Raw genomic sequence first — 55235 nt, 5'->3', positions numbered from 1 at the left:
ATGAAGACCGGCTTCGGCTTTCTCCAGGCCAAGCCCGCCAGCAGTTTCGCGCCCGTTGCGGTCACCCCGGACGAACTCGGCGAGGCCTGGCGCGACGGCCGGGTGCACTTGCCGCTGCACGTGCACTGGAACGGCGAGTGGTTCGGCCATCCCCATGGCGGCGCCATGCACTTCGGTTTCCACCAGTTGATTGCCCATGCGGCGCTGACGCGACGCTTGAGTGCGGGCACGCTACTCGGCTCCGGCACCGTGTCCAACGCCGAGCGCAGCGTGGGCTCGGCGTGCATCGCCGAGCGCCGCGCCATCGAAACCATCGCCTGCGGTGCGCCGCGCACGGCCTTCATGCGCTTTGGCGACCGGGTGCGCATGGAGGCTCGCGGGCCCGAGGGCGAGGTGCTGTTCGGGGCCATTGACCAGCGCGTGGTGCGGGGAGGCTGGCCATGCGAGTGATGGTCACCGGGGCCAATGGCTTCGTCGGGCGCCAGTTGGTGCAGCGCCTGCTGGACCTGGGCGAGCTGCGCGGGCGGCGAATCGAGGCATTGCTGGTGCTGGATCAGGCACTGGATGGCCTGCCCGAAGACGCGCGCCTGCGTCGTCATCACGGTAGCGTCACCGACGCGGCCTTGCTGCGTCGGGTGCTGGCTGACGGTGTCGACGTGGTCTTCCATCTCGTCAGCGTGCCTGGCGGCGCTGCCGAGGCGCAGTACGAACGGGGTTACCAGGTAAACCTGCAAGCAAGCCTGGAGCTACTCGACCAACTGCGTAATCCCCTCTGTCCACCGGTGCTGGTGTACGCCAGCAGCGTCGCGGTGTACGGCGGCAAGTTGCCGAAGCGCATGGACGAAGGCCAACCAGCGTCGCCGCAGCTGTCCTATGCGGCGCACAAACGCATGGTGGAGATCGCGTTGCAGGACCTTGCCCGCCGTGGCGAGGTTGACGGCCGCGCCTTGCGTTTGCCCGGTATCGTTGCTCGCCCGCGCGAGCCGAATGGTCTGCGCTCGGCGTTCATGAGCGACCTGTTGCACGCCTATGTGGCCGGGGAGGCCTACACCTGCCCGGTGTCACCCGAAGCGAGCGCCTGGTGGATGTCGGCCCGTTGTTGCGTGGACAACCTGTTGCACGCCGCCGAGCTGGAAGCGCCGGGCAGCCAGCGGGTTTGGCAACTGCCTGTGTTGCATTTGACCATCGCCCAGGTGCTGACCGGGCTGGCGGCTGTTGCTGGCGAGGCCAACCGTGAGCGCATCGCCTTCGCCCCCGATCCCCAGCTCGAAAGCCTGTTTGGCCGCTACCCACCGTTGCGTACCTCGTTCGCCCGCGAACTGGGCTTCTGCCACGACGGTTCAGTGGCCGGTCTGCTGCGTAATGCCCTCGACTTGCCGCCGCGCCACACCCGTCGCGCGGCCATCCGCAAAGGAATCCTCGTATGAGCTTGAACACACGTCGCTTGCTGGACCTGTCTGTCACCCTGGACAACAACCCTTACACTGATCCGCCACCTTTGCTGCCGAAGATCGATTATATGGATCATCAGCAGGGTTGGCCGGAAATGGCCGCGATGTTTCCCGGGTTGCGCAAGGAGGACCTGCCGGGCGACGAGTCCTGGGCGGCGGAGCGCCTGCAGATCACCACTCACAGCGGTACTCACATGGACGCGCCCTGGCACTACGCATCCACCACCGACGGTGGTAAGCCGGCCTTCGGCATCGACGAACTGCCGCTGGAGTGGTGCCTGCAGCCGGGGGTGAAGCTGGATTTTCGTCATTTGCCGGATGGCCACGTGGTCACTGCGGCGCAGGTCGAGGCTGAGCTTGCGCGTATTGGGCATGAGTTGCAGCCGCTGGACATCGTGCTTGTGAACACCCGCGCGGGCAGCTTGTTCGGCCAGCCTGGTTATCTCGAAGCAGGAGTGGGGATGGGCCGCGAGGCGACGTTGTACCTGCTGGAGCGCGGGGTGAGGGTGGTCGGTACCGATGCCTGGAGTTGGGATGCGCCATTCACGTTCACCCGCGAACGCTTCAGTGAAACGGGCGACGCCTCGATCATTTGGGAGGGCCATAAGGCCGGGCGTGATATCGGCTATGGGCAGATGGAGAAGCTGGCCAATCTGGAGCAGCTACCGGCGGATGGGTTTCTGGTAAGTTGCTTCCCTTACAAGATCCGGCATGCCTCAGCCGGCTTCGTCCGGGCGGTAGCGATCTTCGATTAGGGACAAAGCCGTGGGCCGAAAGGAGCGGGCGTGCGCAGCTGCCGTCAGCCGTTGGCCGTCGGGCAGCTGCGGGCGATGGTCAAACGTCCAGCACCAACCGGGCGCTGTGGCAGCCCGATACGCAGGGCGTTATCCATTCTCCGCTGTTGCGCTGGGCATCGCTGAGGTACTCATCGCGGTGATCAGGCGCCCCCTCGATGACCCGGCTGACACAGGCGCCGCAGATACCCATTCCACATGACACGGGTAGCTCCACGCCCGCCCGCGATGCCGCCTGTACCAAACTTTCGCCCGGTTGCACCTCGACCTGGAGACGACTGCGCTGTAGCACCAGCGTGCAGTGACGCTCGACGTGCAAGGTGGGCGCTGCAGCCTGGAAATGTTCGCGGTGAAGCGCCGTGGTTGGCCAGCCGCTTGCAAGCGCGACGCGTTCGACACACGCCATGAAACCGGCAGGACCACAGCAATAGAGGCTTGCGCTGCCGTCCCAGGCCGGCAGGTGTTCCTCCAGGTACCCGGCGATCATCGGGGCGCGCAAGCCTGCATGAACCTCGGTATTAGCATCGAGGTACTGGATAAAAGGCACCTGTTTGGCATCGCGGGTGAAAAACAGCAAGCGCACCGACCGACCTTGCGCTTGGCATTGCCGGTACATGGCGAGCAGTGGCGTGATTCCTATGCCTGCGGCCACCAAGACGACCTGTCCTGTGCCAGGTTGCAGGCTAAAGAGATTACGCGGCAGGCCCACCTCCACCCGGGCACCCAGCCGCAGGTGCTCGTGCAGCCATTGCGAGCCGCCGCGGGAGGCTTTTTCGCGCTTGATGCCCAGGTATACATGACCGTCCTCGGGCAGGCTGACCACTGAGTATTGGCGTACCACGCCATTGCCCAGGCGCAGGTCCACATGAGCACCGGGTGCCCAGTCGAAGGGCAGGGAAGCTGGACCCGGCGGGGCCAGTTCGACACCCAGCACGTCTTCGGCTTCGAGGCGCAGGGCCCGCACCTGCAGAGGTGTCCAGCTCATGCGCGTACCCCCGCGGCCTGTTGCAGATGAAGTACAGCCTGGCGTGCCTGGCTGCCCAATTCGGCGAGGTCCAGGCCAGGAATCGCATCGTTTTCCACGCTCAGGCGGCCGCCTACCAGCAATGCCCGCAGCGTCGGACGGCCACCGCCTACCACTGGCGCGATACCCAGATCGTGCAGACCGAAGTAGCGGGGTTGATCGAGGCGGTAGATCGCCAGGTCCGCCGCCATGCCGACCTGCAGCGTGCCGATGGCGTCCAGGCCCAGCACCTGGGCGCCACCTGCTGTGCCCCAGCGCACAACGTCCTCCACGCTGGTGACATGGGCACCACCCTCCAGATCGCCGCCAGCATGGCGGGCCATGGCGCGTTCGCCAGCCTTGGCCCTTTGCATCAGCCAGGCGGCGTGGGTTTCGCTGATCATGTCGCAGGCTTCGTTGGAGGCAGCGCCATCCACGCCGATCGAGACCGACATGCCTGCGGCCTCCATGGCAACGATATCTGCGATACCACTGCCAAGCCGGCCATTGCTTTGTGGGCAGTGGGCGATGCCGGTGCCGGTGGCGCCCAGCAGCTGGATTTCTTCGGCGCTCAGCTTGACCAGGTGCGCGAACCACACGTCCGGCCCGAGCCATTCCTGCTCCGCGCAGAACACCACGGGCGAGAGGCGGTGGCGATCATGGACTTCGTTCTGGTACTCCACGGTTTCGCTCAAATGGCTGTGCAGGCGGATGCCCAGGCGGCGTGCGGCGCGGGCGGTCTCGCGCAGGTGCTCGGGCGGCATGGAGTAGGGCGGGCTGGTCGGTGCCATTACCACACGGCGCCAGGCATCGTCGGCGGGATCATGGTAGACCTGTACCAAGCGCTGAACATCGTCCAGGTACTGCGTGAGGGTCTCAGGTCCGGCTGTCGCGGGGCCTTCAGCCTGACGTACCTGGGTTGCGCCGCCCCGGCAAAGGACGAAGCGCAGCCCCAGGCGCTCGGCTTCTTCGAAGAGGATCTGTGCGCTGTCGAAGGCCATGCCTGGCAAGTACAGGTAATGATGGTCGGCCACCGTGCTGCAGCCGGAACGGGCCAGTTCCACCAGCCCGACCCGGGCGGCCAAGCGAAAACTGTGCTCATCGAACAGCCCGCGATAGCGATAGGGCACGGCCCCCAACCAGGCACCGAGGCTCTGGTCGATGCCAGCGGGAATGCCCTTGAGCAAGGACTGGAACAGATGATGATGGGTGTTCACCCAGCCTGGATACACCACGCAATCGGTGGCATCGAGCACTTGCTCACCTGGTAACGGTTGCAGCGAGCCCAGGGCAGCGATACGCCCTTGGGTGATGCGGATGTCCGGCCCCACATGGCGCGCGGCGCCGCCACGCAGGCCAGTGAGGATGGCGCTGGCGTTACGGATCAGCCAGCTGTTGGTGTGATTCATGTTCGTCTCCATAGGCAGGATGGCGTTTTGCATGGAACTCAGCCCAGTTCGCTTTCGTGCCAGTGGCGCAGGCTCAACCGAGCCAGCAAAGCCATCAGGCTGAACAGCGCCACGCCGGTCAGGGCGATCAACACCAGGGCGGCGAATAGGCGGGGAATGTTGAGCTGGAATCCCGCTTGCAGGATCTGATACGCCAGGCCCGCGCCCGTGCCACCCGTACCGGCGACGAACTCGGCCACCACCGCGCCGATCAAGGCCAAGCCGCTGGCGATGCGCAGGCCAGCGAAAAAGCACGGTAAGGCGCTGGGAATGCGCAGGCGCAACAGCACTTGCCAGCGGCTGGCGCGGTTCAGGTGGAACAGGTTGAGCAGGCCAGGGTTGACGCTGCGCAGGCCCAGGACGGTGTTGGCGATGATCGGGAAGATCGCCACCAGCGTGGCGCAGATCACCAACGCCAAGGTCGTGTCGCTGCACCAGATGATGATCAACGGCGCGATGGCCACCACCGGCGTTACCTGCAGCAGGATCGCGTAGGGAAACAGACTGGCCTCCACGACGCGGCTCTGCACGAACACGAACGCCGCCAGCGTGCCGATGACCACGGCGAGGGCGAATGACAGGAAAGTGATCTTCAGGGTCATCCACAGTGCCCCCAGCAGCATCGGGCCATCGGCGACCAGGGTGCGGCCGATATCGGCTGGTGACGGTACCAGGTACACCGGGACTTTCCAGGCGATGCATGCCAGTTGCCAGACGCCGAGCAGCAAGGCGCCAACCAGTAATGGTGAAACGATGCGTAGTACAGAAGGGTGGCGTAGCCAGGGAGTAGAGGGTCGGCTCATGATGATGCTCTCAGGAAGGGTCGCCATTGGCCTGGGCCAGGAGTCGGGACAGGTGCGCGCATTGCTCGATGAACGCCGGTGAAGTGCGGTATGCCTCGTCGCGCTCCAGTGGGCCGTCGATGATTACATCGGCGATCACCCGACCGGGACGCGCGCCCATCACGATCACCCGCGAAGACAGGTACACCGCCTCGAAGATGCTGTGGGTCACGAATACCACCGTCAGGTCGCGCTGGAGCCAGAGCTGGCGCAGGTCGCTATCGAGCTTGTTGCGGGTGAACTCGTCCAGAGCGCCGAAGGGTTCGTCCATCAGCAGCAGATTGGGTTCGGTGGCTAATGCCCGGGCAATGGAGGCGCGCATCTGCATACCGCCGGAGAGCTCCCGCGGGTAAACGTCGCCGAACTTGCCCAGCCCCACCAGTTCCAGGGCGGCTTGCACCTTGGGCTGGCTCTGGGCCTTGGGGGCGCCAGCCAAGTCCAGGGGCAAGCGCACGTTGTCGTGCACTTTGGCCCATGGCATCAGGGTGGCTTCCTGGAACACCATGGCCAGGCTGCGCCCCGGTGTGCCTGCGTGGTGGTCCGTACCCGGGGCATCCTTGCCCCACCAGCGCACATGGCCGGCGGAGGGCTGTTCGAGCCCGGCGAACATTTTCAGCAGGGTGCTTTTGCCACACCCCGACGGGCCCAAGAGCGAGACGAACTCGCCGCGTTCGATCGCCAGTTTCACGCGGCTCAAGGCATGGGTGCCATTGCTGTAGGTTTTTTCCACCTGATTGGCGAACAAAGGGGTGTCCACACCGATGGTGTTCGGCAGGGCCTGCGGCTGGACGTCGGCCTTGGATAGGGTCTGCATCAACATAGCGCTCTCCCCGTGGGTCATGAGCGGTGGTGTATGCCCCGGCGCACCGGGGCGTTGGGCAAGTGTCAGTGGCTGAGGAACACTTCGCTCTCGCCATGGGCTTCAAGCAGACCCAGTAGTTGCCGACGGATAACCAACCCGGGCTTGTCCGATGGCATGTGCAGTTCCACCCTGCGGCGGGTGTCGACACAGGCGTCAGGATCGGTGGCCTCCAGGATGTCGCGGTCTTCGGCTGTGATCGCCGCGTCCCAGTCGATCAGTTCCTGGGTCGAGCATTGCTCTTCGCTGTCGTTGCGATACAACCACTGCACGAGCATCAGTCGGTTGTCGTCGATGGGCGTGGCGCAGTTGTAGATGATGTGATGGATGCCGCTGTCCGGATACATGCAGCCAAAGCGCCGGGAGAAGGGCAGGTAATAGCGGTTGAGCAAGTGCCGCTGGGTGATTGGCTCGGTGGTACCGGTGATACGGAAGCTTGCCTCGGGGTTGCGGATCGGCACGCGGGTCTCGGCTTCGAAGCCATAATCGGTTTCGCGAAACTCGTAACTGGCAGGTTGCGGCTGGTCGAACAAGCCGAAATTGGCCTTGTGCACGAAGGAAAAGTGCGAGTTGTCGAAGGAGTTCTCCATGACCCGCAGCGGGCTGGTCTTCCACTCTTCGTAAAACTGGAAGATGCGTCGGTAACCGGGGGCGCCGTCTTCCGGGAACTCAGGGATCGGTTGTAGCGGGTCGTCCAGGCTGACCCAGGCATAGCCGTACTTTTCCTGGCAGTGATAAGCCTTCACCGCGGCACCCGGAGGTATAGCGCCGGTGGGATTCTGCGGGATCTTCACGCACGTGCCGGTGCAGTCGTATTCCCAGCCGTGATACCCGCAGGCGATATTGCCCTCAGCACTGACGAAGCCTTTGGACAGTTTGGCGGTGCGGTGGCAGCAGCGGTCCCGCATTGCCACCGGGGTACCATCGGGACGCTTCCACAACACCAGCGCTTCACCCAGCAGGGTGAATGGTTTGGGGCCGTCTTCGAGGGCTGTCATGGGGAGCAGGGCATACCAGAAACGGCGCAATACAGGTTGTTTGGTAACCAACATAATCAGGATTCCTCACAGCGTTGAGCTTGTTATGGTGTTCAGCGGCTGCCGACCTGCTCGGCCTCAGGGAGTACCTTCAGGTCTTGCACAAAGCGCGTGGTATACGCGTTGCGCCAAGGTGCGTCGGGACCGAGCAGACCCGCCTCGACCATGAAGTCGCGGGTCGCTTGCCAGCGGCTGTCAGTCATGGTGCCGATCCCCTGGGTTGCGGCCTCTCCACCGGTGATCAGGCGGTACTGCTTGAGGGTCGAGACGCCCCAGGCCAGCAGTTCATCGGTCATGTTGGGGTTGTCGCGCTTGATCAGTGCATTGCCGGCGCTGGGGTCATCCAGATAGCGCTTCCAACCCTCCATGGATGCGCGCACGAAACCTGCTACCCGCTCCGGGTGCTGAGCGATGATGTCTTGACGGGTGACCACGGTGGAACCGTAGGGTGGATAACCGGCATCTGCGAAGAGGAAAAAGTTAGGGGTCACGCCTGCCTTTATCGCCTGGAACAGTTCCGAGCTGGCATACGCCTGTTGTGTGGTTTGCGGGTCGGCTAGAAAGGGTTGCAGGTTGAAGGTGTAGGGCCGCGCCTGGTTGTCAGCCAATTGGTATTTACCCTTCAGCCAAGGCCACCAGGTTTGCTGGCCCGACGTGGAGACCAGCACAGGCTTGCCGCCAAGCCCATCAAGTCCGCTGACGTCTGCGTGGGTCATCAACCCTTGCGGGTCTCCCTGGAAGGGCGCAGCCACTGCGACCACTGGTAGGCCTTGCTCGACACTTTTTAGAATCTGCAGGTCATAGTTGACGATGAAATCAGCTTGCTTGCTGACCAGCAGTTGCATGCCATTGACCTGTGGTCCACCCATGCGGATGGACACATCCAGGCCTTCCTTTTCGTACAACCCATCGGCCAGTGCCTGGTAGAAGCCGCCCTGTTCGGCCTGAGCATACCAGGAGGTCAGCAACACGACTTTGTCACCAGCGATCGCCAGCGGAGCGATCGTCAGCGTGGTGGGGAGCAACGCTGCTGCCAACAGCGAGCGTAGCGGGCGAGCCAAGGCAAAACGCGTTTTCATCATGTGTTCTTCACCCCGATTCAAAAACCGCCGTGCGCCTGATAGCGCGACAGCGAAGGAGCCGGGCGGAGAGAACGTGGGAAGAGAATGGCGTCGCGAAGCAAAAGGGCGTGAACTGGCGACTGACATTGCTCTCTTGCCCGGGGCTGCCATAGCCTCGTTCAAACATCCGCTCGGATGTACGCCCCGAAGGACGCAAGAGCAATGCCCCATGCCATGCCTGGCACTGACCGCTTCTACTCGCTGATACAAGAAGCCAGAAGCATGCCAATTTCATGAAACCGCTGACTTTGCGGTGTAGCGACCCGCACCCGAGGGGGCCGGCACTGACGCGTGAATTGAGAAGGTGCAGAACGTACCGATTGAGCACTAATAAAGTGCGCAATGTTCTGATGCGATGGTGTTCACTGATGCTTGGGATTGCTCACAATAAGCAATTTACGTGTATCCGATTAGTTGGCACGCGCCCTGCTTTGCGCTAACTCGAGTAGAAGCGGTCAGTGCCCAAAGATGGCATGGGACATTGCTCTGGCGGCCTTGCGCCGCTCCCCCGGCAAGGGTGGCGCCTCGGCATGAGCCGGGGCCAGAGGAGAGGTCGTCCGCTGCTGCATCCCCTTGCTGGCGAAAACCAACAATCACGACCCAAGGGATGCAAATGAAACCGAACGCTCTTTCCTGGCTGCTTCACAGCGTCGTCCCACTCTGCGCGTTGGCCACTGGCAGTGCCCAGGCGAATCCGCTGATGTGGAGCAACAACAGCCTCAGCTACCTCTACGGTCACGGTTATAAAGTCGATGGCACCGGCAACGATATCCAGCAAACCATCACCTTCGAGCACGCCAGTGGCTGGACGTGGGGCGACATGTTCTTGTTCGTCGATAACAAGTGGTCCAACGGCTTGTCGGGCAACGATGGCTACACCTATTACGGCGAGTTTTCACCGCGACTGTCGCTCGGCAAGATCAGTGGTCACCGTCTCAGCTATGGCATCGTCAAGGATGTGTTGATCGCTGCCACCTATGAGCGCGGAGAAGGGCGCAATCGAAAGTACCTGCTTGGGCCCGCTGTTGACCTGAACCTGCCTGGATTTGATCGTTTTTCACTCAACACTTACTACCGCAAGCCCGATGGGGTAACCGGTAAAGCGTCTGGACAGTGGCAGATCAACCCGACCTGGGCCATGACGATACCGCTCGGCCGCTCAGACATTTTGTTCGACGGTTATCTGGAGTGGTACGTCAATGATGTGGGGACGAAGGGTACCTCGAACTACGTAGCCAAGAGTTTCCACTTCAACCCCCAGATCAAGTACGACGTCGGTAAGGCGATGGGGCAAGCGCCGGCGCGTTTCTATGCCGGGATCGAATGGGACTATTGGTCCGACAAATATGGCATCGAAGACAGCCACGGCTTTCCGACCGATCAGAACGCGTTGAGTGCATTGATCAAGGTGCATTTCTAATGTGATGTTTCAGACCCACCACTGAGTATCTGGTACAGGCTCCGTTGATCATCACTCATCAAGCGTTGTGTATCGACGAGAGCCGACCAGCAACGGTTATTACCGTTGTAACGCGTCTGGTTCGAAAGCTTTCGGCCGTCCAGGCCCGCTTTCGATCCAGCGCGTCGTTTCAGATACCACCGTGGATACGGTTCAAAGCACCCTGAAACCATGAGTGCCATCGCGCTCAAGCTGCGCAATCAGGCCAAATTCCCAGTCCAGGTAGCCCTGCATCGCCTCGTGTGGGTTGTCTGTGCCTTCATAGGGACGCCGGTAGCGATCGCTGCGCGGTACGGCAAGGCGGGCCTCACCGCCTTCCAATCGAAGACCGGCGGCGATCCAGCGTGCGGTGCCTCCTGCGAGCACGTAAACCGGCGTGCGGGTCAGCGTCTGCAGGTCGCGCGCGGCGAAACGCGCCAGCAGGCTGCTGCCACAGGTCAACACATAACGGCGGGCCTCGGGCGGCCGTTCCAGGGCGTCGGCCAGCTGGGCACGGATCGCCCAGTACGCGCCCGGGATATGGCGCTTGACGTAATTGGCACTGGCGGTGAAGTCCAGTACTACGGTGCCGTCTTCCTGCAGCCAGCTGGCCAGTTGCTCGACGGTTATTTCGCTGGCCTCCGGCAATTCGGGCAGCGGCGGTTGCCATTCGCCCCGGTCGCTGAAGTCCGCTGCAGTCAGCCCGTCGACCACAGCGACTTGCCAGCCCATCTGTGCCAGCCACGAGGCGCTCATGTTGGCGCGCACGCCATCGTCGTCCACCAGCGCGATGCGCGCCCCGCGCACACTGGCGACGTGGTCGGTCTCTTGAACCAGTTGCCCGCCGGGCACCGGGCGGCTGCCCGGCAGATGACCGGCGCTGTATTCCTCGGTCGTACGCACATCGAACAGGTAGAGGGTGCGCTGCGTGTCGGCCTGCCACTGGCCCAGCCCGGCGCGGTCCAGGCGCAGCACGCCGGCGCGGTCTGCTACCGCCCGGGCCTGGCCGGCGGCGTTGGCGCGGGTAACCGCAGTGACCTCGGCAAAGCGGCGGTCCTGACCATGAGCCAGTTGCTGCCCCGCCAGGGTCCAGCCGATGGTGCCATTGCGCAGGGCCGCCACCGGATTGGGAATGCCGGCATTGATCAGCGACTGGGTGCCGATGATGCTACGGGTGCGCCCGGCACAGTTGACGATCACCTGGGTCGCCGGGTCAGGCGCCAGTTCTGCCACGCGCAGCACCAGTTCGGCGCCAGGCACGCTGATGCCGCCGGGGATGCTCATGGTCTGGTATTCGTCGAAACGGCGGGCATCGAGGACCACCACATTGGCCTGTCCATCAAGCAGCGCCTTGACCTGTTCGGCAGCCAGCGAAGGCGTGTGGCGCACGCTCTCCACCAGTTCGCCGAAAGCTTTGCTTGGCACGTTGACATCACGAAACAACTCGCCGCCCGCAGCGCGCCAGCCGGCAAGGCCGCCATCAAGCACGGCAACATTGACGTAGCCCAAGGCCAGTAAGCGCTGCGCGGCGACAGGGGCGAGCCCCTCACCGTCATCGTAGACGGTGAGGGCGGTGTCCCGCCGGGGAACGCGGGCGAAGATTTCCAGCTCCAGTTTCGACAGGGGTATGTTGGCCGCGAACAGCGGATGGGCCTGGGCGAAAGGGTCTTCTTCGCGTACGTCGATCAGGGCCAGCTCCTCCTTGGCCAGTAAAGCACGGCGGATGTCGTGGTAACGGCGGGTGGTGACGGTGCTCATGGGGCAGGGTTCTCTTTGGACAGGTCCCAGATGTTTGGCAGGCGGGTATTGGAATAGCCGGAGACAAACGGTTTTTCGCTGCCGTCCAAGGCGTACACCGCGCGCTTGACGGCGCCGATGTTGCCGCCATAGACGTGAATGCTGATCGATACCTGGTCGGCGAACGCATTGCTCACCTGATGAATGTCGCCGATGCGCGGCGACACCGCTTCCACCTGGCCGGGCACCAGACGGATGGGGGCCCCCTCTGGCAACAAAGCGCCCCTGGCGTTACGCACGAAGCCCTGAGCGTGCTCGGCACCGCGCAGCATGCCGATCAGCCCCCAGACCCGGTGGTCGTGGATCGGTGTTTGCTGCCCCGGGCCCCAGACGAAGCTCACCACCGAGAAACGTTGGCGCGAGTCGCAGTGCAGCAGGTATTGCTGATAGCGCTGCGGGTCGGGCTGGGCGAGGTCGTCCGGCAGCCAGTCGTCATGGGCGACCAGCTCGGCCAGCAGGCCTTGGCCTGCGTCGAGCAGGGTGGCTTCGTCAGGCTGTTGGTCAAGCAGCGTGGCGAGGTGGTCGATGAAGTGGCGCAAGCGCTGCGGGCGCAGGGGGTCGGTCATGGTTCAGGCTCTGCTCTCAGGTTTCAGTTAACCCTAGCAAACCTTTTTTCTATTCTCAAAATGCAAAATAAACATAAGCTAATATGCAAAATATGCATTTACAGATTGGACCGTTTGTTTTGAAATTGCCGCAGCGAAAGGCATGAGGATATACCCAACGTGCATTTCACAGGATGAGTAACACTGATTAGATTATAAAGAATACTCCGTTAATACCTCGGAGCTATAAACAATCACAGACGAGACCGCACGCGCGGATCGCCTCACATGCCCCAAGCGGGTATCTGGAGACGAACGTGCGTTACTTCAAACAGCTGGCCGCCACCGTGTTGGCCACCACTTTCAGCCTTACCGCCGCCGCCCAGACCCTGGTGGTCGGTGACCAGAGTTACAACGCTCGTGCAGTGATGGAAGCCGCCGGCGTGCTAGAACAACTGCCTTACACCCTGGAGTGGAAGCAGTTCACCGCAGGCTCCCCGGTGGCCGAAGCGCTCAACGTCGGCAGTCTCGATATTGGCCTGCTGGGCGACGCGCCGCCCCTGTTCCTCGGTGCCTTGGGGGCGCCGATCAAGGTGATTGCGGTCAGCCGGCAGAACCTCGAAGGCGTGGCCATCCTGGCGCGCAAGGATTCGCCGATCCATAGCCTGCAGGACCTGCGCGGCAAACGCGCGGCCATCTGGAAAGGCTCGTGGAGCCAGCAATTGCTGTTCAGTGCCCTGGACAAGGCCGGGTTGCCGCGTGATGCCGTGGAGCTGCGTTACCTCAGTGCGCTGGATGCATCCCACGCCTTGGACGGTGGATCGGTGGATGTGATCGCCACCTGGGAGCCTTACGTCACTCAACAGGAGCGGCAAGGCGCCCGGGTGCTGGCCACCGCCGATGGGGTAATCCCGGCGCAGAGCTTCGTGGTCGCCAACAGCAAGGCGGTGGAACTCAAGCGTGCGCAGATCGCCGATTTCCTCCAGCGCCTGAAAAAGGCCCGTGACTGGACCCTGAGTGCCCCTGCCAATACCGAGGCCTACGCCGACGCGTGGGCCAAGCTCACCCGTGCTGATCGCGACATCGCCCGTGCCTGGTTCGCCCGTGCACGCACCGACCTCGCGCCGCTGGACCCGCAGGTGATCGCCGATGCGCAGAAAACCGTGGACTTCTTCTCCGGTCTCGGGCTGATCAAGGCATACCCGGCGCAAAGCCTGTTCGATACCTCGTTCAACGCAGCATTCGGCAATAACTAGGCCGCTGCGCAAGGACCGCGTCGGCATTCAGATATGGACCATCCAACAGGAACTCCCATGAGCAAACGACAGATCAAACTTGGCGCCCTGACCATGGGCAGTGGCGGCCCGGGCCGGCACAACCTGTGGCTCGACCCCGAACTGCCCGCCGACGCCAGCGTGAACATCGACTGGTACATCGCCATCGCCCGGCAGGCGGAAGCCGCGTTGTTCGACCTGATGTTCATCGTCGACAGCCAGTTCATCACCCCCGGCTCTCCTTCGCACTATCTCAATCGGCTGGAACCGTTGACCCTGCTCTCGGCTCTGGCGGTCAGCACCCGCCATATCGGCCTGGTGGGTACCCTTACCACTTCTTACAACGCGCCCTTCAACGTCGCCCGCCGCCTGGCTTCGCTGGACCTGATCAGCAAGGGCCGTGCAGGGTGGAACGTGGTCACCAGCGGCGATGCCGGCACTGCCGGTAACTACGGGCTCGACGAGCATTACGACTACGACACCCGTTACGCCCGTGCCGAGGAGCATGTGCAAGTCGTCCAGGGGCTGTGGCAGTCGTATGAAGACGGTGCTTTCCCCCGTGATCGGGCCAGTGGCCGGTTCCTCGACCCGACCAAGCTGCATGCGCTCAACCACAAGGGTAAGCATTTCTCGGTCGTCGGCCCGCTCAACATCCAGCGCTCGCCCCAAGGGCAGCCGGTGATCTTCCAGGCGGGCGATTCCGAACAAGGCCGAGCGCTCGGGGCCGCCACGGCTGATGTGGTGTTCACCCACGCCGCCAGCATCGAGCAGGGCCAGGCCTTCTACCGCAACATCAAACGCCGCGCCGCGCGCCTGGGTCGCGACCCGGAGCAGTTGCTGGTATTGCCCGGCGCGGAGATCTACGTGGGTGACAACGACGCCCACGCCCGTGAGATCGAGCACCATTACCATCAGGCCGACCACAGTTTCGAACTGGCGTTGAAGGAATTCGGGCGCAACTTCGGCTGGCATGATTTCAGCCAGTACGACCTGGATGCCCCGTTCCCGCAAGAGAGCCTGGAGTTTGCACGGAGCAGCTTTTTCACGAATGCCAAGCGTATTGCCGACCAGGCGCGGGACAAGGCCTTCAGTCTGCGTCAGGCTGTTGAGTTTGGCCGTCAGTTACGGCCAGGGGCCTTCGTTGGTTCGGCCGAAACCGTGGCGGCGAAGATGGCCGAGTGGTTCGAAGCGCGGGCGCTGGATGGGTTCAATATCTACATTGGTCATCCTGGCCAGTTCCGGCGGTTTACCGAAGAAGTGGTACCGTTGCTGCAGGCACGTGGGGTGTATCGCACGGCGTATGAGGGCACGACCCTTCGGGAAAGCTTGGGGTTGGCGATACCGCGGTCTGGCCGCTAGATCGCCTGGGCCGGCCTCTTCGCGGCTAACAACCGTTCCTACAGGGATCTTCAATCACCTGTAGGAACGTCCTTCGTCGCGAAGAGGCCGGTGCAGATCAGGCGCTGCGGGTGCTGCGACCGGCTTCCTGGTCTGCTACTAGCGCCCGAATCCGCGGAATCAGCGCCTGCCCATACTCCACGGCATCACGCAACTGATCGAAGCCACGGAACAGGAACGTGCTCACGCCCAGGTCGTAGTACGCCAGCGTCGCTTCGGCGACCTGTTCGGCGGTACCGACCAGCGAGGTGGAATTACCGGCCCCGCCACCCAGTGCGGCAATCTCTGTCCACAGCCGAGTGTCGTGGACCTTGCGCTGACTGGCCAGTTGCACCAGGCGTTCGGCCCCCACGTTGCTCTTGCCGAAATTCTTCTCGCGGCGGTTGCCCTGGCGGATGCCAATACGCTGCTGTGCATCGGCCAGGATGCGTTCAGCGCGGGCCCAGGCTTCCTCCTCGGTGGCCCCCAGGATCGGCCGCAGCGACAGGCTGAAGCGAATGTGCTGCTCACGCCCATGGCGAGCGGCGGCCTTGCGCACCTGGGCGATGCGTTCGCGCACCTGCTCCAGCGGCTCGCCCCACATCATGTAGACGTCGGCATGCTTGGCCGCGACTTCTACCGCCGCGTCCGAGGCGCCGGAGAAGTACACCGGCAGCTTGCCCACGGGTTTGACCAAGGTCAGGTTGTCCTCTACCCGGTAGTGGTCGCCGTGGTGGTCGAAGGGCGACGTCTGGGTCCAGGTGTTACGCAGCACATCGAGGTATTCGTCGGTACGTGCGTAGCGGGCATCTTTGTCGAGAAAGTCGCCGTCGCGCTGCAGGTCGCCGCTGTCGCCACCGGTTATCACGTTGATCGAAGCACGGCCGCGGCTGAGCTGGTCGAGGGTGGCGAATTGGCGGGCAGCGAAGGTCGGTGCCTGGAAGCCGGGGCGGTGTGCCACCAGCAGGCCGATGCGCTCGGTGAGCGCGGCCACGTAGCTGGCGAGAATCATCGAGTCTGGCGCGCTGGTATTCACCGCCAGCAGGGCCTTGTCGAAGCCGGCGTACTCCTGGGCCTGGGCGAAGGCCTTGATGAAGCCCAGGTCAACCTGCGGTCCGCGCGGCGCCTGTGATTCGCTGCTTTCATGGGGGCCGATCAGGCCAATGAATTCGAGGCTCATGCAATGGAACTCCTTTTGTGGCCGACGCCGTGGATCATGGCGCCGAGATGGACCTGCCGTTTACTCATGATCAATACCTCTTTTCAGATGTGCACCAAGGGTCGATCCGTGCAACACGTCAGTTCCGCACGGCACAACCGTTAAATCGCTACGGGCAACACGCTGCGTGAATGCCCTGGTATCGCTTCGATCAGCGCCCGTGTGTAGGCGCTGGCCGACTTGCTGAGTACCTGCAGCGCCGGCCCTTGCTCGACCACCTGCCCGCGCCGTAGCACCAGCACCTGGTCTGCCATGCTCGCCACCACCGCCAGGTCATGGGAGACCAGCACATAGGCCATGCCGAGCTCGCGCTGCAATTCGTCCAGCAGGGCGAGGATCTGCGCCTGCACAGACACGTCCAGTGCACTGACTGGCTCATCGAGCAGCAGCACCTCTGGCTCCAGTGCCAACGCCCGTGCAATCGCCACGCGTTGGCGCTGGCCACCTGACAATTCCCTGGGCAGGCGATCGAGGAACTGCACTGGCAATTGCACCCGTGTGATCAGCTCGCGGGCTTTGCGCTCTAGTGCCTCGCCCCGGAGCAGGCCGAAAGAGACCAGCGGCTCGACGATGCTGTCGAACACGGTGAAGCGTGGGTCGAGCGCGGCGAACGGGTTTTGCTGCACCAGCTGGATACGCCGGCGCAAGGGGCGGAACTGGCTCCAGGTGTAATCGGTGACGTCCTCGCCGGCGAACACCACCTGCCCTTGACTGGGCTTCTCCAGGCCCAGGGCGATGCGCAGGGCGGTGCTCTTGCCCGAGCCGGATTCGCCGACAATCGCCAGGGTCTGCCCGGCATGCAGTTCAAGGCTCAGGTCGTGCAGGGCGGTGTAGCGCACGTTTTTTCCGGGCAGCTCGAACCGTTTGCCGACATGGCTCAGGCGCAGCAGTGGCGTCTGGCCCCGCGGTGCGGCTGGCCAGCGCCGTGGCACGAAGGCCGGCGCGGCATCGAGCAGGGCACGGGTGTAGGGTTGCTGGGCGCCCCAGAGGATCTGCCGGGGCGAGCTGTGTTCGACCTGCTCACCCTGCTTCATCACCAGCAGGCGGTCGGCGCGGTCACAGGCCATGCCCAGATCATGGGTGATGATCAGCAGCGAGATGCCACGCTCGGCGACCAGCAGTTGCAGGTGATCGAGAATACGCCGCTGCACGGTCACGTCCAGCGCACTGGTGGGCTCGTCGGCGATGATCAACCGTGGCTCGCCGGCCAGGGCGATGGCAATCAGCACCCGCTGGCGCATGCCGCCGGACAGCTCATGGGGGTACTGCCGCGCACGCAGCGCCGGCTCGTCGAGGCCGACCTGGTCCAGCAGCGCCAGCACCTCGGCCTCTTGGCCTGGATAGCGTCGTCCACGCGCCAGCTGCAGCGCCTCGGCGATTTGCTGGCCGACCCGTTGGGTGGGGTTAAGGCTGACCATTGGGTCTTGCGGCACCAGGCCGATGGTGCGCCCGCGCAACTGGCGCCTGGCGCGTTCGCTGGCTTGCGCCATATCGACACCATCGACCCATAACTGGCCTTGGTCGATGCGTGCATTGCCCGGTAACAGACCAAGCAGGGCGTTGGCCAGGGTCGATTTGCCCGAGCCTGACTCGCCCACCACCGCCAGGGTCTCGCCCTGGACCAGGCTGAACGACAGCTGGCGCAGGGCCTGGCTGTGTTGCCCGGCGAAGCTGTAGCTGACGCTTAGGTCGCGGACCTCGATCAGGGGTGACTGGCTCATCGGGCATGCTCCTCGGCGCTGCGCGCCAGGTGGTTGAGGCTGAACACCACGGCCACCACGAACAGCCCCGGTAGCAGGGATAGCCAAGGGGCGGTGATGAGGAAGTGACGGCCGTTGGCGATCAGCGTGCCCCATTCCGCGGCGGGTGGCGCCGCGCCAAAGCCGAGGAAACTCAGCCCGGCCGTGGCCAGGATGGCAGCGCCGAAGTCCAGGGTGGCGAGCACAGCTACCGGGCTCCAGGCATTGGGCAGTACATGGCGCAGCAGGGTGCGTGCCCAGCTGGCACCGCACAGGCGTGCGGCTTCCACAAAGGGCAGGGTCTTGATGCGCAGCACTTCGGCTCGGGTGGTGCGGGCAAAACCGGGCAGGATGCCGACACCCACGGCGACGGCCACCGGCACGGTGCCGAAGCCAATGGCGGTGACGATGGCCAGGGCCAACAGCAGGCCGGGCAGGGCCAGCAGTACGTCGAGCAGGCGCATCAGCGCCGCGTCGACGCGCCCGCCGGCAAAACCGGCCAGCACGCCCAGGCCCAAGCCGCCCAGCAAGGCGATGGCCACCGCCAGCAGGGCGGCGAGCACCGACAGGCGCGCGCCGTACACCACCCGGGTGTAGAGGTCGCGGCCCAGTTCGTCGGTGCCGAACCAGTGCGTCAGGCTGGGTGGACTGAGCTTGTCGGCGGGTGCGGTGGAGTAGGGATCGAAGCTGCTGAGCCAGTGCGGGGCCAGCGCGCAAAGCAGGGCGAACAGTACGATCAGCAGCGCTAGGCTGAAACCGGGTCGGCGCAGCAGCGGGGCCAACATCTGGTATGCGCGCTGCCAACGCGTGCGACGCCTCCAGGTGGCGGCAGGGCGGGGCTCGGAGGGCGCGGTGTCGAGGGGTGACAGGGGTATGTCGAGGGTCATCTCAGTTCACCTTCGCGGTGTGGGTGATGCGCGGGTCGAGGTAGGGATAGAACAGATCGACGAGCAGGTTCACCACCACGAAGGCCGCAGCCGACGCCCCGACGATCGCCAGCACCACGGGTATGTCCTGGCGTAGCACGGCCTCCTGGGCCAGACGGCCGACGCCGTTGCGCGAGAAGATGGTTTCCACCAATACAGCCCCGGACACGGTATTGCCGACTTGCAGGCCGACCAGCGTCAATAGCGGCAGCGCCGCGTTGCGCAGGCCATGGCGTGCCTGAACCTGGGCCCGGCTAAGGCCCTTGGCGAAGGCGGTGGTGATGTACGGCTCCTGCCACACCCCCTGAAAGCCGCGTTGCAGCACCTGGGCGTACACCGCAGCGCTGGGGATCGCCAGGGTGATGGCCGGCAGCACCAGGCTGGCCAGGCCTTGACTGCCCGTGGCCGGAAACCAGCCCAACGCGAAAGCGAACACCTGGATCAGCAGCAGGCCCATCCAGAACACCGGCACCGAGAAGCCCAGCGAGGGCAGGCGCGCCAGTGCAGTCTTCAGTGGACGCCATTGCAGGTAGGCGGTCAGACAGGCAAGGCCGACACCCGCCAACAGCGACAGGGCAATGGCGGCACCGGCCAGGGCCAGGGTCTGCGGCAGGCGCTCGGCCAACAGTGCCGTGACCGGTCGGCCCAGCGACAGCGATTGGCCAAGGTCGCCGTGCAGGGCCCGCCACAGCAGGTCGAAATACTGTTCGAACAAGCCTTTGTCCAGCCCATAGTAAGTGCGTGCTTTGGCCAGGTCCTCGGGCGACAGGCCGTCGGCTTCCATGCCGGAGGCGCTCAGCATGATCGCCAAGGTGTCGCCGGGCAGCAGGTAGAGGATGAAGTAGGTGATGGTATAGGCCCCCCACAACACCAGCAGGGCCTGGCCGACGCGGCCGATCAGGTAGCGTCTCATGGCTGGCCGACCTGGATGTCACTGAGCAGGGCGAAGCCTTCGGCGGTCCAGTGGAAGTGCTTGACCCGCGGCGCGGTGGCGGCCTGCCAGACGCGCTCGTACAGCGGGAACGCCGACGCTTCGTCGACCAGCAGGTCCTGCAGTTGGCCGTAGGCCTGGGCCCGTTGCGTGTCGGCAGTGGCGGTGATACCGCTGTCGAACAGCGCCTGAGCTTTGGCCAGGGTGTCGGGCTCGTAGGTGTTGGTGGCGAGCGTGGCGCTGTTGGCGGCGCGCGGGTCGAGGATGGTCTGCAGGATGATCGGGTCGGCGCGGGTCATGTAGGTGGAGGTGAGGTCGTAGGCGCCTGTCGAGTTGCCGGTCACCCATTCGGCGCGGGTCAGTACGTTCAGCTTCAGGTCGATGCCCACTTTGCGCAGTTGGTCCTGTACCAGCACGTCACCGGCGCTTTCGGCGGGTGTGAGGTTGTAGCGCAGCGTCAGGCGCTGGCCGTTCTTGTGCCGGTAGCCGTCGTCGCCTTTGTGCCAGCCAGCGGCGTCGAGCAGTTGCTCGGCGCCTTTGGGGTCGTAGGCGAGCTTGTCGGTTTGGGCTTTGAAGAACGGTGTGGTGACGTCGTATACGCCACTCACCACCGGGAACGCAGTGTTGTAGACGGTGTGCGCGTAGCTGGTGCGGTCGATGGCTTTCTGCAGCGCCAGGCGCACTTGGCGGTCACCGAGCAGGCGGTCGTTGCGGGTATTGGGGTAGAGGTTCAGCGCCGGGCCTGGCAGCGAACGGCTCTGGATGGTCGCGCCCTTGGACTGAAACAGCTTCAGGTCGACTTCCGAGAACGGGTTGCGTGGCCACAGGATGTCGACCTTGCCTTGCAGGAACAGGCCGTTGCGCACACTCTCTTCGGGGATGTAGCTGATGTCCACGGCATCCAGGTACGCCGCGCCCTGGTTGCGCACATTGGCCGAGGGCCAGGCGTAATCGGCACGCTTGAGCAGGCGTGCGCCGACCTCCGGGGTGTAGTGATCGAGGGTGAATGGCCCGGTACCGATGATCTTGCCCAGCGAGCGTTGCTGCGCGCTCAACCGGTACGAGGCCGGGGCGAGAATGGCCAGGTTGGTGGTGGACGTGGCCTGAAGGAAACCCGCGTTGGGTTTTGCCAGGACCAGGCGCACGGTGAAGTCGTCGATCACCTCGGCGTGGTCGTAGCCGGCCAGGTAGGTGGCACCGAAGGTGGCCGGCAACTGGCTGGCGAACGCTTTGTTGCTGTCGAAGGCAGTTTTCACGGCGTGAGCATCGAAGCGTTCGCCGTTGCTGAAGGTGACGTCCTCGCGCAGGTGGAAGGTATAGCTCAGGGCATCGGCACCGACCTCCCAGGTTTTCGCCAGCCACGGGATGATGCGACCGGTCTGCAGGTCTTGGTCAGTGAGCGACTCGACGACGTTGCGCAGCAGCACGCGGTGTTCGAGCCAGTAGACCTGAAAGGGGTCGACGCTGACCAGCGTGGTGTTGTCACCCCAGAAGGCGATGTTGAGGGTCTTGCTGGTTGAGGTGTTGTCGGCCGGCGAGCAAGCGGTGAGGCCCAGGGCCAGGGTGCCGATCGCGAGCAGTTGGTGCAGTGGGGGCATGGGATTGATCCTTCAATGAATGGGGCTCTCCTGTTCCGGCCAGTTCGCCGGAACAGGCAAAAGGTGCCTTGGAGTCAGTCCTGGTAATCGAGGCCCTCGCGATCCAACTGCCGAATCAGCGCATCCCAATGCCGTTGGATACCTTCCCCCTGGCCATCGGAAAACCGCTTGGACTGCTCATGCACCTTGGCAATCGCCGCCTTTGACGCATGTAACAGTTGGTCGTTGCCCCCGGCCTGGGCGGCGACCTGGATGTTGCAGGCCCGCTCCAGCCCGTCCAGCTCACGGAACGCGTGTTCCACGCTGACACCTCCGGTCAGCAGCCCGTGGTTGCGCAAAATAAGAATGTTGCTGTCGCCCAGATTGGCCACCAGCCGTGCTTGCTCGTCCACGTCCAGGGCGACGCCTTCGTAGTCGTGGTAAACCACGCGGCTGTAGTAGGCCAAGGCGTGCTGGGAGATCGGCAGCAACCCGTCGCGCTGGGCGGACACCGCCGCGCCGTCGCGAGTATGGGTGTGCAGCACAGCCTTGAGATCAGGCCGTGCGCGGTGGATGGCGCTGTGAATGACGTAGCCGGCCTGGTTGATGCCCAGCCCCAGCGGGTCGTCGATGATCGCGCCGTCGACGTCGACCTTGACCAGGTTGGAGGCGGTAATTTCGTCGAACAGCAGGCCGAAGGCGTTTATCAGAAAATGCTCGTGCGGCCCCGGCACGCGGACCGAGAAGTGCGTGTAGATGTGGTCGGTCCAGCGCAGCAGCGCAGCCAGACGGTAAGCGGCGGCCAGCTTGACCCGCACCTCCCACTCTTCGGCGCTGACCCGTTCGCGTACGTTGCAGGTGCTGGTGGTGAAGGCAGACAGTGAACTCATGGGGCTCTCCGGTAATCAGTAGCCGCGCGCCGTGTCGACCAGGTTGGCCAGGGGCGCCTGCTCGCGGTAGCGGTGGAAGTTGGTGATGAAGGCATCGAGAAAGGCCGGGTAACCGTCCTCGGAAATGGCCGAGGTGTGCGGTGACAGGAACACCCGTGGGTGTTGGTACAACGGGTGGCCTGCCGGCAGTGGCTCGGGTTCGGTGACATCCAGGCTGGCCCGGCCGATCAAGCCGCTGTCCAGGGCGTCGAGCAGGGCCTGTTGGTCGAGCAAGCCGCCGCGGGCAATGTTGATCAGGTGCAGGCCGGGGCGGGCATAGGCCAGGACCTGGCGGTCGATCAGGCCACGGGTGGCCGCAGTGAGCGGGGCGGCCAGCACCAGATGGTCGCTGCCGGCGAACAGCTGTCGCAGGTCGGCCACAGGTTCTACGCCAGGGATGTCTGCGATGCCCTGGCCGGGGCGGCTCAGGGCCAGAACCCGAAGCCCCAGGGCCACGGCCTTGCGCGCCAGGCTCTGGCCGATACTGCCGAAGCCGAGGATGCCCAGGGTGCGACCACGCAACGGGGCCAGCGGGGTCAGGCGCCAGTCGGCGTCCTTGACCCATAGACCGGGCAGTTGCTTGGCGGCGGCGAACACCAAAGCCAGGGCAAACTCGGCCACTTGTTCGGCGTTGGCGCCTTTGCCGCTGGTTACCGTTGCCCCTTGGAACACCCAGTCGGGGTAGAAGTCGATGCCCGAAGACACCAGTTGCACCCACTTCAGGCCCCAGGGCCACCCGGGTGGCGGGGTGCCTACGCGTCGCCCACGCACATTGATCGGGCGCAGGATTAACACATCGGCGGGGGCTTCGACAGCCAGCTGGTCGGGTGCGATATCAATGACTTCATGGCCTGGCAAGTGTTCGCGCAGGTGCTGGTTGGCCTGGTCGTCGAGCTGGCTGGCGATGATCGAGTGGTTCATGCCTGTACCTCCGTCAGCGCGGCACGGCCGACCTGGCCGAACACCACATCGTCCTGTGGGGTGTGGATCCGGCTGCAAAGTACATCGCGGTAGTGGCGCTCCAGCGGGTTGCGCCGCGACAGCCCGGGATTGCCGGCGGCCTCGATGGCCAGTTCCACGGCCTGGATGGCGTTGGCGCTGACCAGATGCTTGAGCTGCCCGGCATGCTGGGGTGAGATGTGCCCGGCGGCGGCACCGTCGAGCAGGCTCTGGTTGGCGAACAGCAGGGTGTCGATGCGGCCCAGTACATGCTGGAAGCGTGGCAGGCTGGCCAGCGGCGCCCCCAGGTTGGAAGGTGTGCGCTGCTTGAGAAAGCCCGCCAGCCAGTCGCGCGCGGCGCGGGCCACGCCGTCGTATACAGCCGGCAGTAACACCGCCATCCACAGTAGGCTCTCGCCGTCGAGTTCGGCCTTCGGGGCACTGGCGGGGCTGACGCTGACGGCGTGGTCGAGGGGAATCAGCACATCGTCGAAGCGCACTTCGTGGCTGCAAGTGGCGCGCATGCCCAAGTGGTCCCAGTCATCGATGATCGTGATGCCAGGCGTGTCGCGGTGCACAAGGAAGCCGCCGACCAACGGGTCGGTGTCGTCGCTGCGGCCCCACACCAGGTACCAAGTCAGGCCGTGGCTGCCGGTGGAGTAGATCTTTCGCCCGTTCAAGCGCCAGCCTTCGGCCGTGCGTCGCGCCACGGTGGCGGGCAGGCCACCACGGGCCGGGGTGCCCAGTTCAGGTTCGACGCGCAGGGCGTTGATCAGCGCGCCGTGCCGCACGGCATCGTAAGCCACGCGCTGGCGCAGGGGCTGGGGCCAGCGCGCTTCGTCCTGCAGGCGAAAATGCTGCAGGTATTGCATCACCAGGATCAGCGCGGTGGCCGGGTCACCCTTGCCGACCGCGCCGATCACCCGGCGGGCGCTGGCAAGGTCCGCGCCGCCTCCGCCGAAGGCACGGGGTACGGTGAGGGCGAGCAACCCGTGGCGGTGCAGCAAGTGGAAGTTGTCTTGGGGGAACTGGGCGCTGCGGTCGTAGCGCTCGGCGTTTGCCGCGAGGGCCAGCGTCAGCTCGGCGAGAGCGCTGTCGGACGGTTGACTCATGAGGCTCATCCCTGAATGACGGTGCGTTTCCTAAGACCGTATTCGTATGGATGAAGGCTGTAAAAGGCTTTTTAGTTCTATGCTAATTATCAGTTTTAATAATTTAGACTTTTGTTTGTTATGCGTAATTTGCATTTATTGCTTGGGCTGCGTTGCAGCCCTTTCGCCACGCAAGGCGCCACAGGCCAGTGAGCTCAACCCAACAACCGATGTCCCGCGACCTCACCAAAAAGCTCCACCGGCTCCTGTAAATTACCCAGGTAGCGCGGATGGAACAGCCACAGATCCACCTGCGGCTTGAAATCGCTGATATTCAGTACATCCAGCGCACTGCGGTGCCGGCTGGACTGCAGCAGCGGCTCGGGAACCAGTCCCAGGCCCTGGCCGTTGGCGACCAGCCCCAGTTGCAACTCGGTGCCGAAGGTTTCGAGGTTGATCGACAGGCTCAGCCCTTGCTCACTCAGTGCCCGTTGCAGCCCGGCGCGGAAGCCACACCCATCCGGGTTCAGCACCCAGCCGCGGGTGTAGCAGTCCTTGAGCTTGTAGCTGCGCTTGCCGGCGCTGCCCTTGGCCGTGACCACCCTCAGCGGCATGCGCGCGATCGACTGGCTGGCGATCCCTTCGGGGAAAATCTTGCCAGGCGGGAACAGGGCCGCGGCAGCGTCCAGTTCACCGTTTTCCATACGCGCGATCAGGCTGCTGCCCCAGCCGCTGGTGACCTGGGTGCGCAGTTGGGGGTAGGCCTCACGGATCTGTGCCAGGGCGTCGAGCAGCACAACGTCGCCCAATGTCTGCGGCACACCCAGGCGCAAGGTGCCCGACGGCGCGCCGTCGTTGGCTACCAGTTCACGCAGCGAGTCTATCTCGCGCAGGATCGCCTTGCACTGCTCATAGACCCGCAAGCCCATGGGGGTGGGCTTGAGCGGCTTGGTGTTGCGGTCGAGGAGGGTGGCGCCGAGGTCTTCCTCGAAATTCTGCACCCGGCGGGTGATGGCCGGCTGCGTCAGTTGCAGGGCCTCGGCGGCAAGGTTGGTGGACTGGCAACGAATGACGGCGACGAAGGCGTCCATATCATCGATTTTCATAATCGGCGCTCTCTGGGTCGAACGGGAAAAAATCAGGCATCAGCATCATCGCACTGGAGGGTAGTGCCATCGGGACGATTCTAGAAGATAAAAACGCATATTAGGTTATTCCTAAAATCAATTTAATTTATTTAAAAGATCTCGCTAGAGTCGCTTGACCCGGGCCGCACGATGCTGCCCGCCAAGACACCGAGGAGCATCATGTCCATCCGAAAGAAGCTGCTGACCGTTGCCGTTGCCCTGCTGCTGGCCGGTCATGCCGGCGCCAGCGAGCGCCTGACCCTGCGCATCGGCGACCAGAAGGGTAACATGCGCGCCCAGCTGGAGGCCGCCGACGCCCTGCGCGACCTGCCCTACGACATCCGCTGGGCCGAGTTCCCTGCCGCCGCGCCGCTGGCCGAGGCGCTCAACGCTGGGGCGATCGATGCCGGCATCATCGGCGATGCGCCACTGCTGTTCGTGCTGGCCTCCGGAGCACCGGTCAAGGCCATCGCAGTGGACAAGTCCGACCCTTATGGCACGGCGTTGCTGGTGCGGCCGGAGGCGCCGCTGCGCAGTGCGGCCGAACTCAAGGGCAAGCGCATCGCGACCGGGCGAGGGTCGATCGGGCACCACCTGGCGCTCAAGGCGCTGGCCCAGGCAGGGCTGACCGAGAAGGATGTGGAGTTCCGTTTCCTTGGGCCGGTGGATGCCAAGATCGCCCTTGCCAACGGTTCGGTGGATGCCTGGTCGACCTGGGAGCCTTACACAGCGCTGGCCGAGTTGAGTGGGCAAGGCCGTGTGTTGGTCAACGGTCGTGGCCTGTCCACCGGCAACAGTTTCCTTGCCGCCACCGACAAGGCGTTGGAGGAGCCTGGGCGTCGTGCAGCGCTGCAGGACTATCTCAACCGCCTGGCCGCAGCACAGGTGTGGGCCAACCAACACCTGGATACCTACTCGAAAACCTTGGCCGCGATCATTGGCTTCCCGGTAGAGGCGGCCCGCCTGCAATTCGAGCGTCGGCAGCTGCGCTGGCAGGTGATCGACACGCAAACCGTGACCGAGCAGCAGGACACCGCCGACTTCTACCACACCCACGGTCTGATGACCGAGCGCCTCGATGTGGCCCCGACCTTTGCCACCGGCTTCACCCTTCCCGTCGCCGCCAAGCTTGCAGCGCAACCCTGATCCCGGAGACGTATTCATGACCTTTAAACCCCTGCGCCAGCTGGGCCTGGCGCTGCTCGCCAGCGCCTTGCTGCCAAGCCTTGCCAGCGCCGAGCAGACCCTGCGCATCGGCTACCAGAAATCCTCGACCCTGCTGACCCTGCTGAAGGCCAGGGGCACTCTCGAACAGCGCCTGCAGGCCGAGGGCATTCGCGTGACCTGGCACGAGTTCCCCAGTGGTCTGCCGCTGCTGGAGGCCCTGAACCTTGGCAATGTCGACCTCTCGGCGGACGTTGCCGACACCGTGCCGGTGTTCACTCAGGCGGCAGGCGCCAAGTTGACCTATTTCGCCCGGGAAGCACCTTCGCCGACCGCCCAGGCGATCCTGGTGCCGGCGGATTCACCGCTCAAGACCCTGGCCGACCTCAAAGACAAGCGTGTGGCGGTGACCAAAGCCGCTGGCAGCCACTATCTGTTGATCCGGGCCCTGGCCAAGGCTGGGCTGACCTTCAAGGACATCACGCCGGCGTACCTGATCCCCGCCGACGGCCGCGCTGCCTTCGAGAACCACAAGGTCGATGCCTGGGTGACCTGGGACCCTTACGTGGCCAGCGCCCAGCGTCAGCAGAACGCGCGGATTCTGGCCGACGGCAGCGAACTGGCCAGTTACCAGCGCTATTACCTCGCCGGCAGCGACTATGCCAAGGCGCATCCTGAGGTATTGCAGCAGGTGTACCTGGCATTGCGTGAAGCCGGTGCCTGGACCAAGGCCAACCCCGAGGCCGCTGCCCGGATCCTTGGCCCGCTGTGGGGTAATCTGGACAGCGCCACGGTGCAGCAGGCCAACGCCCGGCGCAGTTACGATGTGCAGCCGGTGAAGCTGGACAACCTGACCGAGCAGCAACGAATTGCCGACGCGTTCTATCGCGAGGGGTTGTTACCCAAGGCGGTGGATACCAGCGCGGTGGACGTGTATCAGCCGCCTAGCAACTAAAATCTGGGTGCTCACATGCGATAAGCGGTTTTCTGATCTGCATCAAATGCCGATGCGGGTGTGGGCGGATTATCGACTGCATCGCACCCGGCCTTTCTGAAGCGCAATGGGGTGTTCCGCCTGGCCCTGTTCGAAACGCCCATGCAGGAAGTGAGCGGCCTGAGGGCGCTGCCCCCCCCTGCAGATGAGCAGCGTTGCCTCGCGCAGTTCGACCTGTTGCCCGAGGAGGGGCGTGCAGTCACGGCTTGAAGCAACCAACGGCCCCCATCGGAAACCGCAGTGACAGGCGCCCGTAGCGGCGCGGGAGGTGTTCATGTCCCATGACCTTGCGTTGCCAACCTTGTTTGCCGACCGTACCCAGGCAGGACGATGCCTGATCGAGCCACTGGCCCGCTACGCTGGCAGGCCCGACGTGATCGTGCTCGCACTGCCGCGTGGTGGCGTTCCGGTGGCCTACGAAGTCGCGACCGCCCTCAACGTCCGCCTGGACCTGCTGGTGGTGCGTAAGCTCGGCATGCCGTTTCACCCCGAGTTCGCCATGGGGGCGATAGCCAGCGGCGGAGTCACTTTCCTCAATGACGACACGCTACGGGCCTATCCGGTAGAACCCGCGTTGTTCGACGCCGTGGTTGTCAGGGAAACCGAGGAGCTGGCCCGGCGCGAACGGGGCTACCGGGGAGGGCGGCCACCCCTGCAACTCAAGGATCAGGTGGTGATTCTCATCGATGACGGCCTGGCGACCGGCGCCACGATGCGGGCGGCTATTCAGGCCGCGCGAGCCCAATCACCGGCGCGGATCGTGGTCGCCGTCCCGGTCGCACCGCCAGAAACGCTCGAAGCGCTGTACGGTGAAGTGGATGAACTGGTATGCCCGCTGGTGCCTGAGCGGATGGTTTCGGTTGGCTATTGGTATCAGGACTTCCCGCAGACATCAGACGAGGAAGTGATGACGCTCATGGGGCAGGCCGATCAGCAAGCGCTTTGCCGGAGTGCGCCCCATGACTGAGCACAGGGTTGAAGTTCGCACACAGACGATGAAGCTGGCAGGCGTCGAACTCGTGGCGGACGTGCGTGAGCCGGCCAACGCCTGCGCTTTGGTCATCTTTGCCCATGGCAGCGGCAGCGGACGTCTGAGCGCCCGCAATCAATACGTAGCAGACGCTCTCGCGGCACGTGGCCTGGGGTCACTACTCTTCGACCTGCTGACCGAGGCTGAGCAACGACTGGATAACGAGACCGGAGAATTGCGCTTTGACATTGCCTTGCTGGCCAAGCGCTTGATCGATGTTGTCGATTGGGTTGCAAACGATGCGCAACTGCGCAAGTTGCGCATCGGCTTGTTCGGTGCAAGCACGGGGGCCGCTGCGGCCCTGTGGGCGGCTGCGCAGCGTCCCGAACGGGTGGCGGCGGTGGTGAGCAGAGGCGGCAGAACAGACCTGGCTGGGCCGATGCTGGACCGTGTGCAGGCGCCAACCTTGCACATCGTAGGTAGCCAGGACGCCCTGGTCCTTGAGCTCAATCGTCAGGTGGACCGCTTGCTGAGCTGTGAGCGGCATCTTGAAGTGGTGCCAGGCGCGACGCATCTTTTCGAAGAGCCTGGCACCTTGGCGAAGGCCGCGGCGCTCGCCGGTGACTGGTTCGTGAAGTACCTGCAGCGCATATCCGTCTGATGGGGCTTGGCCGAGGCTCATACACCAAATGGATAGGTTTCGTCCTCTGGCTCAAGATGCTGTTGTTTCGGCAAGGGCAGGGCAGTCACCGGCCGGGTCTGCTCGAACCAGAGCAGCGCATCGAACTGCTCGGCCAGCACCGCCTCGAAGTAATGGCTCAGCCGTTCACTCTCTGGGCGATAGATGACGCCGATGGCGCGTTCGAGTAGCACCGTGGACAACACATGGCGCAGCTCCTTGCGCTGTGGGTCGCGCCAGTCGCTCAGGCAGGCTGGCACGCCTGCGAGGCGGAACTGATGCTCCCAGCTGTCGCTGCGCGAAGGTCGGATTTCCTTGATCTGCATGTCGCCGTCCCAGTCATCGGCGGCGGCCACCTGGCCGCGGTCGGTGGCCATGCCGATCAACACCGCGTCGTGCCCGAAAGCGCTGCGGCAAAGCTGGCCGATGTTGAACTGGCCTTTCCAGCCCATTTCCGTGGCTGCGGCATTGCCGATATGGGAGTTGTGAGCCCAGACCACCGCCTTGGCGTGGGGGCCACGGTGTTCCAGCAGCGCGCGCAAGGTATCGAACATGTGCCGGTCGCGCAGGTTCCAGGACGCCGTCGAACCTCGGTAAATGGCGCGGTAGTACTGCTCTGCGGCGATGATTACACGGGCATTCTGCGTGGCGTTGAAAAAAGCTTCATCATTGCGGACAAGCCCTGACAATTGCTCGGCGAGCATGGCATTCAGTTGCTGGATCACCGGTTGCTCGCATGGCATGACGCCACTGTGCTCGACAAAGTGCCCGTACAGCGCGGGGTCGTCCTGCCAAGGCGTCAGGCAACCGTAGCGGCGACGGGCTTCATGGGCCAGATGCGGATCGACCCGGTCCAGATAGGCCAGGACTTCATGGATGGAATTGCGCAGGCTGTAGACATCCAGGCCGCGGAATTCCACGCGGTGGTCGGTGGGCAGCAGGCGGTTGTGCCCGTGCAGCCATTGGGCGAAGGCTTTGACTTCGCTATTGCGCCACATCCAGGTTGGAAAACGGCTGAAAATATGGCGTTTCCACGCCGAGTGCGCCAAGCCTCGGACGTACTGATCGACATGCCCGGCATCCGGCCAGTCGGCCTCGACGGCGACGATGTTGAATCCATGCTGTTCGATCAGGCGCCGGGTGATCGCCGCGCGGGCGCGATAGAATTCGCTGCTGCCGTGGCTTGCCTCGCCCAGCAGGATGACGCGCGCGTCAGCGTAGCGATCGAACAGCGCTGCGAATGCCGGCGTATCCAGGTTCGGCAAAGGTTCGGCGTACTGATGAAGCACCGGGGCAATATCGGCAGTGTCGACCTGATACTGCTTGCCGTAGAGTTTTTCCATCAATTTCTTCGAAGGGCCGTTCATGGGGAGCCTCCCGTAATCGGGCCGCCGCGCATTGACCCGTCAGTGCGACGGCCCAGGGTTCAGATCAGGGAGAGCCGGTGGATGACCTGGCTGGGATCATCCGGGTCAGCGACGGTGGTGAACCCCGCCGCTTTGGCCAGCTCGCGCATCGCTTGGTTGGCTGCTGCGTCGACCGAATACATCTGCCGCAAGCCCTTGGCGCGGGCATGGTCGATCAGGTGCTGGAGCAGCAGGCGACCCAAGCCATGGTGCTGCCAGCTGTCCATGACGGTAACGGCGCATTCGCACTCGTCCTTGCCGCTGGCGGTGGCGTAGCGGGAAATGCCCACTTCCTGCAATTCGCCATCCACGTGGGCGAGGGCGACGTAGGCCGCCTGGCGATCTTGATCGACCTTCATCAGTTGGTCGAGCATGGCCTCACCGGGCTCCCTGAGCTGGCACAGGAAGCGGAAATGCCGCGATTCGGGCGACAGCCGTTCGATAAAGGCTTTTTCGCGTTCTCGGTCCTGGGCTTGCAAGGGCCTGATCAACACGTGAACGCCGTTTTCGAGGGCTTCGATCCAGTGTTCACCGGAAGGCTTGGGAAACGAAGGCGTTGTATGTACTCGGGAAGATTCGACGGGTGCCATGGCAATGTCCTCTGTGTCGAATGAACAAGGAAGTTCAGTTTCGGCAGCGGGCCCAGCGCTGACTTGACAGTTGTCAATTGCTTCCCACATGACCTGTCAAACCGATAGAAAAAAGCGGGTATTGCCGGGGGTAGCGTCCGACCCTTGGTCGGACAGACCGCTAACGTTTAGTGGAGCCGCTAACTTCAATAGATACCCGCCTGCAAAAAAGCAGAGGCATCGGCATGTCAGGCCCTGCGGAAATGGGAGCAAAGCTCCAGGTCAAGTGCCTTGCGTGCTCGTTGAGCCGGCTTTGCCTGGCAGCCAGCCTCAGTGCCGACGAAGTGGCCAAGCTGGAGCGAATTGTCCGCCGTAACCGGCCGTTGAAGCGGGGTGAGTACCTGTTCAAGGCCAATGAACCCATGGAGCACGTGTATGCCTTGCGCTCCGGGGCGATCAAGAATTTTCTGCTCGATGCCGAGGGCACCGAGCGGGTGACCGGCTTTCTCCTGCCGGGGGAAATGCTCGGGCTGGACGCTATTGGTGCCAGTCATTACCGAAGCTTTGCCGTTGCCCTGGAAGTCTCGCTGGTCTGCGCCATCAGGCTGGACCAGCTGGTGGACCTGTCCGGCCAGATTTCGGGGCTGCGCTATCAGTTGCTGCACATGCTCAGCCTGGGGATCCAGGGTAAGGACGAGCACCTGCGCTGCTGCCATGGGCGTGCCGAACAGCGGTTGGCGATCTTCCTGCTGGGCATGTCGGCGCGTTACCAGTCGCGGGGGTTGCGGGCGGATGTGTTCAACCTGCCCATGTCCCGTGGTGATATCGCCAACTACCTGGACCTTACGCTGGAAACGGTCAGCCGACTGTTCAGCCGCTTCGTCCATGCGGGTCTCGTGCTGTGCGCCGGGCGTGAGGTCAGGCTCATCGACATGCAAGGCCTGGTCAACCTGATCCGCCTGGAGGAGCCCACTTGAGCGCGGCAAGCACCCGGTCATAGCGTTGCACAGGCCAGCTTCCGGCGGAGTGCCCCACCCAGATCGGGCGTGACACATGATCTGTGCGTATCCAGATACGCTGCGCGGCTACGCCAGTTTGCCAGCACAACCGTGCCACTTGGCGCGCCACCTGTGGCGGCGCGCAACAGTACACCGTGTCCGGGCGGAAAGTTGTCAGCAAGTGCCTGGTTTGCCACCAACCACTGCTGTAGTCACGCGGCATTGGCGACAGTGCCGACAGCCAGGTTCGACAATCGTCAGGCAGCAGTTCGGCCGCAATGCCGTCATGTGACAGCTGCAATTCTACCCCAGGCAGCCAGCAGCGAATCTCATCCAGCGCACCCAGCAAGGGCAGCAGGCCATCGGCGCGACTGATGGCCAGCAACCTTGTACTTTGCAGGGGCAACGGCCAAGCGCTGCCAAGCGGCCCGGAATAGTCGAACAGTTCCCCCGCCCGTCCCAAGGGCTGCGCACTCTGGGTGCTGACGATAAATTGCCCGGCCACGCCAGGCAGGGTCACGTAACTGCATGGCCAGCACTCGGTTCGACCGCTGAGCACGCAGTACTGGCCAGCCATTGCCTCGCTGCATGGCTGGCTGCAAAGGGCCAGGCGCACGAATTGCTGGATGCCCAGGCCGGGCAATGTCTGGAGCAAGCGGACGCTGGCACCCTCCCGGTCCATGACTGCCTCGCACGGTAATGATGACTTGCTGTAATCAGCCTAGACCGTCGCCAATCCGGCACTTTGACCAGGATCAAACCAGCGGGCGGCAGGGACTTCACCTTGTTGATAAAGATCAAATGGGGTGCTGCCCCACGGCGCATGATCGAGGCGTCTCCCTGGGAGGCATCACTCATTCACTCATTCGAGGAGGGCGCCATGTCAGACGTTGCCAAGAAAGTGCCTGTTACCCCCGTCGCCAGCCAGCCAACCGAAGGTTCGCCACCCAGCGTCGAACCTTCGGAGCTGTGGCGGCCCTTCCAGCAATTGCGCCGCCAGATCGACAGCCTGTTCGAGGATTTTGGACGGCGGCCGATGCGCATGCCGTTCAGCCACACACCGTTCGATGTCGAACCGTTCTGGCGGCGTGACCTGTTCACCCACGGCATGCCGGCCATGGACATCAGCGAGCTGGCCGAGGAATACCGCATCAGCGCCGAGTTGCCTGGCGTGGATGCCAAGGATATCGAGATCAAGCTCGTCAATGGCAACCTGTTGATCCGCGGCGAGAAAAAGGAGGAAGTGGACGAAAAACGCAAGGAATATCACCTGTCCGAGCGCCATTACGGCAGCTTCGAACGGGTTTTCCAGCTGCCCCGTGGGGTCGACGCCGAGAAAATCGACGCCCAGTTCGACAAGGGCGTGCTGCTGGTGCACCTGCCCAAGCGTGCCGAAGCCATCCATCCGGAAAAGGTGATTCCGATCAAGAGCGGTAAATGATCACCCACCCTCACTGCATCGAGGAGCAAGGAGGCTCCGCCCGTGGAGGTAGAACATGATGTCCATTGGCAAATACTGCAACCGGGACGTGGTCACCGCACCACCCGGTATCTCCATCTATGCCGCGGCGCGCATGATGAATCAGTACCATGTCGGCGATCTTGTGCTGGCCGAACATGTCGACGGCGAGCGTTGTCGGCCCATCGGCCTGATCACCGATCGCGACCTGGCGTTGCGGATCATTGCGCGCAATCCACCGGATCAGGAGGACCTGCAGGCGGTCGATGTACTGCCCCGGCCTCTGATCACCGCGAACCAGAACGAGGACCTGTTCGATGTCATCCTCAATATGCGGCGCGCCAATATCCGACGTATTCCGGTAGTCGATGATTTCGGCCTGCTGGTCGGCATTGCCACGGCGGACGACCTGGTGGGCCTGCTGTCGGACCACCTGCACGAACTGTCACTGCTGATCCGTCAACAGAGCCGGCGGGAGGAAGATCTGCGCGGCGAAGACCTTTGAGCGCCCGCGTGCGCGATGACGAAAGGAGGCTGGCATGAGTGATTTCCCCGGTACTGAAGAACTCGAAAGCCTGGACGCCTATTGGCGGGCGGCAAACTACCTCACCGTTGGCCAGATCTATCTGCAGGACAATGCCTTGCTGACCAGGCCGTTGACCTTGGCTGATGTCAAGCCTCGGCTGCTGGGCCACTGGGGGACTTCGCCGGGGCTCAACCTCATCTATACCCATCTGAACCGGTTGATTCGCCAGTACAGCCTCAATGTGCTGTTCGTCACGGGCCCTGGCCACGGCGGCCCTGCTCTGGTCGCTCAGGCGTACCTGGACGGTACATACACCGAGCTCAACCCATCGGTCGAGCGCAACGCCCTTGGAATGGCCCGGCTTTTTCGGCAGTTTTCCTGGCCCTATGGCATTGGCAGCCATGTCGGTCCTCATGTGCCTGGCTCCATTCACGAAGGGGGCGAACTGGGCTATTCGCTGGCCCATGCCTATGGTGCAGCCCTGGACAATCCGCAACTGATCGTGGCGTGCGTCATTGGTGATGGTGAGGCGGAGACCGGGCCACTGGCTGCCAGCTGGCATTGCAACAAGTTCCTCAACCCCGCCCGCGATGGCGCGGTGCTGCCCATCCTGCATCTGAACGGGTACAAGATCGCCAACCCCAGCGTGCTGTCGATGATCAGCGAGGAGGAACTGACCAGCCTCATGTATGGCTATGGTTATGATCCCTATTTTGTCGAGGGTGACGAGCCCATGGACGTCCATCGTGCGTTGGCCAGGACGCTGGAAGTCATCTACGAGAAGATCAGCCAGATCCAGCGCCTCGCGCGGCATGCCGAAGACCCGCAGGTGATCGACAGGCCATTGTGGCCGGTGCTGATTCTTCGTACCCCCAAAGGGTGGACGGGGCCCAGGTACGTGGATGGGCAACGCGTAGAGGGCACCTGGCGGTCCCATCAGTTGCCGTTGTCGGACCTTGGCAAACCGCCGCACCTGCTGCAGCTGCAACAATGGCTGGAAAGTTACCGTCCCCATGAGCTTTTTGACGCACAGGGCGCATTGCTGCCTGAGTTGGCCGCGCTGACCCCGACTGGCCGGCGGCGCATGAGTGCAAACCCGCATGCCAACGGCGGCCTATTGTTGCGGGCACTGGACCTGCCGCACTACGCCGATTACTGCGTGCCGATGCCGGGCCCGGGTCAGGTGCGGGCCGAGTCGACCAGAGTGCTGGGCGGGTATGTGCGCGATGTGATGAAGAACAGCCTTGCGTCGCAGAATTTTCGCCTGTTCGGCCCTGACGAAACAGCGTCCAACCGCCTGGATGCAGTATTCGAGGTGACCGACAAGGTGTGGCTGGATGCTCACGCCAGCGATGATGGACACCTTTCGGCACAGGGGCGGGTCATGGAGATCCTCAGTGAGCACATTTGCGAAGGCTGGCTGGAGGGGTATCTGCTGACGGGCCGCCATGGGCTGTTTTCCTGCTACGAAGCCTTCATCCATATCGTCGATTCGATGATCAACCAACATGCCAAATGGCTCAAGACAGCTGCCGAGGTGCCGTGGCGCAAGCCGATCGCCTCATTGAATATCCTCCTGACTTCGCATGTCTGGCGGCAGGACCATAATGGTTTCTCCCACCAGGACCCGGGCTTGCTTGACCTGCTGGCAAACAAGAAGGCCAATCTTGCGCGGATCTATCTGCCCCCCGACGCCAATTGCCTGTTGTCGGTGGCTGAGCATTGCCTGCGCAGCCGTGGGTACATCAATGTGATCGTCGCCGGCAAGCAGATGGAGTGGCAATGGCTCGATAGTGAAGCGGCCGCCCTGCATTGCCAATCAGGTATCGGGCGCTGGGGCTGGGCCTGCCATGATGACGAGATGCCCGAGGTGGTGCTTGCCTGCGCGGGCGATGTGCCGACACTGGAGGTACTGGCGGCGGTTACACTGCTGCAAGAGCAGGCTCCAGACGTGCGTGTGAGGGTGGTCAATGTCGTTGACCTCATGGCGCTGCAACTGTCGCAACAGCATCCTCACGGGCTGTCCGACAGCGACTTCAATGGGTTGTTCACCGAAGATCGACCGGTCATCTTCGCCTTCCACGGCTACCCGGCGTTGATCCATCGCCTGATTTACAAGCGCGCCAATCCGCAACGGTTTCATGTGCGGGGCTTTCGCGAAGAGGGCGCAACCACCACGCCGTTCGACATGGCAGTCATCAACAACCTGGACCGCTACCAGTTGCTGCTCGATGTGTTCGAGCGCGTGCCACGCTTGCAGCCTCAGCTCGAGCAGGCCCGAGCCCGCTATTGGGCAACGATGGAGAAGCACAAGCTCTACCTCATCGAACATGGCGAAGACATGCCTGAAGTTGCGCAATGGCGATGGACTTCCCCCCCAGGTGCCTGACCCAGCGCTACTTGGCCTTCCAGTACTTCTGCATTTCCAGGAACAGGAACGAGGCGGTCCAGGTGATCAGTACCAGGCCCGTCAAGGCCTGCAGGCCGGTCAGGTACTTGAGATGGCCGGTGGGGGCGATGTCGCCGAAGCCTATCGTGGTATAGGTGGTGAAGGAGAAATACACGCAGTCCAGGAAACTCCCGTCGAAATTGCCGCTGAGCGTACCCCAGCCAGGGGCATGGGCCATCAAGTAATAGGCCAGGGCAAAGCACCACACCTCCACAGCGTGCGCCAGCAGCGCGCCGAATACGCCTGCCACGATGCGAAAACGGCTCCAGAGCTTGAGCCGAGGGAGCCAGTCATTCAAGCGCAGCAGGCATTCGTAATGAATGATCACCACCAGGATCACCACCAGCATGTTGATCAGCGTGACAGAGAGCATCGTGGGTACCCTGCCCAGGATCGGTGGTTCATTTCGTGGCATCGACCAACACATAGGTGGCAGGCTCACTGGCTTGTGGCAGCAACGCGGGGAACTCCTCGGGTGTGATGGACTCTTTCGCCAGCAACAGGCGCGCGCCTGCATACAGGTCGTGGAGGCGCTGCTCCAGCAACGACCGGGCGCGACCATAGGCTTCTTCCAGCAAGCCGCGGATGGCCAGGTCGATCTCGCGCGCGGTCTGCTCGGAGTAGTCCTTGTGCGCCTGGGGCAGTACCGAGTCGCTCAGAAAGCCGGCTTGTTGCCGCTCCAGTACCGGCTGGCCCAGCACTGGATTCATGCCGAAACGGGTGACCAACTGACGAGCAATGTCGGTGGCGCGCCCGGCCATCAGCACGACCAAGCGGTCGCGCAGCATCTGCGCGCTGATCAGGAAGCGGTCATCGGTCGGCCGTTGCAGGGTGTAACCTAGTGAACCCGCGGCCCGGGGAATGATCGACACCTTGTGCACCGGGTCCATCGCCGGCAGGCTACTGGCGGCCAGGGCATGGCCCATTTCGTGGTACGCCACCACCTGACGCTCGTCGCTGCGCAATACGCTGCCTTTGCGCTCAACGCCCGCCACCAGGCGCTCGACCGCAGCGGTGAAGTCCTGCAACTCGACCCACTGGCTGGACCGCCGGGTGGCAACGATGGCAGCCTCGTTGACCAGGTTGGCCAGGTCGGCGCCCGTCAGGCCCGGGGTGATCTCGGCAATCCGCTCGCAGTCCAGGTCATTCTTGTAGATGATCTTGTGCAGGTGGACTTTCAGGATCGCCAGGCGGCCCTTGCGGTCGGGCCGGTCGATGAGAATCTGCCGGTCGAAGCGCCCGGCACGCAGCAGCGCCGGATCCAGCACTTCCGGGCGATTGGTCGCGGCCAACAGCACCACACCTTCACGTGGGTCGAAACCGTCGAGCTCGGCGAGCAACTGATTGAGGGTTTGTTCTTTCTCGTCATTGCCGCCAAAGCTGTCGACGCCGCGCATCTTGCCCAGGGCATCCAGTTTGTCGATGAAAATGATGCAAGGTGCGGCCTGGCGGGCCTGATCGAAGAGGTCACGCACCCGTGCGGCCCCCACGCCGACAAACATCTCCACGAACTCCGAACCGGAGATCGAGAAGAACGGCACCGCCGCTTCCCCGGCAATGGCCCTGGCGACCAGGGTCTTGCCGGTGCCAGGTGGGCCTACCAGCAACGTGCCCTTGGGCACATGGGCGCCAAGGCGCGCATTCCACGCCTTGTTTTTCAGGAAGGACACGATCTCGGTCAGCTCGCCCTTGACGTCGTCGATACCGGCCACGTCGGCGAAAGTCACCTGGGTGTCGTGTTCGACATAGACCCGCGCACGCGACTTGCCCACCCCCATCAACCCGCCCAACCCCTGTTTCTGCCCCAGGCCATGGAACAGGAAGTACCACAGCACCAGCATCATCAACAGCGGCATCAACGCGCCCACCACGGTCGATACCGTGCTGTCCTCGACGACGCCAGAGAACGCCACTCCAGAGTGTCCCAGCTGCTCGCTCAGTGCCGGGTCTACGCGCACGGTGGTAAACACCGAGTGGCCATTGATCGGCTCCTGCAGCCTGCCGAGGATACGGTCATGCTCGATATGCAGGTCGCTGACCTTCTGCTGATCGAGCAATTGCAGGAACTGGCTATAAGGGATGGCTTGCACGGCTGGCGGGTTGAACAGGCCGAACTGCACGGCAGCGAGCACCGCCAGGCCAACTGCCAGAAAGTAGAGCTTCCAGGGTTGATCCTTGTTCATGGCCATCTCTCCTCGGCGCGGTGGCGCTAGGCGATCAACAGATAATCTTCGACCTTGCTGACGCCCGGCACTGACCAGGCCGCACGCTCGACCACTTCTCGCTCGCGCAGCAAGTGCACCTTGCCTTCCAGCTTGACCACGCCACCGTTGACCGTGACGCGGATGCCTTCGGCCTGGATTTCAGCGCTGCGCTTGAGTGCGTCCTCGATGTGGCGCTTGATATCGACCGCGTCGGCCCGGGCTTTGAGGGTGATGCGGTTGTGCACGCCAACCACGCCCGACAGGCGCCAGACCGCCTGTTCGATCACTTCCTTCTGGTATTGCCAGTCGAGCTGGCCTTCCAGGGTTACCGTCCCTTTTTGCACGGTGACCTTGATGCCCTCCACGTTGGCGTCCGAGCTCCAGGCGATGATGTTCAGGGCACGGCTGGCAATCGTGTCGTCAGCGGTCCCTTCGAGCTTGTTTAGGCGTACCTCTATCTCCTCGGCCAGCCCGCGCACGCCTTTCATGGCCTTGACCGTGCGCTCGGCATTGACTTTCTGGGCGTAGCTGTTGACGTGCCCGGAGAGGGTGACCACACCGTCCTGCACCGTCACGCCGATGCTGGCGGCATTGATATCAGGTTTGAATTCCAGCTCTTCGAGCACAAGGTCTCGCAGGTCAAGGTCGTTCATGATCGGCTCCGGTAGCGGACAGGGGAGGGGCTCAAGTGCCCTGAGTCCTTGTTTCTACCCTTGTGCCCGGGAGCGCGATTGATAAAGGTCAAACCCGGTGAACAGGCCGCTCGCGGTTGACAAATGTCAGGCTCGGGCGCACGCCGCCCCCGATACTCAGCGTGTCCTGGGCATGCACGAGGGTACTGACATGCGACGTTATGTGCTTTGCGGGTTGGCCGGCCTGCTGCTGGTTATCGCGTCCGGTTGCACGGCGTGGCGCGCCGAGGAATACGATGCGCGCCTGGAGTCGGCGGAGGACAATGCCGCCACTGCACGGTTGCGCGCAGATCAAGTGTGCTACCGCATCGATCTGGTCGAGCAGACCGCCAACGAGGCACTGCGACGGGCGATCCAGGCTCAGGATGAGTTGCAGCAGCTGCGCCAGCAAGCCAGACGCAAGTAGCCCGCCATGCTACGTCGATGGCTCGACCCCATACTGTTGGTGGTCTGCCTGCTGGCCTTGATGACTGGCGGCGTGGCCTACGCGGCGCAGCGGCCTGCCTGGGCCGCGCTGGCCTGGGCCACTGGCGGCCTGGTCATGGCCGGGGTCCTGGCGGTGGAAATGCTCAGGCGCCTGGCCCGGGGGGAGGCGGGGATCGACCTGATTGCCTTGTTGTCGATCGGCGCCGCGCTGGCCCTGGAGAACATGCTAGTGGCTGCGGTGGTCGCGCTGATGCTGGCCACTGGCCGCGCACTTGAAGCGTTCAGTGTGCGTCATGCCGAGCGCGAACTGCGCGCGCTGATCGACCGCGCGCCGCAACGTGCCTGGATCCAGGAACAGGACGGGCTGCGTGAGGTTGCGGTGGACCAGGTCAGGCCAGGTCAGGCCGTGCTGGTGCGCCTGGGTGAAATCGTGCCAGTGGACGGGCGCCTGCAGAGTCCACTGGCCACGCTGGACGAGGCGGCACTGACCGGGGAGTCGTTACCCGTCACTCGCCATTGCGGCGAGTCGGTGGCCAGCGGGGTGTGCAACGTCGGCGCGCCGTTGCTGCTGGTTGCCACGCAGACCGCGGCGCAAAGCACCTATGCCGGCATCGTGCGCCTGGCCGAGGCGGCACGCCAGTCACGGGCGCCCTTCGTGCGCCTGGCTGACCGCTACGCGCTGGCCTTCATCCCGCTGACGTTGCTGATCGCCGCGCTTGCCTGGTGGGCCAGTGGCGACCCGCAGCGCGTGCTGGCGGTGCTGGTGGTCGCCACGCCTTGCCCGCTGATACTGGCGGTGCCGATTGCCGTGCTGTCGGGCATCTCGCGAGCGGCGCGGCGTAGCATTCTGGTGCGCGATGGCGCGGTCCTGGAGGCGCTTGCCGGGATCCGCCAGGTCTTTCTCGACAAGACCGGAACCTTGACCAGCGGTCACGCTCGCTTGCAATCGATCGAACTCAACGGGGAGGGCGCGCCGCTGCAGGTCTTGCAGTGGGCCGCGTCATTGGCCCAGGCATCCACCCATCCGATCGCTCGGGCTATTGTCGACGCTGCCCTCGCGCGGGGCCTTACCCTGACGGCGCCGGAACAGGTGCAGGAGGCTCCAGGCCAAGGGTTGGCCGGCCAGGTGCAAGGCAAAGGCGTGCGCTTGGGGCTGCTGGCTTACGTGCAGCAGGGCAGGGATGCGGGCCATTGGGCACAGGCGTGCTTGCAGCAGTTGGACTACCTGGCCAGCAGTGGCAGTTTCGTCGCCGTGGATGGCGAACTGAAAGCGATGCTGCGGCTGGCCGACGATGTGCGACGGGAAACACCCCAGACCCTGCGCCGGCTTCGAGCACGTGGGATCGACAAGATTGTCATGCTGACTGGCGACCGCCCCCAGACGGCGCAAATGATCGCATTGACGGCGGGTATCGATGCGCTTCGCTCTGGTCTTTCACCGCAGGACAAGGTCCGCCTGGTTCAGGAGGGTCGCCAAAAAGGCCCCACGCTGATGGTCGGGGATGGCATCAATGATGCGCCGGCACTGGCTGCCGCCGATGTCGGGGTTGCCATGGGGGCGTCCGGTGTGACGGCCTCGGCGCAGTCAGCCGGCGTGGTCTTGCTGGTCGACAGGCTGGATCGCTTGATCGAAGCGCTCGATATCGCCCGACACGCCGTGCGCATTGCCCGCCAAGGCGTGTGGGTGGGCATGAGCCTCTCGCTGCTGGCCATGCTGTGCGCTGCGGCCGGCTACCTGCCTGCGGTGATGGGGGCGATACTGCAGGAAGGCATCGACCTGTTGATCATCCTCAATGCCCTGCGCGCCCTCGGCCCGGTTGCCGGCGATGGCCGCAACGGGTTGCCCGCCGCGAGCCTGCAGCGCATGCAGGACGAGCATCGGCAACTGGACGGTCTGTTGACCGAACTGAGCCAGATGGCGCGGGATTTTGCCAGCCGCCCTGCGCCGCAGGCGCGGGCCGACCTCGGGCGCCTTGTCGCCGCCCTGCATGGCTTGCTGGAGCGCCATGAGCGGGATGACGAGCAGCGGCTATACCCTTTGTTGAGCCGCTACATGGGGGGCGAGGATCCGCTCTCGCCGCTCAGCCATACCCACCGGGAAATGTTCAGGCTGATCCATTTGCTGACGCGCATGAGCGAGGATTTCACCCAGGCCGCCGCCCACCCGAGCGCCGACGAAATCCAGCACCAGCTCATACGCCTGGATACCTTGGCGAAATTGCATTTCGACCAGGAAGAAGCCTTGTATCGGTACCTCGACAAACATTGAGCGACGCTGCATGCGTTCGCACGCTTGATAAAAATCAAGCGCCAAGGGCGGCGTAAGCCGGATGCTGGCAGCAGTCAATCACGCTGCCCTGCACGGGAGCTGAAAATCATGCCGCACAGCAAAATCCTTTTTCGGTCAGCGGCACGGGAGAAGATCCTCAGTGGCGCCACCCAGCTCGCCGATGCCGTACGCATCACCTTGGGCCCCAAGTCGAAGTCGGTGCTGATGCAGAGCACCTGGGGTCGCCCGACTGTCTGTAACGATGGCGTGTCCATCGCCAAACGCGTCGACTTGCAGGACGCTGACGAGAACCTCGGCGCCCAGATGCTGCGCCAGGCAGCCGAGCGCACGGCGGAGGCGGTCGGCGATGGCACCAGCACGGCGACGGTACTGGCCCAGGCAATTCTTGCCGATGGCGTCAGAAACGTGGTGGCCGGGGCCAGTGCCATCGACCTCAAGCGCGGCCTGGACAAGGGCCTGGCGCTGGTTCAGGCGGCATTGCTGGCGCAGTCGCGTGCGGTCAACACGACCCGGGAAAAAGCCCAGGTGGCCACATTGTCCGCCCACAACGACCCCTTGATCGGTCAGCTGGTCGCCGACGCCCTGGAAAAGGTCGGTGTGGAAGGCGTGGTGAGCGTGGAGGAATCCAAGACCACCGAAACCGTGGTCGACATCATGGATGGCATGCGTTTCGACCGGGGGTACGTGTCCCCGTACTTTGTCACCGACACCGAAAAGATGCAGGTCGAACTCACCGATGCGTGTGTACTGCTGTGCGATCACAAGATTGGTGCGCTGGCTGACCTGCTGCCATTGCTCGAACAGGTGGCCAAGAGCGGCCAGCCGTTGATGGTGATCGCCGAGGACATCGACGGCGAAGCCTTGACCACACTGGTGGTCAATCAGATTCGCGGAGTGTTGCGCGCCGTGGCGGTGAAGGCTCCCGGGTATGGTGATCGGCGCAAGGAAATGCTTCAAGACATAGCTGTACTTACGGGCGCCACAGTGGTGTCGGCTGAATTGGGCGTCAATCTCGACCACCTGCAACTGTCCCAGCTGGGCCAGGTTCACCGTGCGCTGGTGCTCAAAGACAGCACCGCCTTGGTCGGAGGCAAAGGCACGCAGGAGGCCGTGGCCGAGCGTGTCGCGCAAATCCGTGCGCAGATCGCCTCCAGTACCAGTGATTACGACCGGGAGAAGCTTCAGGAACGCCTGGCCAAGCTTACCGGTGGCGTGGCTGTCATCCGCGTGGGCGCACCCTCCGAAGCCGAGATGAAAGCGCGCAAGGACGCTCTGGATGACGCCTTGGCGGCTACCCGCGCAGCGATTGCCGAGGGCATCGTGCCCGGTGGTGGCCTTGCCTTGCTCAAGGCTGTGCCTGCCTTGCTTGCCGAGGAGCCCAGCCATGAAGGCGACACACGCACGGGGTTGCAGATCCTGCGGCGTGCACTGGAAGCGCCAGCACGGATGATCGCTGAAAATTCCGCCGTGGATGCGGGCGTCGTGGTGGCTCGCATGCTGGCCGAAACGGGCAGCATAGGCTTCGATGCCGCATCCAATACGTACGTCGAGATGTACGAGGCGGGCATCATCGACCCTACGAAAGTGGTGCGCGTCGCCCTCGAAAATGCGGTCTCGGTCGCCAGCATTCTGCTGCTGACCGAAGCCACCATGACCGATATCCCGGAAAAGACCGCCCCCCTGATGCAACCCCAGCTGCCTGAGTGATCAGGCCGGCCCACCATTGGAGGCAATCATGAGCCACTATCAACGCCTGTTGCTGATCATGCGCCCAATGCTGCACCAGGCGGTCGCTCTGGAGCAGGCCGGTGCACTGGCCCGATCCGCATCGGCCAGCCTGCACATCGTCGCCTTGCTCGAAGCACTGGACAAACTCTGGCTACTGGAGTCCGGTAAGCACCAAACGGAGCGGGAGGCTTACCGGCACACTCAGCAGCAACAGCTGGAAACCCAGGCGAACGCGCTGCGTGCCTCCGGCGTGCAGGTGACGACCGAGGTGGCGTGGAGCAATGACCTGCAGGATGACATCCTGGAGGACGTCATGGAGATGCAACCGGACCTGCTGCTCAAGCAGGTCGAGCATGAGCCCGCGCTCAAGCGCGCCTTCTTCACCCCGCTTGACTGGCAACTGTTGCGCCACTGCCCGGTCCCGGTCTACCTGCTCGGGGCCAACCGGCCGACGTTGCCGCGCCAGGTCGTGGCGGCGGTGGACGTGGCCGACACCTCGGAAGAGGGGCAAGCCCGAAATGACAGCATCGTCCAGCAGGCCAGTGCCTTGGCCTTGCAGACAGGGGCGCAACTGGACCTGCTGCACGCCTGCGATCTGTCGATGGCCTACATGGGCGACATGGGCTATGCCGCCTGGGCCATCGGTGACATTGCCGAGCCCATGCGCCAAGCGCTGGAAGATGATTTCAGGAAACTGGCCGAACGCTTCGGCGCACCACCGGAACGCTGCCACTTCGTGCTCGGCCGCCCGGTCCCGGTGCTCAGCGAATACGTCGAATCACAGCCGGTGGACGTACTGGTCATGGGGCGACCAATTGCACGGGGGCTGGACCGTCTGTTCGGCAGTACCACCGAGCATGTGTTGTACCAGGTGCCTTGCAATATTCTGGTGGTGTAGGGCTGTGCGGCTAACGACGACTGCAAGAACGACGAACGGTTGGCGACGGGTAGTCAGTGGCTCAGCACCACCCGGTGCAAGGTAGCGCCTGGAGGCCTTGATTCTCAACCCTGACGAGAAGGCCCCGCACCCGGCCGTTGAATCAGGCGGTATCGCCTGTTCGGCCGTGGCGCACCACCTCCACGCAGAATTGCCCCTCGTAGGGGGGCACATGGCATTCGACGATATCCTGCGCCGCGACCTGCAGATGAATGCCGACGATATCGGCATGCACCGGTTGGCGGCAGACGTGGCGGTCGACGAGCACCGCGCTGATGAGGTGGCGCGCACCCAGTTCGGCGAGGTAGGCGCAGGTGCGTAGCAGAGAGTGCCCTTCGTAGAGCACGTCATCGACCACCAGCAAGGTGGTTCCGGCAAGGTCGAGCTTGGCGAGTTCCGGGTTTTCGGTGAGTTGAGTATGCGCATGCAAGAGGCTCAGGTCGTCTGCATAGCGCTTGACCTTGATCGGGTAGAGCGGCAATGGCGCAGCACCGTTCAGTGCTTGCAGGTGCAGTTGCAGACGCTGCGCCAGCGGCTCACCACGCCGCTGAATGCCTACCAGCGCGACTTCAGACGTAGGCAAGCAGGCCATGGCCTGGCGGGCCATCGAGCGCAGCACACTGTCCAGATCGTCTTCGTCATACAGGCGAACCCTCGATGGAGCGGGGCGATTCATGGTGTTCTTCCTTTATTGGATATCACTCTGTTCGGGAGCCTACCCGGGCACCTTGAGGTGGGCTTGATAAAAGCCAAGTGATCGAATCGAAAACAAGCCCGTTTTGCGCATCACATGCGATAAGCCGTGATTATTCCACCTGAGGAAATGTTTGCAGGAGGGGTTTGCTATCGCCATAATTGGTACGTAATTACATGTTACATAACACAGTACAAAATCGTAGGAGCAAGCATGGCCCGTGGCGGTATCAACAAGGTGGTAGTGCAGCAGGCGCGTCAGGCACTGATCGCCCGGGGTGAGAACCCCAGCATCGATGCCATACGGATCGAGTTGGGCAACACCGGCTCCAAAACCACGATTCACCGCTACCTGAAGGAACTGAACGGCCAGCAGCCGGTGGCGTCCGAAGGCGGGGTCGCGCTGAGCGATGTGCTGAGCCGCCTGGTCGGGCAACTGGCAACGCAGCTGCAGGACGAGGCCGACCTGAAGATCGAGCAGGCCGAGAGCACGTTCACTCAACAGCGCGAGCAGCTTGAGGCGCAGCTGGAAATTGCCCGGCAGGCACTGGCCGCAGCGCATCAGCAACACAAGATCGATGCAGCGGCATTGGCCGCGGAAACCGAAAAACTGCTGTCCACGCAAAGCACGCTGCAGGCCGAACAGCTGCGCAGTGCCAGCCTCAACCAGTCGCTGGGTGAGTTGCAGGTGCGCCTGGCTGACAAGGACGAGCAGGTCAAGTCGCTGGAGGACAAGCACCGCCATGCCCGCGACGCCTTGGAGCACTACCGCAATGCCAGCCGTGAACAGCGCGAGCAGGAACAGCGCCGCCACGAAGCGCAGTTGCAGCAGATGCAGGTGGAATTACGTCAGTTGCAGCAGGGCATGATCGTCAAGCAGGACGAACTTACCCGTTTGCACCGTGACAATGAGCGTCTGCTGGGAGAGCATCGTCAGGCGGCCAGCGAATGCCGGGCGCAGGATGAGTTGCTGGAACAACGCGATGCGCAGATCCAGGGCCTGCGCACCATCCTGGCCCAGGCACAAGGCGCCAGCGAAGAGATGCGTCGGCAGCTGGATGTGCAAGCCCAGAGCCTTGAAGCCAGGCGCGACGTGTGCGCCGAGCAGGCGCGGCAGTTGCAGTGGCTTGAGGAGCAGTTGAAGGCGCGTGATGAGGCGCTGGCGCAATGTCGGGCGCAATTGGCCTCGGTTGCAGATTAATCAAACTTTTCCTGGCGGGTGGTTTCTTCCTTAGACACTCACCGGAGACAACGCCATGCCTGGATCTCAACCACCACACAAAGAGGGGCCTCACTCGGCCGAGCAGGCCGATAAAAAGGCTGACCTTGGTTTCGACCCCGACTCCCCGGATGCCGAAGACCCTCAAGTCGACCCTCAGGGGCCGGCCAAGCCGCCTAGAGACATTGAGAAAAAGGAGTAGACCACGGCCTTGATTACTGGTCTCGTCGCCGGCAAACCATGTACGATCCCTTGGGAACCAGCTTGCCGGCGACGGTCACCACAGACGACTGTCAGCCTTCAGCGCGCCTGGCGGCCTCTACGCCCGCCGCCGACAGCTTGATCGGGTAGTGCACGCTGATCTGGTGATCACTGCTTACCGCCACGCTACCGTCGTGAATCAAACCGGCTTCCTGCAACGTCTTGAGCATGCCGGCCACCGCCTTTTCACCGCGGTAGTTGTCCAGCACTTCCTTGCCTAGGCCTTCGGGGTGGGCATGCAGCAGGCGGGTAAGTACTTCGGTCTTCAATGCATCGTTACTCATATGCGGCCTCACTTGCCGTGCTTGGACTGAAGGGCTTTAGCCTGTTCCAGGTGCTGTTCGAGTTTGGGCAGCGTTTCGCTGGCAAAGGCCTTCAGCTCGGCCTTGTCGGACGATGCAGCCTCTTTCTTGAACAGCTCCACCGCTTTTTCGTGAGCGTCGACCTGGTTGTTGAGGTACGACTTGTCGAAGGACTCATCGCGCCACTCCAGGATCACTTTCTTGATCTTGTCGGTCATCGCGGCCTCATCCGGAACCGAAATGTCCAGTTTGCGGGCAATGTCGCCGAGTTTCTGGTTGGCCTGGGTGTGGTCGGTGACCATTTGCTGGGCGAATGACTTGATCTCGGCGTTCTGGCTTTTCTCCTGAGCCAGCTTGCCGGTCACCACTTCGGCAATGCCGGCCTCGGTGGCTGCGTCGACGAAATCATCGGAAGTCGCGGCCATTGCGTGCACCGATGCGAGGCCCAACACCATGGAAAAACCAACGCGTCTGATGAAGAGACTATTCATGCTTCACTCCTTTAAACCGTGGCGCGACCTCAATGTCGCGTACGGTTGAGGGTGAAGGCGGGGCAAAGGTTTAATCTTTTTTGCCGCCGGTTCCGACCGTGCGACGCTGAACTATAGTGAAGACGGCGAACGCGGTACGGCCAGGGATTCCAATGTGCGCAGCCAGGACACAGGACGACGATGGGCTTTACGCCATAAGTGGAGAGGGCCGCGCGGTGGCGCTGTTCCGCCTGGTACTGGCGTTCATGCTGGTGGTGATGCTGGCATTTGTACTGGTGGAAGGTTGGCGCATCTGGCGCGACTACCGCTTTGCCTATAACAATGCCGAGAACATGGTCAGCAACCTGGCCCGGGCCACGGCGCAGCACGCCGAGGACGCTATCCGCCAGGTCGACGCCATTACCGCAGCCTTGGCCGAGCGCCTGGAAGGCGATGGTTTCGATCACATCGACCGGCCCCGCCTGCATGCATTGCTGGCCCAGCAAAAACGCATCATGCCGCAGTTGCACGGGCTTTTCGTTTACGGCCCGGACGGCAGCTGGATCGTCACTGATCAGGCGGCCATCCCGCCCAACGCCAATAACGCCGACCGGGACTACTTCGTCTATCACCGCAGCCATACCGACCCTGGTGTGCATATCGGTTCGGTGGTGCGCAGCCGCTCCACCGGCGACCTGATCATTCCTATTTCCAGGCGCCTGGAAAATGCCGACGGCAGCTTCGCCGGTGTACTGCTCGGCACCATCAAAGTGGCGTGGTTCGTACGTTACTACGGGGACTTCAAGATCGACGAGCGCGGCGCGCTGGTGCTGGCCAAGCGCGACGGCACCCTCCTGGTACGGCGCCCGTTCGTGGAACAGGTGATAGGCCGAAGTCTTGCCAACAGTGAGATCTTCCGCAACCACTTGCCGTATGCCACAGAAGGGGTAGCCGAGGCGGTAGCGGTCGTCGATGGTACCCCTCGGCTGTATGGCTACCGCACGTTGTCCAGCTACCCGTTGGTCGTGGAGGCGGGGCTGTCGCGTGAATCCATTGTCGCGCCCTGGCGGTACGATGCGATCAAGTCGGTGGCGGTCTTGCTGCTGTTGTTGGTGGGGCTGGCAGCGTTTGGCGGTGTGGTGCTGCGCCAACTGCGCGAGCGGATCGTGATCGAGCGGGCGCTGCGCCAGGCTCACCAGACGCTGAAAGCGTTGGCCTTGACCGACAGCCTTACAGGGCTGGGTAACCGTCGGCGGCTGGATGGCGTGCTCGAACCTGAACTGCGCCGTGCACGGCGCCAAGGCTATCCCCTGGCACTGGTGATGCTGGACCTGGACTACTTCAAGGCCTACAACGACCACTACGGTCACCCGGCTGGCGACCAGTGCCTGCGACGCTTTGCCGAGGTGCTGCAACAGGCCTTGAAACGGCCGGCCGATCTGGCAGTGCGCTATGGTGGGGAGGAATTTACGCTGTTGCTGCCCGATACCGATGGCCGTGGCGCGGAACTGCTGGTGCAGGAGTTACAGCAGCTGTTGCGCCGTCAGGCGCTGGAACATGCCGCCAGCCCATTGGGAAGAGTGTCGTTCAGTGCCGGGATCGCGGTGGTCGACCTGGCGCGGGAGGGGGGCACTTCCGAGGCGCTGGTCGCGGCGGCTGATGGGGCGTTGTACCAGGCCAAACAGCAGGGGCGAGATGGGTATTGCGTGGCCGGAAGTGTGGCGGCAGGGCAGAATTGCTGACCTGGCTGGGGATCGCGGAGGCACCATGCGGCGCGATGAAAACTAGAGCCCCACGTTCAGACGCATTGCACAACGCCCGAGAAGACCGTGAGCATGCTCGCTGGCCAGGATGCCACGGAGTCGTTCGCAAAGCCGGCTTTCCTGAAGCATCTCAAACCCGAAACGGGCATAAAACGGCGCATTCCAAGGCACATTCACAAAGGTGGTCAGCGTCAGCTCGCGCACACCGGCGCAGCGCCCTGCATCGACCACTTGCTGCAGCAACCGGCGCCCAACACCTTGCCCTTGGGCCTCCTGGCGAACCGATATTTCATGAAGGTGCAATGCCTGATCCGCCAGCCGGGCGCATGCAAAACCCACAATGCGCCCAGTCGCGTCCTGCGCCACCCAACTACCCCCTGCCTCGACGAAAGCCCTGTGCGCCGCGCAATCCATGACGTCGCCTTGCGCCAGCCAGGCCAGTGCCGGCCAACTGGCAAATGCCTGGGCTGCCGAGCGCTCGACGTCCGGCAGCCACGTGATTTCTGGTTCAAGGGTAGGGCGGATAAGCATGAATCACTCCTGTCGTTCTAATCCGTCGCCAGCACCTGCGGCTGTAATTGCCAGCGCACCGAGCTTACACCTTTCTCCAGGCTGACCCTGCTGACCAGGCGTTCCAGTTGCGCCGGCGCCTGCGCGGTGCCCAATAGCTCGGCGCGCACTTCCAGGCGCGCAGGGTTGTCCAGGTCCTGGCTCTGCAACGACTGCAGGCGCAGCTGTGGATCGCCCAGGCTGTGCAGCATCAGGCTACGCACCTGGATCTCGTCCTCGCCGCGGCAGACGATACGGACTTCGAAGTGCTGTTCCACCTCGCTGGCCGGCACCACGTCCTGACGGTCCAGGCGCTGGGCGATGTCACGCAACAAGATGTTGGCGCAGAGCACCACCAGGCTACCCAGCGCCGCCTCCATCATCAGCCCGAGGCTGCACAGCACGCCGACCGCAGCCGTGCACCACAAGGTGGCCGCGGTGTTCAGGCCACGTACATTGAAACCATCGCGCATGATGACACCACCGCCGAGAAAGCCGATGCCCGACACCACATAGGCTGCGACGCGCGACGCATCGGCAGGCGCCATGCCTGGCACCGCCTGGGTCATCAATACGAACAGGCAGGCACCGGTACTGACCAGCGCATTGGTGCGCAGCCCGGTCAGGCGTTGGCGCAATTGCCGTTCGGCACCGATCAGCGCCCCCAGCACCAGGGCAATGCTGACGCGCAGCAGAAATACTTTCCAATCCATAGCAAACCTCTTCCGCAGGCACACGCCCGCATGAACGCCATCAGTTGGCGCGGTTGAAATAACCAGAAATTGCGCAGGACCACGCGGAGGGAAGGAGAAGCGGGGGTTACGGGAAACCACCGTCTTGCCAGAGCGGCCAGACAGGGCAGAACACTGCCGGGCTAGCGCGCCACGCGGGCCTGTCGCAAGCGACTGGGGCTACTGTCCAAGGCAGGTCTCCTGTTGAGGAAGGCAAAATTGCGTCGCGGACCATACGCCGCAGGGCAGAGCAGGTCAAGGGCAAAAACATGACAATGGCTTCATCCGGGAACGGCCTGCAGCCGGTCACGCCCACATGGAAAAAAACCTGGGCAGCCGGTAACCTTGCGCCTCCCTTTGCCATCACCCGGACCGTTCCATGCTGTTCAATCTCGCCGTATTGTTCGGCACCCTGGTGGCCATGGAGGGCGTCGGTACGCTGGCTCACAAGTACATCATGCATGGCTGGGGCTGGTGGCTGCACCGATCGCACCATGAGCCACACCTGGGTATGCTCGAAACCAACGACCTGTACCTGGTGGCCCTGGGGCTGATCGCCACGGCGCTGGTGGCGGTGGGCAAAAGTGGTTATGCGCCTTTGCAGTGGGTGGGCGGTGGTGTGGCAGGGTATGGGGCACTGTATGTACTGGCCCACGACGGCTTCTTTCACCGGCACTGGCCGCGCAAGCCGCGGCCGGTCAACCGCTACCTGAAACGCTTGCACCGCGCGCACCGCCTGCACCATGCGGTGAAGGGGCGCACGGGGAGCGTGTCGTTCGGGTTCTTCTATGCGCCGCCGCTGAAGGTGTTGAAGCAGCAACTGCGCAGCAGGCGCAGCCAATCGTGACGCATCCCTGGCACGCCCGGCACCTGCCGGGCATCGGGTGACGTCAGTTCACGGTTTCACCCTTGGGCTCTGCCGCCACATGCCCGCGGCTCACCCACCAGCCAAACCCGGCCGCGGTAAAGAACATGATCAAGCTGTACAACGCAGCCGGCACCGCCATGGTCGCGTTGTTCAGCAGCGAAGGGCTCAACGCCAGGGCAATCGCCAAGGTCCCGTTATGGATGCCAATTTCCATACCAATGGCAATCGCCTGGCGCTTGGGAATGTTCAACAGCCGCGGCACCCAATAGCCCACCGTCAGGCTCAGCAGGTTGAACAGCAGCGCCGCCAGGCCCACCACCGGTGCGTACTCGACCACTGTCTGCCAGTCCTTGGCCAATGCCAGGACGATGGTGAAGGCCAGGAACAGCGCAGCCACCAGCTTCATCGGTTTTTCCATGCGCGCAGCGAACGCCGGGGCGAAATGGCGAATCAGCATGCCCAGCGCCACCGGCAGCAAGACGATGGCGAACACCTGCATGACCTTGGCGAACTGCAGTGGAATAGCCTGGTCCGAGGACATGAACCAGCTCAGCGACAGGTTCACCAGCAACGGCATGGTCAGGATCGCGATCAGTGAGTTGACCGCCGTCAGGGTGATGTTCAATGCCACGTCACCGTGGGCCAGATGGCTGAACAGGTTGGCCGTGGTCCCGCCCGGCGAAGCAGCCAGCAGCATCAACCCCACTGCCAGGGCAGATTCCAGGCCAAAGCCGTTGGCGATCAGGAAGCACACCAGCGGCAACAGCAGGATCTGGCACACCAGGCCCACCACCACGGGCTTTGGATACTTCACCACGCGCGCGAAGTCAGCCAAGGTAAGCGACAGCCCAAGGCCAAGCATGATGATGCCCAGGGCAAGCGGCAGAAACGCAGTGAGCAGGGGCGAGGCGGTCATGAGGGGTCTCTCGGGCGAAGGATCTGAAGCAGTGTAGGTCGGCCTTGATTGATAGCTAATTGCAAAGGGCCAGCTCTTGGTAACCGTTTGTTACCACGTGCAGCGGCTGGCGAGGCTGCATGCCGCATTGCAGCAGGCATGCAGGCGAAGTAGCATTCCGTTTTTACCTTAGGATTAGCCTGATATGCCGTTCCAGCAAGGTCTGCTTGCCACCCCGGTGCCTGCCCACGCCCGTCACCTGTTCTTCACCCTGCAGTCGCCCGAGGCGTTGCCTGCCGCGCTGGATGCATTGCTGCCGCAGGTCGATGGCAAACAGTTGCTGCTGGGCGTAGGCGCCCCCTTGGCCAAGGCCCTGGGCCGGGAAATACCAGGCCTGCGCCCGTTCCCGCTACTGGATGCCGCGGTTGAGAACCCCAGCACCCAACACGCCCTGTGGCTGTGGCTGCGTGGCGATGAACGTGGCGACCTGCTGCTGCGCGCCCAGGCCCTGGAGCAGGCGCTTGCACCCGCCCTGGGCCTGGCCGACAGCGTTGATGGCTTCCTGCACCGGGGCGGCCATGACCTTACCGGTTATGAAGACGGCACCGAAAACCCGACAGACGAAGAGGCGGTGCAAGCGGCCATTGCCGCAGATGGCTCCAGCTTTGCCGCGTTCCAGCTGTGGAAGCACGACCTGCAATACTTCAAGTCGCTGCCCCAGGCAGACCAGGACAACATCATCGGCCGTCGCTTGAGCGATAACGAAGAACTCGACGACGCCCCCGCGTCCGCGCACGTCAAGCGCACCGCCCAGGAAAGCTTTGAACCCGAGGCGTTCATGGTCCGTCGCTCGGTATCCTGGGCCGACCAACGCGGCGCCGGCCTGGCTTTCGTCGCCCTGGGCAAGAGTTTCGAGGCATTCGAGGTGCAGCTGCGGCGCATGAGTGGCCTGGAAGACGGCATCATCGACGGGCTGTACCGCTTTAGCCGCCCGCTGACGGGGGGCTACTACTGGTGCCCGCCAATGAGCGAGACGGGTGTCGATCTGAGCCCCTTGCTGGGGGCCTGATCTCTAAACATCCGGATACAGAAACACCCGCAGGCGAGGGATAGAGCGGCTAGCCTTGAAAGTTTCCGATTCATGACGGGAGATTTTCCATGTACGCACGTCGTGAAGTCCTACGCGCAGGTGCAACATTGGGGTTGCTGGCCGCCGCCAGCCCTTGGCTGCACGCTGCCGCGCCGGCGGGTTTGCTTGCGCGCAAAGTCCCGTCCACCGGTGAAGCGTTGCCGGTGATCGGTGCCGGTACGTCGGGCAGTTTCGAGGTAGAAAGCGGTTCGCCCCAGTACCTTCAGCTCAAAACGGTGCTCAAGGCATTTTTCGAAGGCGGCGGCCGGGTGATCGACACCTCGCCCAACTACGGGGGCGCCGACAGCATTCTCGGCCAGTTGCTGGAAGAGGGCGGCTGGCACCGACAGTGCTTCCTTGCCACCAAGATCGCCGCCAATAGCCGGGCTGAAGCCCAGGCGCAGTGGGCCGGCAGCCTCAAGAGCCTGCGCACCGACAAGGTCGACTTGCTGCAGATTCACAACCTGCGCGACTGGCAGACGCAGCTGCCTTATGCCCGCGAGCTGAAGCAGCAGGGCGGGACACGTTATGTCGGCATCACCCATTACCTGAACAGTGGCCACGACGACGTCGCCCGTATCGTGCGCAGCGAGCCGCTGGACTTCATCCAGATCAACTACTCGGTCAACGCGCCGGACGCTGCCCGGGAACTGCTGCCGCTGTGCCAGGACAAGGGCGTTGCGGTGTTGATCAATCGGGCCTTCGACGATGGCCGGCTGTTCGCCCGGGTCAAAGGCCAGGCCTTGCCGGGCTGGGCCGCCGAAGCAGGCATCGGCAGCTGGGCACAGCTGTTTCTCAAGTTCGCCCTCAGTCACCCGGCAGTGACCACGGTCATACCCGCTACCAGTCGGCCTGACCGCCAGCTCGATCAGCTCAAGGCCGGGCATGAGCCAATGCTCACCCAGGCGCAGCAACAGGCGCTGATCACACAGTTTGCCTGACACCATGCAAGCCTGGCGGCGGCGCCTGGACCGAGGGCTGAACATCCAGCCTGGTGAGGGGCCGGCGGTCATCGCCGGCTTGCTGCTGTTCTACCTGCTGTTCACTGGTTACTTCATGCTGCGCCCGGTACGCGAAACCATGGGTGTTGCCGGTGGCGTGGAAAACCTGCAGTGGCTGTTCACCGGCACCTTCCTTGCCACGTTGGCGTGCCTGCCGCTGTTTGGCTGGCTGGCCTCCAGGGTGCAGCGCAGGCATATCCTGCCTTGGACCTATGGTTTTTTCTCCAGCAACCTGTTGCTGTTCGCGGCACTTTTAGCCGGTAACCCTGACAATCTCTGGACCGCCCGGGCGTTCTATATCTGGCTGTCGGTGTTCAATTTGCTGACGATCTCGCTGGCCTGGAGCGTGCTCGCCGATCTGTTTTCCACCGCCCAAGGCAAGCGGCTGTTCGGTCTGCT

Annotated in this window: 54 protein-coding genes (2 of these 54 only partly in view); 25 read left to right on the top strand and 29 right to left on the bottom strand. The window is 63.4% G+C overall.

Going from position 1 to position 55235, the window contains the following annotated elements:
- The 3 genes in view from PRJ_RS13780 to PRJ_RS13770 are tightly spaced (each overlapping or abutting the next) and all read left to right on the top strand, a layout consistent with a single transcriptional unit that may run on beyond the window.
- A protein-coding gene (locus tag PRJ_RS13780) for a fumarylacetoacetate hydrolase family protein (protein WP_104961697.1) crosses the window boundary here: on the top strand, window positions 1-450 show its end. Its footprint begins 543 nt before the window's first position; 450 of the gene's 993 nt are visible here — the last part of the coding sequence; its start codon lies off the left edge, out of view; the stop codon is at window positions 448-450.
- A complete protein-coding gene (locus tag PRJ_RS13775) occupies window positions 441-1427 on the top strand; it encodes an NAD-dependent epimerase/dehydratase family protein (protein WP_104961696.1) in 987 nt (328 codons plus the stop codon). Before PRJ_RS13780 ends, PRJ_RS13775 begins: the two co-directional genes overlap by 10 nt.
- A complete protein-coding gene (locus tag PRJ_RS13770; RefSeq protein WP_104961695.1) occupies window positions 1424-2206 on the top strand; it encodes a cyclase family protein in 783 nt (260 codons plus the stop codon). The genes PRJ_RS13775 and PRJ_RS13770 overlap by 4 nt, the downstream gene beginning before the upstream one ends.
- Window positions 2207-2285: 79 nt before the next feature.
- Here PRJ_RS13770 and PRJ_RS13765 read toward each other — a convergent pair whose 3' ends face one another.
- The 6 genes from PRJ_RS13765 to PRJ_RS13740 all read right to left on the bottom strand — a co-directional run bounded on the left by PRJ_RS13765 (window position 2286) and on the right by PRJ_RS13740 (window position 8513).
- Window positions 2286-3230 carry a PDR/VanB family oxidoreductase gene (locus tag PRJ_RS13765; protein ID WP_104961694.1) on the bottom strand — a complete coding sequence of 315 codons (945 nt, stop codon included), beginning with the start codon at window positions 3228-3230 and terminating at the stop codon, window positions 2286-2288.
- Complete coding sequence (locus PRJ_RS13760; RefSeq protein WP_104961693.1) at window positions 3227-4657, bottom strand: amidohydrolase family protein; 1431 nt, start codon at window positions 4655-4657, stop codon at window positions 3227-3229. Before PRJ_RS13760 ends, PRJ_RS13765 begins: the two co-directional genes overlap by 4 nt.
- Before the next feature lie 38 nt (window positions 4658-4695).
- The gene (locus tag PRJ_RS13755; protein ID WP_014862030.1) at window positions 4696-5424 is read right to left on the bottom strand and encodes an ABC transporter permease; all 729 of its coding nucleotides are present in this window, start codon (window positions 5422-5424) and stop codon (window positions 4696-4698) included.
- 85 nt (window positions 5425-5509) lie between these two features.
- Window positions 5510-6358 (bottom strand): ABC transporter ATP-binding protein, encoded by an 849-nt coding sequence (locus tag PRJ_RS13750; protein ID WP_104961692.1) that lies wholly within the window; start codon window positions 6356-6358, stop codon window positions 5510-5512.
- 65 nt (window positions 6359-6423) lie between these two features.
- Window positions 6424-7449, bottom strand: a complete 1026-nt coding sequence (locus tag PRJ_RS13745) for an aromatic ring-hydroxylating dioxygenase subunit alpha (protein ID WP_020192292.1) — start codon at window positions 7447-7449, stop codon at window positions 6424-6426.
- A gap of 38 nt (window positions 7450-7487) precedes the next feature.
- Window positions 7488-8513: an ABC transporter substrate-binding protein gene (locus PRJ_RS13740; protein ID WP_104961691.1), complete on the bottom strand. Its 1026-nt coding sequence runs from the start codon at window positions 8511-8513 to the stop codon at window positions 7488-7490.
- A gap of 655 nt (window positions 8514-9168) precedes the next feature.
- On the opposite strand from PRJ_RS13740, the gene PRJ_RS13735 reads away from it, so the two are divergent.
- Window positions 9169-9975: a hypothetical protein gene (locus tag PRJ_RS13735; RefSeq protein WP_177410027.1), complete on the top strand. Its 807-nt coding sequence runs from the start codon at window positions 9169-9171 to the stop codon at window positions 9973-9975.
- Window positions 9976-10167: 192 nt separating this feature from the next.
- On the opposite strand, the gene PRJ_RS13730 is transcribed toward PRJ_RS13735, so the two are convergent.
- A complete protein-coding gene (locus PRJ_RS13730; protein WP_104961690.1) occupies window positions 10168-11751 on the bottom strand; it encodes a rhodanese-related sulfurtransferase in 1584 nt (527 codons plus the stop codon).
- Window positions 11748-12356 (bottom strand): cysteine dioxygenase, encoded by a 609-nt coding sequence (locus PRJ_RS13725; protein ID WP_104961689.1) that lies wholly within the window; start codon window positions 12354-12356, stop codon window positions 11748-11750. Before PRJ_RS13725 ends, PRJ_RS13730 begins: the two co-directional genes overlap by 4 nt.
- 296 nt (window positions 12357-12652) lie before the next feature.
- Here PRJ_RS13725 and PRJ_RS13720 point away from each other — a divergent pair, with 296 nt between their 5' ends.
- The gene (locus PRJ_RS13720) at window positions 12653-13591 is read left to right on the top strand and encodes an ABC transporter substrate-binding protein (RefSeq protein WP_104961688.1); all 939 of its coding nucleotides are present in this window, start codon (window positions 12653-12655) and stop codon (window positions 13589-13591) included.
- Between the two features lie 57 nt (window positions 13592-13648).
- Window positions 13649-14968 (top strand): LLM class flavin-dependent oxidoreductase, encoded by a 1320-nt coding sequence (locus PRJ_RS13715; RefSeq protein WP_104961687.1) that lies wholly within the window; start codon window positions 13649-13651, stop codon window positions 14966-14968.
- A gap of 97 nt (window positions 14969-15065) precedes the next feature.
- Here the strand turns inward: PRJ_RS13715 and PRJ_RS13710 are convergent, their stop codons facing one another.
- The 9 genes from PRJ_RS13710 to PRJ_RS13670 all read right to left on the bottom strand — a co-directional run bounded on the left by PRJ_RS13710 (window position 15066) and on the right by PRJ_RS13670 (window position 25443).
- Window positions 15066-16166, bottom strand: coding sequence for an LLM class flavin-dependent oxidoreductase (locus tag PRJ_RS13710; RefSeq protein WP_104961686.1), 1101 nt, complete (start codon window positions 16164-16166; stop codon window positions 15066-15068).
- Between the two features lie 140 nt (window positions 16167-16306).
- Window positions 16307-17926, bottom strand: a complete 1620-nt coding sequence (locus PRJ_RS13705) for an ABC transporter ATP-binding protein (RefSeq protein ID WP_104961685.1) — start codon at window positions 17924-17926, stop codon at window positions 16307-16309.
- Window positions 17923-18831, bottom strand: a complete 909-nt coding sequence (locus tag PRJ_RS13700) for an ABC transporter permease (RefSeq protein ID WP_104961684.1) — start codon at window positions 18829-18831, stop codon at window positions 17923-17925. Before PRJ_RS13700 ends, PRJ_RS13705 begins: the two co-directional genes overlap by 4 nt.
- Before the next feature lies 1 nt (window position 18832).
- Window positions 18833-19783 (bottom strand): ABC transporter permease, encoded by a 951-nt coding sequence (locus PRJ_RS13695; protein WP_010954106.1) that lies wholly within the window; start codon window positions 19781-19783, stop codon window positions 18833-18835.
- Entirely contained in the window at window positions 19780-21399 is a 1620-nt protein-coding gene (locus PRJ_RS13690) for an ABC transporter substrate-binding protein (protein WP_104961683.1), read from the bottom strand. The genes PRJ_RS13695 and PRJ_RS13690 overlap by 4 nt, the downstream gene beginning before the upstream one ends.
- 74 nt (window positions 21400-21473) lie before the next feature.
- Window positions 21474-22268: a class II aldolase/adducin family protein gene (locus PRJ_RS13685; protein WP_104961682.1), complete on the bottom strand. Its 795-nt coding sequence runs from the start codon at window positions 22266-22268 to the stop codon at window positions 21474-21476.
- Between the two features lie 15 nt (window positions 22269-22283).
- Window positions 22284-23228 carry a D-isomer specific 2-hydroxyacid dehydrogenase family protein gene (locus tag PRJ_RS13680; protein ID WP_104961681.1) on the bottom strand — a complete coding sequence of 315 codons (945 nt, stop codon included), beginning with the start codon at window positions 23226-23228 and terminating at the stop codon, window positions 22284-22286.
- The gene (locus tag PRJ_RS13675) at window positions 23225-24358 is read right to left on the bottom strand and encodes an acyl-CoA dehydrogenase family protein (protein ID WP_104961680.1); all 1134 of its coding nucleotides are present in this window, start codon (window positions 24356-24358) and stop codon (window positions 23225-23227) included. Before PRJ_RS13675 ends, PRJ_RS13680 begins: the two co-directional genes overlap by 4 nt.
- A gap of 194 nt (window positions 24359-24552) precedes the next feature.
- Window positions 24553-25443 (bottom strand): LysR family transcriptional regulator, encoded by an 891-nt coding sequence (locus PRJ_RS13670; protein WP_020190852.1) that lies wholly within the window; start codon window positions 25441-25443, stop codon window positions 24553-24555.
- Between the two features lie 201 nt (window positions 25444-25644).
- On the opposite strand from PRJ_RS13670, the gene PRJ_RS13665 reads away from it, so the two are divergent.
- The 4 genes from PRJ_RS13665 (at window position 25645) to PRJ_RS13645 (ending at window position 29253) form a co-directional block, all read left to right on the top strand.
- A complete protein-coding gene (locus PRJ_RS13665) occupies window positions 25645-26610 on the top strand; it encodes an ABC transporter substrate-binding protein (RefSeq protein ID WP_104961679.1) in 966 nt (321 codons plus the stop codon).
- 16 nt (window positions 26611-26626) lie between these two features.
- Window positions 26627-27583, top strand: coding sequence for an aliphatic sulfonate ABC transporter substrate-binding protein (locus tag PRJ_RS13660; protein ID WP_104961678.1), 957 nt, complete (start codon window positions 26627-26629; stop codon window positions 27581-27583).
- 313 nt (window positions 27584-27896) lie between these two features.
- Entirely contained in the window at window positions 27897-28589 is a 693-nt protein-coding gene (locus tag PRJ_RS13650; RefSeq protein WP_104961676.1) for a phosphoribosyltransferase, read from the top strand.
- 28 nt (window positions 28590-28617) lie between these two features.
- On the top strand, window positions 28618-29253 hold the full coding sequence (locus PRJ_RS13645; RefSeq protein ID WP_020415618.1) for a dienelactone hydrolase family protein: 636 nt from the start codon (window positions 28618-28620) through the stop codon (window positions 29251-29253).
- A gap of 17 nt (window positions 29254-29270) precedes the next feature.
- On the opposite strand, the gene PRJ_RS13640 is transcribed toward PRJ_RS13645, so the two are convergent.
- Window positions 29271-30638: an erythromycin esterase family protein gene (locus tag PRJ_RS13640; protein WP_064492018.1), complete on the bottom strand. Its 1368-nt coding sequence runs from the start codon at window positions 30636-30638 to the stop codon at window positions 29271-29273.
- 59 nt (window positions 30639-30697) lie between these two features.
- A complete protein-coding gene (locus tag PRJ_RS13635) occupies window positions 30698-31267 on the bottom strand; it encodes a GNAT family N-acetyltransferase (RefSeq protein ID WP_104961675.1) in 570 nt (189 codons plus the stop codon).
- Window positions 31268-31491: 224 nt separating this feature from the next.
- On the opposite strand from PRJ_RS13635, the gene fnrB reads away from it, so the two are divergent.
- On the top strand, window positions 31492-32223 hold the full coding sequence (gene fnrB / locus PRJ_RS13630; protein WP_104961674.1) for a Crp/Fnr family transcriptional regulator FnrB: 732 nt from the start codon (window positions 31492-31494) through the stop codon (window positions 32221-32223).
- Here the strand turns inward: fnrB and PRJ_RS13625 are convergent.
- A complete protein-coding gene (locus PRJ_RS13625) occupies window positions 32192-32926 on the bottom strand; it encodes a hypothetical protein (protein WP_104961673.1) in 735 nt (244 codons plus the stop codon). The two genes, fnrB and PRJ_RS13625, sit on opposite strands and share 32 nt — an antisense overlap.
- A gap of 198 nt (window positions 32927-33124) precedes the next feature.
- On the opposite strand from PRJ_RS13625, the gene PRJ_RS13620 reads away from it, so the two are divergent.
- The 3 genes from PRJ_RS13620 to PRJ_RS13610 are packed head-to-tail and all read left to right on the top strand — an operon-like array spanning window position 33125 to window position 36618.
- Window positions 33125-33685, top strand: coding sequence for an Hsp20/alpha crystallin family protein (locus tag PRJ_RS13620; protein ID WP_049587895.1), 561 nt, complete (start codon window positions 33125-33127; stop codon window positions 33683-33685).
- 58 nt (window positions 33686-33743) lie between these two features.
- Complete coding sequence (locus PRJ_RS13615) at window positions 33744-34208, top strand: CBS domain-containing protein (RefSeq protein ID WP_033730612.1); 465 nt, start codon at window positions 33744-33746, stop codon at window positions 34206-34208.
- A 34-nt stretch (window positions 34209-34242) separates the two neighbouring features.
- Window positions 34243-36618 (top strand): phosphoketolase, encoded by a 2376-nt coding sequence (locus PRJ_RS13610; RefSeq protein WP_104961672.1) that lies wholly within the window; start codon window positions 34243-34245, stop codon window positions 36616-36618.
- Between the two features lie 7 nt (window positions 36619-36625).
- On the opposite strand, the gene PRJ_RS13605 is transcribed toward PRJ_RS13610, so the two are convergent.
- Genes PRJ_RS13605 through PRJ_RS13595 form a run of 3 tightly spaced genes read right to left on the bottom strand, consistent with a single transcriptional unit; the run spans window position 36626 to window position 39535 of the window.
- Window positions 36626-37051, bottom strand: a complete 426-nt coding sequence (locus PRJ_RS13605; RefSeq protein ID WP_027917281.1) for a potassium channel family protein — start codon at window positions 37049-37051, stop codon at window positions 36626-36628.
- Window positions 37052-37079: 28 nt separating this feature from the next.
- Window positions 37080-38861 (bottom strand): ATP-dependent metallopeptidase FtsH/Yme1/Tma family protein, encoded by a 1782-nt coding sequence (locus PRJ_RS13600; RefSeq protein WP_104961671.1) that lies wholly within the window; start codon window positions 38859-38861, stop codon window positions 37080-37082.
- A 26-nt stretch (window positions 38862-38887) separates the two neighbouring features.
- The gene (locus PRJ_RS13595) at window positions 38888-39535 is read right to left on the bottom strand and encodes a BON domain-containing protein (RefSeq protein WP_104961670.1); all 648 of its coding nucleotides are present in this window, start codon (window positions 39533-39535) and stop codon (window positions 38888-38890) included.
- A gap of 190 nt (window positions 39536-39725) precedes the next feature.
- Here PRJ_RS13595 and PRJ_RS13590 point away from each other — a divergent pair, with 190 nt between their 5' ends.
- From PRJ_RS13590 to PRJ_RS13575, 4 genes are all read left to right on the top strand, one after another.
- Complete coding sequence (locus PRJ_RS13590; RefSeq protein ID WP_104961669.1) at window positions 39726-39980, top strand: outer membrane lipoprotein OprI; 255 nt, start codon at window positions 39726-39728, stop codon at window positions 39978-39980.
- Window positions 39981-39986: 6 nt separating this feature from the next.
- Entirely contained in the window at window positions 39987-42269 is a 2283-nt protein-coding gene (locus PRJ_RS13585) for a heavy metal translocating P-type ATPase (RefSeq protein ID WP_104961668.1), read from the top strand.
- A gap of 108 nt (window positions 42270-42377) precedes the next feature.
- Window positions 42378-43997 carry a chaperonin GroEL gene (groL, locus tag PRJ_RS13580; protein WP_104961667.1) on the top strand — a complete coding sequence of 540 codons (1620 nt, stop codon included), beginning with the start codon at window positions 42378-42380 and terminating at the stop codon, window positions 43995-43997.
- A 28-nt stretch (window positions 43998-44025) separates the two neighbouring features.
- Entirely contained in the window at window positions 44026-44916 is an 891-nt protein-coding gene (locus PRJ_RS13575) for a universal stress protein (protein WP_104961666.1), read from the top strand.
- Window positions 44917-45058: 142 nt separating this feature from the next.
- Here PRJ_RS13575 and PRJ_RS13570 read toward each other — a convergent pair whose 3' ends face one another.
- The gene (locus tag PRJ_RS13570) at window positions 45059-45631 is read right to left on the bottom strand and encodes a bifunctional pyr operon transcriptional regulator/uracil phosphoribosyltransferase (RefSeq protein ID WP_010954122.1); all 573 of its coding nucleotides are present in this window, start codon (window positions 45629-45631) and stop codon (window positions 45059-45061) included.
- Window positions 45632-45862: 231 nt separating this feature from the next.
- Here PRJ_RS13570 and PRJ_RS13565 point away from each other — a divergent pair, with 231 nt between their 5' ends.
- Window positions 45863-46849, top strand: a complete 987-nt coding sequence (locus tag PRJ_RS13565; protein ID WP_010954123.1) for a DNA-binding protein — start codon at window positions 45863-45865, stop codon at window positions 46847-46849.
- Between the two features lie 55 nt (window positions 46850-46904).
- Complete coding sequence (locus PRJ_RS30400; RefSeq protein ID WP_010954124.1) at window positions 46905-47069, top strand: DUF6021 family protein; 165 nt, start codon at window positions 46905-46907, stop codon at window positions 47067-47069.
- Window positions 47070-47160: 91 nt separating this feature from the next.
- Here PRJ_RS30400 and PRJ_RS13560 read toward each other — a convergent pair whose 3' ends face one another.
- Together PRJ_RS13560 and PRJ_RS13555 are read right to left on the bottom strand one after the other, a co-directional pair.
- Complete coding sequence (locus PRJ_RS13560; RefSeq protein ID WP_004374436.1) at window positions 47161-47412, bottom strand: hypothetical protein; 252 nt, start codon at window positions 47410-47412, stop codon at window positions 47161-47163.
- An 8-nt stretch (window positions 47413-47420) separates the two neighbouring features.
- Window positions 47421-47921 carry a DUF4142 domain-containing protein gene (locus PRJ_RS13555; RefSeq protein WP_010954125.1) on the bottom strand — a complete coding sequence of 167 codons (501 nt, stop codon included), beginning with the start codon at window positions 47919-47921 and terminating at the stop codon, window positions 47421-47423.
- Between the two features lie 152 nt (window positions 47922-48073).
- Between PRJ_RS13555 and PRJ_RS13550 the strand changes: the two genes are divergently transcribed.
- Window positions 48074-49642, top strand: a complete 1569-nt coding sequence (locus tag PRJ_RS13550; RefSeq protein WP_104961665.1) for a sensor domain-containing diguanylate cyclase — start codon at window positions 48074-48076, stop codon at window positions 49640-49642.
- Between the two features lie 42 nt (window positions 49643-49684).
- Here PRJ_RS13550 and PRJ_RS13545 read toward each other — a convergent pair whose 3' ends face one another.
- Both PRJ_RS13545 and PRJ_RS13540 read right to left on the bottom strand, forming a co-directional pair.
- A complete protein-coding gene (locus PRJ_RS13545) occupies window positions 49685-50194 on the bottom strand; it encodes a GNAT family N-acetyltransferase (RefSeq protein ID WP_104961664.1) in 510 nt (169 codons plus the stop codon).
- Between the two features lie 17 nt (window positions 50195-50211).
- Window positions 50212-50925, bottom strand: coding sequence for an MgtC/SapB family protein (locus PRJ_RS13540; protein WP_004374444.1), 714 nt, complete (start codon window positions 50923-50925; stop codon window positions 50212-50214).
- Between the two features lie 397 nt (window positions 50926-51322).
- On the opposite strand from PRJ_RS13540, the gene PRJ_RS13535 reads away from it, so the two are divergent.
- Window positions 51323-51790, top strand: coding sequence for a sterol desaturase family protein (locus PRJ_RS13535; protein ID WP_104961663.1), 468 nt, complete (start codon window positions 51323-51325; stop codon window positions 51788-51790).
- A 43-nt stretch (window positions 51791-51833) separates the two neighbouring features.
- Here the strand turns inward: PRJ_RS13535 and PRJ_RS13530 are convergent, their stop codons facing one another.
- Window positions 51834-52727 (bottom strand): bile acid:sodium symporter family protein, encoded by an 894-nt coding sequence (locus tag PRJ_RS13530; RefSeq protein ID WP_104961662.1) that lies wholly within the window; start codon window positions 52725-52727, stop codon window positions 51834-51836.
- Window positions 52728-52911: 184 nt separating this feature from the next.
- Here PRJ_RS13530 and PRJ_RS13525 point away from each other — a divergent pair, with 184 nt between their 5' ends.
- The 3 genes from PRJ_RS13525 to PRJ_RS13515 form a co-directional block, all read left to right on the top strand.
- On the top strand, window positions 52912-53775 hold the full coding sequence (locus PRJ_RS13525) for a Dyp-type peroxidase (protein WP_104961661.1): 864 nt from the start codon (window positions 52912-52914) through the stop codon (window positions 53773-53775).
- Window positions 53776-53864: 89 nt separating this feature from the next.
- Window positions 53865-54776: an aldo/keto reductase gene (locus PRJ_RS13520; protein WP_029615403.1), complete on the top strand. Its 912-nt coding sequence runs from the start codon at window positions 53865-53867 to the stop codon at window positions 54774-54776.
- 4 nt (window positions 54777-54780) lie between these two features.
- A protein-coding gene (locus PRJ_RS13515) for an NTP/NDP exchange transporter (protein WP_104961660.1) crosses the window boundary here: on the top strand, window positions 54781-55235 show its 5' end (the start). Its footprint extends 829 nt past the window's final position; only the first 455 of its 1284 coding nucleotides appear in the window; it begins with the start codon at window positions 54781-54783; its stop codon lies beyond the right edge, outside the window.

The organism is Pseudomonas sp. XWY-1, assembly GCF_002953115.1.
Lineage (GTDB): Bacteria > Pseudomonadota > Gammaproteobacteria > Pseudomonadales > Pseudomonadaceae > Aquipseudomonas > Aquipseudomonas alloputida.
This window is presented reverse-complemented; position numbering and strand designations above follow the sequence as displayed.

What these genes read in the sequence shown, in the direction of transcription:
- PRJ_RS13735 (WP_177410027.1), top strand. Translation starts at nt 9,169, where the DNA reads ATGAAACCGAACGCTCTTTCCTGGCTGCTTCACAGCGTCGTCCCACTC.
- PRJ_RS13535 (WP_104961663.1), top strand. Translation starts at nt 51,323, where the DNA reads ATGCTGTTCAATCTCGCCGTATTGTTCGGCACCCTGGTGGCCATGGAG.
- PRJ_RS13635 (WP_104961675.1), bottom strand. Translation starts at nt 31,267, where the DNA reads ATGGCACCCGTCGAATCTTCCCGAGTACATACAACGCCTTCGTTTCCC.
- PRJ_RS13590 (WP_104961669.1), top strand. Translation starts at nt 39,726, where the DNA reads ATGCGACGTTATGTGCTTTGCGGGTTGGCCGGCCTGCTGCTGGTTATC.
- PRJ_RS13640 (WP_064492018.1), bottom strand. Translation starts at nt 30,638, where the DNA reads ATGAACGGCCCTTCGAAGAAATTGATGGAAAAACTCTACGGCAAGCAG.
- PRJ_RS13745 (WP_020192292.1), bottom strand. Translation starts at nt 7,449, where the DNA reads ATGTTGGTTACCAAACAACCTGTATTGCGCCGTTTCTGGTATGCCCTG.
- PRJ_RS13700 (WP_104961684.1), bottom strand. Translation starts at nt 18,831, where the DNA reads ATGACCCTCGACATACCCCTGTCACCCCTCGACACCGCGCCCTCCGAG.
- PRJ_RS13570 (WP_010954122.1), bottom strand. Translation starts at nt 45,631, where the DNA reads ATGAATCGCCCCGCTCCATCGAGGGTTCGCCTGTATGACGAAGACGAT.
- PRJ_RS13695 (WP_010954106.1), bottom strand. Translation starts at nt 19,783, where the DNA reads ATGAGACGCTACCTGATCGGCCGCGTCGGCCAGGCCCTGCTGGTGTTG.
- PRJ_RS13730 (WP_104961690.1), bottom strand. Translation starts at nt 11,751, where the DNA reads ATGAGCACCGTCACCACCCGCCGTTACCACGACATCCGCCGTGCTTTA.
- PRJ_RS13565 (WP_010954123.1), top strand. Translation starts at nt 45,863, where the DNA reads ATGGCCCGTGGCGGTATCAACAAGGTGGTAGTGCAGCAGGCGCGTCAG.
- PRJ_RS13765 (WP_104961694.1), bottom strand. Translation starts at nt 3,230, where the DNA reads ATGAGCTGGACACCTCTGCAGGTGCGGGCCCTGCGCCTCGAAGCCGAA.
- PRJ_RS13775 (WP_104961696.1), top strand. Translation starts at nt 441, where the DNA reads ATGCGAGTGATGGTCACCGGGGCCAATGGCTTCGTCGGGCGCCAGTTG.
- PRJ_RS13605 (WP_027917281.1), bottom strand. Translation starts at nt 37,051, where the DNA reads ATGCTCTCTGTCACGCTGATCAACATGCTGGTGGTGATCCTGGTGGTG.
- PRJ_RS13715 (WP_104961687.1), top strand. Translation starts at nt 13,649, where the DNA reads ATGAGCAAACGACAGATCAAACTTGGCGCCCTGACCATGGGCAGTGGC.
- PRJ_RS13520 (WP_029615403.1), top strand. Translation starts at nt 53,865, where the DNA reads ATGTACGCACGTCGTGAAGTCCTACGCGCAGGTGCAACATTGGGGTTG.
- PRJ_RS13575 (WP_104961666.1), top strand. Translation starts at nt 44,026, where the DNA reads ATGAGCCACTATCAACGCCTGTTGCTGATCATGCGCCCAATGCTGCAC.
- PRJ_RS30400 (WP_010954124.1), top strand. Translation starts at nt 46,905, where the DNA reads ATGCCTGGATCTCAACCACCACACAAAGAGGGGCCTCACTCGGCCGAG.
- PRJ_RS13615 (WP_033730612.1), top strand. Translation starts at nt 33,744, where the DNA reads ATGTCCATTGGCAAATACTGCAACCGGGACGTGGTCACCGCACCACCC.
- PRJ_RS13750 (WP_104961692.1), bottom strand. Translation starts at nt 6,358, where the DNA reads ATGTTGATGCAGACCCTATCCAAGGCCGACGTCCAGCCGCAGGCCCTG.
- fnrB (WP_104961674.1), top strand. Translation starts at nt 31,492, where the DNA reads ATGTCAGGCCCTGCGGAAATGGGAGCAAAGCTCCAGGTCAAGTGCCTT.
- PRJ_RS13625 (WP_104961673.1), bottom strand. Translation starts at nt 32,926, where the DNA reads ATGGACCGGGAGGGTGCCAGCGTCCGCTTGCTCCAGACATTGCCCGGC.
- PRJ_RS13670 (WP_020190852.1), bottom strand. Translation starts at nt 25,443, where the DNA reads ATGAAAATCGATGATATGGACGCCTTCGTCGCCGTCATTCGTTGCCAG.
- groL (WP_104961667.1), top strand. Translation starts at nt 42,378, where the DNA reads ATGCCGCACAGCAAAATCCTTTTTCGGTCAGCGGCACGGGAGAAGATC.
- PRJ_RS13725 (WP_104961689.1), bottom strand. Translation starts at nt 12,356, where the DNA reads ATGACCGACCCCCTGCGCCCGCAGCGCTTGCGCCACTTCATCGACCAC.
- PRJ_RS13660 (WP_104961678.1), top strand. Translation starts at nt 26,627, where the DNA reads ATGACCTTTAAACCCCTGCGCCAGCTGGGCCTGGCGCTGCTCGCCAGC.
- PRJ_RS13770 (WP_104961695.1), top strand. Translation starts at nt 1,424, where the DNA reads ATGAGCTTGAACACACGTCGCTTGCTGGACCTGTCTGTCACCCTGGAC.
- PRJ_RS13690 (WP_104961683.1), bottom strand. Translation starts at nt 21,399, where the DNA reads ATGCCCCCACTGCACCAACTGCTCGCGATCGGCACCCTGGCCCTGGGC.
- PRJ_RS13545 (WP_104961664.1), bottom strand. Translation starts at nt 50,194, where the DNA reads ATGCTTATCCGCCCTACCCTTGAACCAGAAATCACGTGGCTGCCGGAC.
- PRJ_RS13675 (WP_104961680.1), bottom strand. Translation starts at nt 24,358, where the DNA reads ATGAGTCAACCGTCCGACAGCGCTCTCGCCGAGCTGACGCTGGCCCTC.
- PRJ_RS13585 (WP_104961668.1), top strand. Translation starts at nt 39,987, where the DNA reads ATGCTACGTCGATGGCTCGACCCCATACTGTTGGTGGTCTGCCTGCTG.
- PRJ_RS13550 (WP_104961665.1), top strand. Translation starts at nt 48,074, where the DNA reads ATGTGCGCAGCCAGGACACAGGACGACGATGGGCTTTACGCCATAAGT.
- PRJ_RS13555 (WP_010954125.1), bottom strand. Translation starts at nt 47,921, where the DNA reads ATGAATAGTCTCTTCATCAGACGCGTTGGTTTTTCCATGGTGTTGGGC.
- PRJ_RS13595 (WP_104961670.1), bottom strand. Translation starts at nt 39,535, where the DNA reads ATGAACGACCTTGACCTGCGAGACCTTGTGCTCGAAGAGCTGGAATTC.
- PRJ_RS13540 (WP_004374444.1), bottom strand. Translation starts at nt 50,925, where the DNA reads ATGGATTGGAAAGTATTTCTGCTGCGCGTCAGCATTGCCCTGGTGCTG.
- PRJ_RS13665 (WP_104961679.1), top strand. Translation starts at nt 25,645, where the DNA reads ATGTCCATCCGAAAGAAGCTGCTGACCGTTGCCGTTGCCCTGCTGCTG.
- PRJ_RS13685 (WP_104961682.1), bottom strand. Translation starts at nt 22,268, where the DNA reads ATGAGTTCACTGTCTGCCTTCACCACCAGCACCTGCAACGTACGCGAA.
- PRJ_RS13710 (WP_104961686.1), bottom strand. Translation starts at nt 16,166, where the DNA reads ATGAGCCTCGAATTCATTGGCCTGATCGGCCCCCATGAAAGCAGCGAA.
- PRJ_RS13740 (WP_104961691.1), bottom strand. Translation starts at nt 8,513, where the DNA reads ATGAAAACGCGTTTTGCCTTGGCTCGCCCGCTACGCTCGCTGTTGGCA.
- PRJ_RS13530 (WP_104961662.1), bottom strand. Translation starts at nt 52,727, where the DNA reads ATGACCGCCTCGCCCCTGCTCACTGCGTTTCTGCCGCTTGCCCTGGGC.
- PRJ_RS13620 (WP_049587895.1), top strand. Translation starts at nt 33,125, where the DNA reads ATGTCAGACGTTGCCAAGAAAGTGCCTGTTACCCCCGTCGCCAGCCAG.
- PRJ_RS13600 (WP_104961671.1), bottom strand. Translation starts at nt 38,861, where the DNA reads ATGAACAAGGATCAACCCTGGAAGCTCTACTTTCTGGCAGTTGGCCTG.
- PRJ_RS13645 (WP_020415618.1), top strand. Translation starts at nt 28,618, where the DNA reads ATGAAGCTGGCAGGCGTCGAACTCGTGGCGGACGTGCGTGAGCCGGCC.
- PRJ_RS13760 (WP_104961693.1), bottom strand. Translation starts at nt 4,657, where the DNA reads ATGAATCACACCAACAGCTGGCTGATCCGTAACGCCAGCGCCATCCTC.
- PRJ_RS13705 (WP_104961685.1), bottom strand. Translation starts at nt 17,926, where the DNA reads ATGAGCCAGTCACCCCTGATCGAGGTCCGCGACCTAAGCGTCAGCTAC.
- PRJ_RS13650 (WP_104961676.1), top strand. Translation starts at nt 27,897, where the DNA reads ATGTCCCATGACCTTGCGTTGCCAACCTTGTTTGCCGACCGTACCCAG.
- PRJ_RS13525 (WP_104961661.1), top strand. Translation starts at nt 52,912, where the DNA reads ATGCCGTTCCAGCAAGGTCTGCTTGCCACCCCGGTGCCTGCCCACGCC.
- PRJ_RS13560 (WP_004374436.1), bottom strand. Translation starts at nt 47,412, where the DNA reads ATGAGTAACGATGCATTGAAGACCGAAGTACTTACCCGCCTGCTGCAT.
- PRJ_RS13610 (WP_104961672.1), top strand. Translation starts at nt 34,243, where the DNA reads ATGAGTGATTTCCCCGGTACTGAAGAACTCGAAAGCCTGGACGCCTAT.
- PRJ_RS13680 (WP_104961681.1), bottom strand. Translation starts at nt 23,228, where the DNA reads ATGAACCACTCGATCATCGCCAGCCAGCTCGACGACCAGGCCAACCAG.